Source organism: Bradyrhizobium sp. UFLA06-24 (assembly GCF_054967145.1).
Map to the genome: position 1 here is coordinate 1 of NZ_JADFUE010000037.1, position 56,336 is coordinate 56,336.

The window sequence follows — 56,336 nt, forward strand, 5'->3', positions numbered from 1 at the left end:
CCACCTTCAACGGTGATCGGGGCACGAAAACGAAGCCCGTGACGGGGCCCCATCAGGTCTATGGATTCCTCACCACCGCGCCGAATGCGGTCGTCGAGCCGATTCATCCGAAGGCTATGCCGGTGATCCTGACGAGGGCTGAAGAATGGGATGTATGGCTGCGGGCGCCCTGGGACGAGGCCAAAGGGCTGCAGCGACCGCTTGAGGATGCCGCACTCCAGATCGTAGCGCGAGGAAGCGAAAAGGAAGATGTGGCTTCGACACCATAGAAGGCAGGCAGCCCTTTGCGATGGTACCACTCCCAGGGCTTTGCCCGATACGCAATTTGCAATTTTGCCATCTAGATCGGCGCACTCCGCGGAATCAAGGATTCCCGGGCGGGCATCTGCGGCTTTGCAACCAACATTTATTGTGTTTCGTTCCCAAGCGCCATCTCAATCGCGGAACGACGGCGGCCTTGCCGAGTTTTCCCGATAGCTCGGGTTCGTGATCCCGGGCCAGAAGGTGACTTGTGCCCCAGCTCACTTATCCTTTGGTGACGCTGGGGTCTTTTTGTCTGCCGGGCCGCCGACGCGAACTCAGGCGCTTGAGCAAATGCGGCCGGACGAGAAATGCCTATTATGAGAGGCGGCATACCGACGTGACTTTGTTAGAGGCGGTCCGCGTTGCGTCAGAATGCAAACGACTCTAGTTGAGAACTTGCGTCCGCTCTGCCGCGATGAGCGGACCTCCGTCGGGCCACACGCAACTTCGGAAATGGGCCATTCATGCAAATCAGCTTGGCGACTCGTTCGATCACTTGATCTGCGCGGGCCACGACGTCGGGCAGACATTAACGCCCAGAGCCCTCGCTGTCTTTAGGTTGAGAACCATAAAATACTTCGAAGCTTGCTCCACTGGCAATTCAGCAGGCGTAGCTCCCTTGAAGATTTTGCCGATGTAGAAGGCGGCACGCCTATAGAGATCGTCTAGATCGGACCCGTAGCTGACCAGGCCGCCCGCCTTCACGTTGGCCCTATTAGCGAATATGGCAGGCAATCGATGCTTCGTCTGAAGTTCAGCCACCAGCTCAGCTTGCACGGTGTATAGAGGTGATGACACGACTAGAACCCCGTTGCATCGATTGTGCGCCATGGCTTGAACTCTGTCCTGTACTTCTGAGACAGTGCTGGCTGAAGCAGGGACGAGCTCCACTCCGATCGTTTGTGCTCCGCGACCGGCCGCCTTAAGAGCGGTCGGATGCGAAGGCGTGGTCGGATTCCAGAGCAAGCCGACTCGCGTGGTTCCGGGAAGTATTTCCTTCAAGATCTCCAGTTCCTTCTAGGACACTTCTGTCAGAAGCATGGACGTGCCCGTTAAGTTTCTGCCCGGCCGCGAGAGGCTCGTCACATCTCCAAGCCCCCCGGGTCTGCGTGCTGAGCGAATACGATGGGGACAGTGGCCGTTGCGCGCCGAGCTGGCCCTCCCTGGGTGGACGCAGGCGCGAAAATGGCGGCGGGAAAGCGAACGACTGCCGAGGTCGCTGAAGGGTCAAAAAGCTGACCGTCTGAGAGCCCAGCAACTTGGTCGGCAAACGGGGCGAAGCAGTCGTTTGCCCCCTTGCGGTTGTTGGGCAAGTCAGCCAGCATCGGCGTGGTCGTCGCCAACGCAGTGCTTTCTTTCCTATTTTTGATCAAAGGATTAGAGGAAGGTCATGTCGGCCCATGAACATTGGCAAATGGATGCCAGCGCACCGGAGCTTTATGAACGCTATCTTGTGCCAGCCATCACTTCCGTATGGGCCAATGATCTGCTCGACCGCATCTCGCCGAGCGGGGGAGAAAGCGTGCTCGACGTTGCCTGCGGTACCGGCGTTGTGGCGCGGTTAGCGAAGCAGCGCGGACATGATGGACGGTTGGTTGGCATTGACCTCAATACAGCTATGCTCGCGGTGGCACGGGAAAAGTCTTCCGATATCGAATGGATCGAAGGCAGCGCGCTAGACCTGCCTTTCGATGCAAACTCTTTTAACGTCGTGCTCTGCCAACTTGGATTGCAGTTTTTCCCGGATCGGCCACTGGCACTCAGGGAAATGGTCAGGGTACTCAAGCCCGGAGGTCGTGCGGGCTTAAGCGTCTACAGCGCGATTGAGAAAACGCCAGCGGCGCACGCTTTTGTCCAAGCACTAGACGAACATCTCGGAGAAGAGGCCTCAAAAACCAAACGTTCGGAGCATCTCGCTTACAATGAGCAAGAGGTTGACGCTTGGGCTAGACAGGCAGGCTTTGACGTTGTTGATGTGGCCGCCGTCACAAAACAGATCACGTTCCCCTCTATGCTGGACTATGTCCGCTTCCAACTTAGTGCCACTCCGATGGCTGCGCTCTTGAGAGAAAAAGGTTCAACTGAGCGTGAGCGGATGATCAAGTCGCTTGCCGATTACGCCGCATCCCGCCTGGATCAGTCCATGCTCGCGGGTGGCAAGCTGACATTCCCGCAGCAATCTTTCGTGGTGACGGCTTCACTCCACTGATGTCGGCTTGGAGTCAAAGGCGGGCCTCGCTTCGCTCAAATTGGACCCAAGTACGTCTCCAATCGTCTCAAACCGGACGCGGGCTTGGAAGGCGTGCGGGCTGAAAATGACCAGCCTCACTAGCTGAGGAGGTCAATTATGAATGCCCGCCTCCTATCCCGCTGGCTCTCCGACATCGAATTAGACCCGGGGCAGAGCAGACGTGCTCTGCGCTGCCCTCGCAGACGGCTTCGGGCCAGAAGGCGACATAAGCTGCGTGTTCGCAACCCGGAGCGACAGAGCTCGATCGAGCTTGCGTTAGCTGAAGCCGAACTCGTTCGTTTGCGGAGCAAGACGAATGTCTGGTTCGCTAATCGGGCGTTCGATTGGCAGGTACACTACTGTGGAACCGAAGCTCGATTGAGTCTTGGGTTGGCCTGTTTCAGAAACGTCACGCCGACTTCTGTACCGTTCACCCAGGCAACCTCACATCGCCGGTATGCCAGTCCGGTCGCGGAAAGCACAAGAAAGAACTCTTTGAGAGGCAAACCGTGATCTGAGGCGTCAACAATGAGCCTCGCCCCCGTATCAGATACGTCTTTGACAGTGCAGCCGCGCCGCCACGTGCCATCAATCGCCATGATGTTGGCGGTGAAGGGACGGGCGAATGGGACTCGCCGTGCTCCTCGCTTGTTCGGTATCACTCTGTCATCCTGTGCAGGCTGCCCAGAGACGGTGCAAGGTCCGGCGCGTCGGCAACGCGGTTGGTGGTTGTCGAACTAACCACCGTACAGTTCCTGCCTCGCTTCTTAGCATGATAAAGAGCGATGTCAGCGTCGCGGATCAAAGTGAATTCATCGAATGTGGCATGGTTCTTTTGTGCCACGCCGACACTAACAGCCACGCGAGAAGTTGGTGATCGAGGGTGACGGATCTTCAGACGCTGAACCAACAGCCGAATGGCGTCCGCGACCCTCGCTGCTTTCTCCTCAGGGACCCCGGGAAGGATGACGGCGAACTCCTCTCCACCATAGCGCGCCGAGAAGCCTCCCGTATTTGCCGTTGCGCGGCCAATCACTTCAGCAACCTGTTGCAGGCATGCATCACCTGCTGGATGGCCCAAACCGTCGTTAAATTCTTTGAAGTGGTCGATGTCGATAAGAAGAACCGAGAGTACATCATACTCAGCGTAGGCTTCTCGCAAGAATGCATCGAAGCTGCGCCGGTTTGCCAGTTTGGTTAGCCCGTCCGTCATTGCGAGCTGGGCCAACTTCAAGTTGGCCTTGGACAATTCGTCTTCCATCTCCTTCTGCTTCGTGACATCTCTAAGGACGCCCACAATCTCCGCATCGGCTGAAGAGAAACGCTCTGCGATCCTGAAGTGAGCCTCCAACCACACGATAGAACCTGACGCGCGCCGCATCCGGAAGCGCACGGAAGGAGACGCTGCGGCATCCTTCAACTGCCTACTCGCGCTAATCACTCTGTCGCGATCATCTTCGTGGACGACATCGAGGCACAATTTGCCCAGAAAGGCGTCTTCAGAGGTATCCAGCACGGTAACCACCGAAGGCGACACGTAACGGATACGTCCCTTTTTATCCATAACGATCACGATGTCCGCAATGTTGTCAGCGAGCAGCCGGAAACGAGCCTCTCGTTCTTGCAAGGTGCGTTCGACACGCGCCCCGAAACGGAATTGGGCGTTCAGCATGCATGCAACTCCAATGACCACTGCCAGGAGCAACCCGGCAATCAGGGCGTCAGAGGCGAGATCAGTGCACCAGCCCTGCAAAACTTCACCCTCGGACTGGGCCACGGTGACGACCAATGGGTAGTTTGGGGTCTGCTCATAAGCAACGTACTTGATCAGGCCATCGAAGGGCGATGTGATCCTGTAGAACCCGGAGGCGCTTTCGCCTATTCGTTGTTGGAAGAGGGACACATCGCCAATTGTCCGGATACTCTCAACCGCCGGCCAGCGCGCCAACAGAGTGCCATCGTTCTTCAAGATGCTGATTCCGCTTTGGGTACCCAAGTTGAATGAGCCGAAGAATGAACTGAAGAAGTCGCAGTCGATGGCCGCCACGATCACCCCGGCAAACTGCCCCGAGGGAGTGCTAATGCGCCTAGACAGAATTATGGTTGGGAGTCCTGTGAGCCTGGAGGTAACAGGGCCACTGACGAGCAACTTCGTGTTGGAGTTGTCGCGATGGTAGGCGAAGTACGGACGGTCAGCGTTACTGTACTCGGGTCGCTCCTCAACTGACGAATAGCGCCAGCTCCCAGCGCTGTCGAAAACGGCGATGAAGCGGAGTTGTGGCATGGCCTGCGTCATCTCCCGCAAGTAGGCGTCGAAACGCACTTTTTGAGGGTTTTGATACTTTAGTAGGTCGGCCATACTAGCAAGCGCCACGTCTGGTGCTTTGAATGTGGTGGCTGCATGCTGGGCGAGCGAGCGCGTTAGGTTCTTCTGGCTATCCGCTGACTGCCTAAGGGCCGCTTCCCGGGCATAAGAGGCTTTCCATGCCACCAGTCCGACCACGCAGGCAATCATAAGCACGAGGAAGGTCCCCACCACCATCCGCGGGTTCCTGTGCAATTGCCGCTGAAACGAAGACCCCGGCATTCCAACGCTCACTTATTGTAGGCATGATAGTCACCTAGGCATGATGGTCATCATGCTTTGCTTTCCATCAGCTTAATGGGTGGCCGACATACCCCCCAGCCCTCGCTTTTGCTCAAGGAATGATTGCGAACGCTGTCGGTATCCGGCAGCTCATTGGCTCTGGCGATTTCTGCAGGTACTAGCGTGCCGCCGATTTTGGCAGCAATGATAACCCCTAACCCTTCCCTACTGCTGCTCTTCCCTTACCACCGGTGTGGGACCGTGTCGGGAGAGAGTTGCAGATCTCGCTACGCTCAGTTTATGCCGTCATTTGCCTCGATCAGAAGGATGGTTAGCATCTCGATCCGGCTGCAGATCTCCTTCATCCGACTGGCTGCGCCGGCCGCGATCCCGAAACGTTCGCTCTCCAAGGTGCTGACGACTATTTGATCGCCAAGCTCTCTGCGAAGGTCCTGAAGCTCTTTGAGTGCTCTTTCGAGCTCTCCTTGAAGCGCTGTCAAAGCAGGCATTAGGACTGTCTGTGCTAGTCACGATTCGTCAGCATGATTCTAAGCTCTCGTAGCTCCTATGGCATCCGTGGCTTCTACGGAGGCGAACAGCAATATCAGCACAACATTAGAGCGACCTAAGCGGCAGCTGAGAGGCGCGGTCTTTAAACACGTGTACTCAGACCGAGAGAGGATTAGTCACCTCCCCCGCACCACGGCTCTGGTCCTCGGGCGTAGAGGAGCGATAATCTCCTTCTTCAGTCTGTGCACCGGTTTGGATACTCCCGTACAAATACGGGCTCGTACGCAATCTAACGTGCATACACTCTGGAAATGCCTTTAATTGCAAACGGCGAAGATACCACGTTGTGAGCCTGGGCAAGCTTGGGGTGTTGCAGGGTTTACGATTGGTCAACAAGAACGTGCAATTTTTTTAGGCAGGGGAGCGACTGTCCTCGCAATTGCAAACCCACGTGCGGAGCCGCAGTGTTCAATTTTCAAAGCAAGAAAGTCAGACACGCAATCGCGGAGGTCGAGGCGCTGGATCAGTCGCAGGCCGTGATCGAATTCGGCCTCGACGGCACCATCCTCGATGCCAATGAAAACCTGCTCAAGATGAGCGGCTACACGCTTGAAGAGATCAAGGGCAAGCACCACAGCATCTTCGTCAGCTCAGCCGAGCGCGAAAGCGCTCGCTACCGTGATTTCTGGGCCAGCCTCAACCGCGGGGAATTCCAGACCACGCAGTACAAGCGTTTCGGAAAGGGAGGCAAGGAACTCTGGATTCACGCCTCCTACGCGCCGTTGCGCGATGAGAACGGCAAGGTGGTCAGCTTCATCAAGTTCGCCACCGACATCACGGCGTACAAGATCAGGACTATGGAGGATGCCGGCAAGATCGCCGCGGTTAACCGCGCGCAGGCCGTGATCGAATTCCAGATGGACGGCACCATCATCAGCGCCAACGAGAACTTCCTGAATGCGATGGGCTACTCGCTCGACGAGATCAAGGGCAAGCATCACAGCATGTTCGTAACGCCAGAGGACCGCGCCAGTGCGGCCTATGCCGCGTTTTGGGCCAAGCTGAACCGCGGCGAGTTCGAAGCCGCCGAATACAAGCGGCTGGGTAAGGGCGGCAAGGAGATCTGGATCCTTGCGACCTACAATCCGATCCTCGACGAGAATGGCAAGCCGTTCAAGGTGGTAAAATTCGCAACCGACGTCACCACGCAGAAGATGAAGGCGGCCGACAGTGACGGCCAGCTCACCGCCATCCAGAAGTCGCAGGCGGTAATCGAGTTCAACATGGACGGCACGATCCGCACCGCCAACGAGAATTTTCTACGAGCGATGGGTTATTCGCTGGCCGAGATTCGAGGCCAGCACCATTCCATGTTCGTCGAGCCGAGCGAGAAGAACACGCCGGGCTATCGTCAGTTCTGGGAAACTCTCAACCGCGGTGAATTCCAGGCTGCCGAATACAAGCGCATTGCCAAAGGCGGTCGCGAGATCTGGATCCAGGCGTCCTACAACCCGATCTTCGATCTTAATGGCAAACCTTACAAGGTTGTGAAGTACGCCACCGACGTCACCGCGCAAGTCATCGGCCGTAAAAAGGCGGACAGTGCACGCGGACTAATCGAGGCGGTCGCGGCCGGCAGCGAAGAGATGAGCGCATCGATCCGTGAGATCTCCGAGACGATGGCAAAGTCCCGGGAGACGTCCAAGGTCGCGACCAATCGGGTAGAATCCGCCGATGGGCAGGCCCAGAAGCTGACCGCGGCCGCGGAGGCCATGAGCGGCATTGTGGAGATGATCTCCGGCATAACCAGCCAGATCAACCTTCTCGCGCTCAACGCCACGATCGAATCCGCCCGCGCGGGCGAGGCCGGCCGCGGATTCGCGGTTGTAGCTTCCGAGGTGAAGAATCTGGCGAACCAAGCCAAGCAAGCGACGGACACGATATCGTCCGAGATTGCAGCGCTCAACGTCATCTCCGGCGAGGTCGCGAGTTCCCTTACGGCGATCAAGGCTGCGATCGCCGACGTCAACGAGTTTATCGCCTCGACCGCCGCCGCGGTCGAAGAGCAGAGCATCGTCACCGCGGACATGTCAGCAAACATGCAGCGCGCGTCAGCCGAACTTGCTTAGCAGCCTTGGCAGGCACCCCCTCTTCCGCGGCTAAGTTAGAATCCGAAAATTCAGCAGAATCCGCAGGGCGGAGGGCTGAAGTAGCGCCTGGGATACGCAAGCGCCACTGAAGACGTCTGCTAGGGTTTAATCGCGTTGTTTTGGCCTGATTTGAGTTAGGTCCGGTCTACCTGTGGCAGCCGACATATTCTCGGCCGAGCGATGCGGCAGCGATGGGCCACTTGCGGACATTACAGTAGTCATCCACTCTATCCTCATGTCATGGTTGGTTCGCTATTTAACTCACCCACAGGTGCAAGTTGATCCTGCGGTGCCTGTACCGTCGTGGGGTTTGAGCGCCGCTGGTCGCGCACGTGTCTCGGCCGTCATCGCGTCTGGTTGGCTGCGCGGAACATCGCAGATAATAGCAAGCGCGGAGAAGAAGGCGTTGGAAACAGCGGAACCGATTGCAAGCGCTCTGGGTGTACATGTCGAAGTCCGGGAGGCGATGCACGAGAACGCTCGCTCGGCCACCGGTTTTCTTGCACCAGCAGAATTCGAAGCTGTTGCCGACGAGTTCTTTGCTCACCCAGATATAAGCATTCGTGGATGGGAACGGGCCCGAGATGCCCAGAAGCGCATCGTGCGCGAAGCTGAGGCCGTGCTGAGCCGAAGTCACGAAGGACATGTGCTTTTCGTTGGGCATGGGGCGGTCGGTACACTTCTCTATTGCCACTACGCTGATGTTGAAATCAATCGCGTGCACGATCAGCCCCCGGGCGGCGGGCACTACTTCACAATCGATAAATCAAGGCGTGAAGTGCTTCATTGCTGGCGCCGGGTGGAAGACGCGCCATAGCTCCCGACCAAACGTCTGCGATGGGTCAAAACCTGTCCTCAAGCTCCCGATCGTGAAACGTCTGCTGATGGTTCATGAGCTGCCAACAGACAAACCCGTTTGGACAGACAAAAGGGGAGCAGGATGGGTTGAGCACTTGCGAAACCCATCATGCTTCGTCGCATAAAGAGGAAGCGATGGGCTTCTCTTCGCTCAACCCATCCTACGAGCTTCTACTTCGCCCATAGGCCAAATGGCGACACTCGCGCGGATAACAGGGGCGCTCATCCGATCAAAGTAAAGCAATGAACGCCCCTAGCTGGTTTTCCTACTTGGGTGGCGGCGTATCGTAGAGCGGTTTGCCCTTATCGACGATGTGCACCGTCAGAAGCTTCACAGTCTTATCGCCGACGACCTTAAAGGCGCCGTGCGGAACATCCCGAACATTCACAGAAGAGAAGCCAGTTGGGAAAGGCACTTGCTTGCCGTCCGGTAGTTCGATAGTGCCGCCTTCCAAAACGTAAAAGGCCTCTTCTCCGTGATGGATGTGGAGCTTTGATGTGTCGCCCGGCTTGATGTCGGAGATGCTGGTGATGACCTCCATATTTGTGCCAGTCAAATCTGCTCGCTTCAGTTCCTTTCGAAACGGCGAATCTTGGGCGTTTGCTGCGTACGTGAAAAGTGATGCAAATAGAATTCCGAGTAAGAATTTCATCCGTTTCCCCTCGCTTAGCGAAATCTGCGATCTAGCAGACGCCGAATTAGGACCGAAAAGTCGGATGCATCTCAAGGTTTATCGCTGTTGCGATGCACTACGGCGGGGCGACGGCCCGCAAAGGCACGAAAACCGCAGTCTGATTCCGAACCGGGTGTTCACGACGCGGAGATTGTGCTGGATTCCGCTCTGGGTCAAATGCTACCCTCATCAACCTTCACTACCTTGGTCGGCTCACTCCCGGAAGCAGACGTCATCGCACTTTCAGCTTAGATCAGCAACACGCGCGCGGACTCATGGTTCGTGCCCTGGCTGGTTTACTTTCGGCGGGACGACGATGGCACCAGTGTTGGGATGACGATCGTCGGCAAGCGCTCTCTGCCGAATGCCATCACCTCGCATTCGTCCATCAAACAGGAACGGCCGCGGTCCATTTGCGCCGGCAATTGCCGACGTGTGCGATTGTCCAGATTTGGTATCTGGCGCGTTGGCGACAGTAGCGGCCAGTGCCAACACAAATGCGATTGCTAGCCTCGGCATGTTGACTTCTCCTCTTGCGCTCGGGCCAACGCGCGGCGACACGTTTCAGTTTCGATCACAGTCGGGCGAAACTAGGCGCCAGGATGGCGGCCAACTGCGACCCGGAACATATGACCTGCTGACGTCAGCTTCGGGTCTTGGTCGTGTAAAAACGTCCAGGGTCGTTAGCCTGAAGCCAAGACTGGGCCGGCCTTAGGCCGCGACCGCGGCGATCAGCGGCCTGATCCCGAGGATATTCATTACTCGGGTTAGTTATAGCCCAAAACCGAGAGGGCCATCTCAGCGGCTACCCTTGGCAGAGTTTTGGTCAGGAAGTGCGTCGCTCCCATGCGTGCCTTCATCGTACCGAACGGATGCTCGACAGTCTCGCGACGAAGGCGCATAGCGAGCGGGTTCGCATCGAGCCGCTGCTGCACGGCGTCGAGTAGATCCTCGTGCTCCCATCGCGTAATCCGGCGCTCTGACCCGGGCGTGCACTGGGGTTTGATCGAACAATTCTTACAGGCGTTGGTCCAGTAGCGCCGCAGCATCTTGTCGGCTTCTTCGTTCGTATAGCGATACGGCAACCGCTCCCCGGCCGGAAAACGATAGGCGTCTTCCTCAGGCAAATAGACGAAGTCCTGCTTACCGAAGCGTCCGTCCGGCTTGGCGCCCGAAGTCATCGGCTTTGGTAGAGTTACCGTGATGCCAGCCTCGTGGCAGGCGAGGATCTCCGGGCTGCTGAAGTAGCCGCGATCGGCAACGGCCTCGAGCGTCTCAGTCTTCAGAACGGCCTTCGCCTGCATGGCCATATTGGCAAGTTGTGCCAGATCTGAGCCGCTGTTCGTCACCTCATGCGCAATGATCAGGTGATGGTCGGTATCGACGGCGACTTGGACATTGTAGCCGACAACGCCGGATCCGCGGCCACTGGTTGCCATCGAACGGCTGTCCGGATCGGTCAGGGAGATTTGCTGATCCGGCGAAGCCAGCATCTGCTTCTCGTAGGCGGCAAGCTTGCCGATCTCCTCCTTCAGCTTCGTCAGCTTCTCGGTAAGCCTCGTCACCTTCGCCGACAGCGCCTCGCTCGGCTCCTGTCGGTCTGCCGTGTCAAGTTGGCTCAGATAGCGCGCGACGCTCTCCTCCAACTGAGCGCGCCGCCGCTCCACCTTCGCGCGCGTGAAGTTTCTGTCCCGGTTGTTCACGGCCTTGAACTTGCTTCCGTCGATGGCGACGCTGGACGTCGTGACAAGACCCATCCCGCGGCAGAGCTCGACAAAGCGCGCACATACCTTGCGCAACGCAGGCCGTTGTCCTTTCGGAAATCGGCAATCGTCTTGTGATCGGGAGCGAGCTGACCCAGCAGCCACATCACCTCGACATTGCGCCCGGCCTCTCGTTCCAGCCGCCGGCTCGACTGCACTCTGTTCAGATAGCCGTAAATGTAAAGCTTAAGGAGAACCGAGGGATGTACGACGGCCGACCGATGGCCGCCGGCTCAGCACTCTCAAAGCCCATCTCAGCCAAACTGAGCGCATCGACAAATACGTCGATCACGCGAACTGGGTTAGCCGTAGTCGCGCTACCGAGTTCGCCTATGAGTTTTGCGTCAGTCGACGAGGTCCCTCCGGACTTTAAGCGTTAACGACGCCGAGAGCCCTTAGACTTTTTGACCACCTGTGCAAAACGATTTTTGCAACAATATCTGTCAATAGCGGACCACAGCCGGAACCAGCGACCGGCGGGCTAAAGGTGCGGCGACCCGACCGCCGCACCTTTTTGCTTTCTATACAAAGTGAAAGTCTGATGACGTAAGGCTCGCCTTATGAACGCCTTGGAGAACAATTTGGTCGTGCTCTTGCCCGCCCCCATCAAGACTGATGATCACGTCATGTCCATTCTTCGCGTCCATGACGTGAGAACTAGCAAGGAAGCTGCTCTCGTCGAAACCGCTTGTGAGGCGATGATCAATCTCTAGAATGTCGTGCGACGCATCAGCTCCGGCCGTAAACGATTGTACGATTGCTTTTTCGAACCCAGGCCTAAACACGAAATTATCTACGCCACTGGTACCTTTGAAAGCATCGCCAGAAACGATCTGAACCGTAAGGATTTGGGTATCGATAAGCCCACCCTTATCAGTCACCTGCACCGTCAAGTTATATGTCTTATTTCCTTCGGATTCGCCGATGAAAGTCACATCTCCTGTGGTCTTGTCAATATTGAATAGCGAGTGTCCTTTTTTGTCTACGCCCGTGCCGGCAACGATGGAATAGCTGAGCACGTCACCCTGATCGGGGTCAGACGCGCTGATTTTAGTTACTATCCGCCCGTGATCCGAGCTGTCTCTATCGACCAAGTAGTTTGCGCGATCACCGCCGCCACCCGAACTTATCGTGGGCGCCTCGTTCACGTCGGTCGCTATTACTTTCAATATCTGTGTATCGATACCGAAATCGCCGTCTGAGACAGAAACTTGAACTTCGTAGACCCCATCATTGTTTCCGTCATTTGGCTTCTCAAAGTTCGGGCCGTTTATAAAGCTCAAAACCCCATGAGCATCGATCGTGAATAGGTCTTTGTCAGCACCGCCGGATATGGCGTAAGTCAGACTTTGATTGATGTTTTGATCAGTTGCACTAACCGTCGTGACCTTCGTGGCATTTTCCACTATCGATATAGTCGCGGTCGTTCCACCCCCATCCGAGTTGATGGTCGGATCAAAGTTGTAGAGCGGATTGAACGCGCGAAACACATCGCGGGTATTATTGAGGTCGTCAGCAACGAGATTGGTCGAATCGCTCTGGAATGCAATGTACTTGCCATCTGCGGAGATGACTGGGTGAATGCCAAATGCGTTACCCTGCACCCCTTGACTGTTGACGGAGACCAATGCGATGGCGCCAGTCCACATGTCTTTGACGAACACATCGACATCGCCGTTGGTGTCGCCAGACACCAGGTTGTCAGCAAAGCTGTCGAAGGCAACGTAGCGACCGTCGTCCGAGATCACCGCATTCCCGCTTTGATCATTGCCCGGCGTACCATCCGCTGCGGCAGACACCAGCTTGCTTTCACCAGTCTGTCGATTGTACCAGATGACATCACCGGCGAAACCGCTTGCATGATCGACTACGGTAACGATGTCTGTGGCAAGGGTATTGTAGACCAAGAACTTCGCATCGCTGGTCATCTGCAGATTGAACGAATCGGCGTTGGCCGAGCCGCCATTAATTGATTTGGAAATTAGTTCAATCTTCCCAGTGACAAGATCCTTTACGAATACGTCCTCAGCACCATTGTTGTCACTGGAAACCAAGTTGTCAGCTAAACTCTCAAAGTTCACGTAGCGGCCATCACTTGAGATGATGCCAGCGTCACTATCGCCATTGCCAAACACAGTATTGCCATTTGCGTCTTTGAAACCTGATACCAAGCTAAACTCACCGGTCATCATGTTCTTGACGAAGACGTCACGGTACCCGTCGACCGTGAAAGGGCCGGAGTCCCCGGAGACAAAATTGTCCGCATAACTATCAAAGGCGACGAACTTGCCGTCCGGCGTAGCCATCCCGTACAGGCTGCTAAAGTCACCCTTACTAATCACATTACCAGCAGAATCCGTCGCGGCAGAGACAAGGGTCTTCGTGCCGGTCGTCAGATTGACGAGGTACACGTCGCTTCTCGTTGCGGGGGTAGTTCCGATTCCAAGCGTGCCACTCGGAGGTCCGTAAAACGTGGCGAATTGCGCATTCGCTGTAAGTGAGCCGGTGATACTGGACTGATTGAGTGTATGACCGTCGCTTCCTCCGGATATAAGCGTCAATTCTCCCGTCAGCATGTCCTTGATGTAAACATCGGAAAAGCCGTTAGTGTCGTTCCCAGGGCCAGCCAGATTATTGGCGAATGTCCAAAACATCACGTAGCGACCGTCGGCAGACATCAGGTAGTGCCCGAAATCCAGTGTTCGGCTCACTCCATTGCCTTGCAAACCGGCCTGAGTAACCGAAACAATGGTCGTAGAATATGGATTGATAGGAAGGGACATTAGAACTCTCCACGCTGTGCGAGGTCTGTCAGCTTCAGCAATAGATTAAGAATAAAATCTGCGCCTCTCCGAGCAAGAGTTTTGCTGAAAGGCCATTTCTTATGCAGATCGGTTTTTGAGAAGTGAGGCCAATCTCTTGGCGAATAGCGGGGCTCACAACATCCAGTCAGAAGCGCGACAAAGAGTCGCGGTAATCTCTGCCCTTAGACTAAGTTCCATTGGAATTAGCGTGCGCGGCCGGCTCCTTGTAACTCCCGCCTCTGGCCAGCATTCGAGCTTAGAAGCGAGCGCAATCGCCGCAACACAACGGCAAATCGATGTGGATCAAGGTGTCGGCCTTTTCGCACCGCTCCAGCACGGTGGCGCTGTCGTCGAAACCCTCGATGATCCATTTCTCCTGTTCACGAAGTCGGCGGTGTATGACATGAAGCCGGCAGGCCCCTTACCACAGCGAGGTGCCGCGCCAACGTTGATTTTCCGCCACCGGCCTTTCCGAAAATGGCCACGCGTTTCATGCGGGGCGATTATAATCTGGTTTGTAGGGCTTGTCTGGTATGGGTCAAGATCGGCGGTATAGCTCGCCGCAAGACACTTCCGGTCTAGCCTCGACAACCGACACCTGGAGGAACGTCGAGAGAGGCAGCATCGGGCCACAGCGGACGTTCTGTGCAGGCGAGACATCGACCCCGCCTACCCCTGAATGCCTGGAGAACGACGTCGAGGTGGCAGCATCTCGCGCGCACGCTCGATGAACAGCCGTGCCAACGGGTCGATGCCCGCCTAGCCTGGCCGGTACCTGCACGATCGCCGCTCCGTACTAAGGCGTCGCGCGGCGTGTTGCGCATCTGCGCATCAAGCACTTCCAGGCGGCTCATCTCCTGCTTCAGCCGAGCGATCTTTTCCTTGATCATCGTCGTCTTGATGCTGATCGCCTCAGATGGCTCCTGCCGATCGCCGCTATCGAGTTGACGCAGATATCGGCCGGCACTTTCCTCAATCTGCGCCATCCGCCTCGCCATCTTGGCATGCGTGAAGTTGCGGTCGCGATTGTTCACCGCCTTGAACTTCCTGCCGTCGATTGCGACGCTTGGGCTCTGCAACAGGCCCATTTGCCGGCATAGTGCAATAAACTTCGCACAAACTTTCCGGATCGCCGCACCATTGTCCTTCCGGAAGTCCGCGATCGTCTTATGATCGGGAGCCAGGCGGCCGATCAGCCACATCACCTCGATGTTTCGGCACGCCTCACGTTCCAGGCGGCGACTAGACTGCACCCGATTGAGATAACCGTAGATGTAGAGCTTCAGAACGATCGTCGGATGATACGAGGGCCGGCCCGTCTCCTTGGCGATCACGCGCTCAAATCCCATTCCATGCAGGTCGAGCGCCTCGACAAACACATCCATCACATGGACCGCGTTGTCCTTGCCTACCCAATCCTCCAGACATTCCGGCAAAAGCGTCAGCTGGGATCTGTCCTCGCCTTCAACGAAGCGTCCCATCCGTGTTCTCCATCATGAAATGGAGGAATCGTAACCGACTCTTGGCTTTTCACAGGGGCATAAGCTGCCGCCGCGTACTCTCCGCGGTACGTCCGCTGTTGAACAGCTTGCAGACGCTCTACGGCCCTGACCACGCCGCCGCGTCAGCTATCCATCCGCGCCAACGTCTCGGCCGGACCACCGCGAACCAAATCGTGGCGGGTCCTTTCAAACTTTAATCGAATGCACCCCACCGGATTGGGCGGAATGAAATCCCTCCGCCCCATGCTGGCACATGTCCATGTGGCACATGAGGGAGCCAATGTACTACGTCGCCGCCGCACTGCTCGGGCTTTCGGGACTGTTCTATTCGGCGGGCCATAGCGAGCTCGGCTCGTTCGGCGCGGACGTGTGCAGCTACGGTGGGCCCTTCTGCGACAGCCCGGCGATCGTGTTCACCGGCGCGGCGCTGGCCGCGGCATGGGGCATGTTCGTCAGCGTCAAGTAGGACGCCCAATGGACGCGACCGGCCGCCAGGTCCGTTGCGCGTCGAGGCTTACTGGCGCGCCGCCCCGCTCGCTCCCGGAATCTGCCCGCCGAATTTCGACGGTCCGGTGCCGCTGGGACTGGTCGGTCCACCGGCTGTGCCGTTCGGGTCGGTGCGGGCCGCGGTCCGTCCCGGGCCGTGCATCATGTTCATCGCGTTGGACCAGCCGTGATGGCGGGCATGCCGGGTCCCGTGAGCCGAGGCAGAGCCGGCCGGGATTGCGAGCAGGATCGCCAAGGTCAGTGTCGCTGCTTTCATCGGTGTTTCCTCCTGTTGGGAAAACCGTTCGGCGAGCTCAACGTTCCTCCGCTCACAGTGCCAGCTCTTTGCGAACCGCGGCTGCGGAATTGCCGACCTTGTCGACGGCCTTTTGCAGCTCCTGCCTGGAGACACCGAGCGCGTGAGTCCAATACTTGACCTCAAGCGCCTCGTTCATGTTGATTTTGCTGCGGTCCGGCTGTTCGCGCTTGGTCAGATGATCCTTCACGGCGGCCTCCTCTAGGAGAGAAGAACGTCGGCCTGCCCGCGCCGTTCCGAGCGGGATAAACAGCTCCGAGGTATTCATCCGCACATCGCGGATGGCGCGGCACGCATTCTGGGTCGGCCGATGAGGCTCCTGCACGAAGCTCAGCAGCAATGAACGCCGCCCCCCCTGAACGGTTCAGAGTCGCACCGTGCGGCAAGTCAGCGTCGAACACCAGGATGTCCCCTGCCTCGCGGACCATGATCAGCGCGGAAGCCTCATCAGGCTCACCACGGTCGAGATGGCCTGGAACGAGGCGCGCGGCGCCGTTGTCAGGCCCGTAGGCATCGAGGAAGACCAGGGCGGCGATGGCTTTGGTGCCTGCACCGTCGCGGTGCAGAGGCTGATGGCCGCCGCCCGGGAGCGGCTCGCGTCCCTCGACCTGAGCCAGAAAGAACGGACAGGCCAGGATGTGCGCTCCCGCCGTAAGCAGGAGCGGCAAGCGGCAGGTTCGCTGGACCGTTGGATCGAGATCGCTTCCGCGGGGCGCCGACCATTGGTCGGCGGTGCCTACACCGGCCTCGAAGGCGGCCCGCAGCGCATCGCGCCAAGCCGCCGGCACGGCACCGCGGAGCAGGAGAAAACCGTCGCGAGTCAATGCAGCGGCTTGATCCGGCGCGAGCGGATCGACCTGGGTGGGCGTGATGTGATGCCGCATGAGCGCTCCCTACAATTTCAACGTGTAGACCGCAACAGCGTCGTGCCTCACCGCAAGCGGCAGAGTTACGCGCCCGTCTTGAAGCGATGCAAGAAGCGCCGCAACGGCCCGCAGCGGCATGCGGCGGCGGGTCGCCGGCCGAGCCAGAGGGAACTTTCCTGGCAGGTTCGCGCTTAAACCTCGAATTCGCAATTTCCGGAAGGTGAGCCCTGTCGAACCGGTCCAAACCTGAAGCCTCCAAGCGCGCCAGCGTCGCTGCGCCGACCAAGTCCGCACCGACGCTGCTGCAGCGGCTCGGGCCGGGCCTGATCACCGGTGCGGCCGACGACGATCCCTCGGGCATCGCCACCTATTCCCAGGCCGGCGCGCAATTCGGCTATGGGCTGCTCTGGACAGTGTTCCTGACCACGCCGTTCATGATCGCGATCCAGCTCGTCAGCGCGCGGATCGGCCGGGTCACCGGCAAGGGGTTGGCGGCCAACGTCATGGAGCTCGCGCCCCGATGGCTGGTGCTGGGCCTCGTGGGGCTGCTCGTTGTCGCGAACACCTTCAACATCGCTGCCGACATCGCCGCGATGGCCGAATCGCTCTCGCTGGTCATCGGCGGGCTCAATCACGAGCATGCGCTGATCTTCGCGGCCGGCTCGACCCTGCTGCAGGTGTTTCTGCCCTATCGCCGCTACGCGCCGGTGCTGAAATTCCTCACCCTGGCGCTGTTCGCCTATGTCGCCACCGCCTTCACCGTGAAGATTCCCTGGAGCACCGCGCTGCTGGCCGCCGTATGGCCGAAGGCGGACATCAGCGCCGACTATCTCATGATGGTCGTCGCCGTCCTCGGCACCACCATCAGCCCTTATCTGTTCTTCTGGCAGGCCTCTCAGGAGGTCGAGGAGATGAATCTCGGTACGCGCGACAAGCCGCTGCGCGAGGAGACTAGGCGCGGCGGCGATCCCGAGCTCGCGCGCATCAGGGTCGACACGATCTCCGGCATGCTGCTGTCGAACGGCATCGCGTTCTTCATCATCCTGACCACGGCCTCGGTGCTGAACGCCAACGGCGTCACCAACATCAATTCGGCGACGCAGGCGGCCGAGGCGCTGCGGCCGCTCGCGGGCGACTTCACCTTCGCGCTGTTCGCGCTCGGCATCATCGGCACGGGCCTGCTGGCTATCCCGGTGCTGGCGGGCTCGGCGGCTTATGGCGTCGCCGAGATCTTCGGCTGGCGCGCCACGCTGGAGGCCCGGCCCGAGAAGGCCGTCGGCTTCTACACCATCATCGCTGCCGCAACCATCATCGGCTTCGGCCTCGGCTTCACCGGGATCGATTCCATCCACATGCTGGTGTGGAGCGCCGTGCTCAACGGCGTCGTGGCCGTTCCGATCATGGCGATGATGATGCTGATCGTCTCGAGCCGCGCCATCATGGGCCGCTTCAGAGCCCGCCAATGGCTCATCGTGCTCGGCTGGCTCGGCACCGGGCTGATGGCGCTGGCCGTGCTCGCGATGCTCGGCTCGTCGGTGATTGGCTAAACTGGCGACAGCGCCGCCGAGATTTGCGAGGCGATGATGAAGGCTGCGAACACGGCCGGCACGCTGATGAATCGCAAGAACTGATCCACTGAAAGCATCGTCGTCTTCCCCCAAAGACAAAGCGCCGTCGCCCGCCGCGCTACTCCACCCTGTGCGCGACGTGCTGATCGGCCGTCAGAATCTGATCAGAAATGGCGGCCCCACCCATCGTGAGCAGCGCCAGAATCGAAATCATCGCCATGAATTTCATGCCCGGAGGGTCGATTCCAATTGTGGCGAAAGCCGTCTCCACTTGGCGCAATTTCGGGACGATCCCAAGAAACATCACGACCTCCGGACTTCTACGGAGCTTCCGCCGGCACAGTCAACATTCGATGGCTGGCCAAGCGTTTGCGGACTTCACGGCACTCGGTCGTTAGCTTACCAATTGTGGCTGGGCCCAGGCTTGCGACCGGGACACAAATCAAGAAGACGCCGCACGGCGCGACAGGGAGCGACATGGCAAAATCATCAAAAGCAACAAGTCTGGAGATCCTCGCCTGCGACGCCGGCTGGAGGAATTACCATTTCGTCAAGGTGACGACGGAAGACGGCGTCGTCGGCTGGAGTGAGTTTGACGAGGGCTTTGGCTCACCCGGCGTCGGTGCTGCGATCCAGCGGCTCTCGGGCCGCGTCATCGGCCAGAACGTCTTTCAGCATGAGCGCGTCCATGCCGAATTGTTCGCAGCGACCCGCCCCGCGGCCGGCGGTGTGGTGGCCCAGGCGCTCGGGGCGATCGAGAATGCATTGCTCGATGCCAAGGCCAAATGCCTCGCCGTCCCCTGCTACGAGCTTCTCGGCGGCAAGATCCGCGACCGGATCAGGGTCTACTGGTCGCATTGTGCGACGTGGCGGATCAATCATCCGTCCTGGTACAAGCCGGCCATCGAAAACCTCGACGGCGTCAAGGCGATGGGCCAGGAGGTGCGCGAGAAGAAATTCAGCGCGCTCAAGACCAACATCTTCTCCTACGACGAAGGCAAGCCGACCGGCTGGCGGCCCGGCTTCGGCTCGCCCTTTGCGCCCGAGATCAACGTTGACCGCAAGATCCTGCGTGACCTGCGCATGCATCTGGAAGCAATCCGCGACGGCGCAGGCCCCGATGTCGACATCCTGCTCGACTGCAATTTCAACGCCAAGACCGAAGGCTATTTGAAGATCCTGCGGGAGATCGCCGATCTCGACATGTTCTGGATCGAGATCGACAGCTTCAACCCGCAGGCCCTCGGCTATATCCGCAGGCAAAGTCCGCATCCGATCTCCTCGTGCGAGACACTCTTGGGCTTGCGCGAATTCCTGCCCTATTTCCACGAACAGGCGATGGACGTGGCGATCATCGACACGCCCTGGAATGGCCTGTGGCAATCGATGAAGATTGCCTCGGCCGCGGAAGCCTTCGAGGTCAACGTCGCGCCGCACAATTTCTACGGTCATCTCTGCTCGATGATGAACGCGCATTTCTGCGCGGCTGTGCCGAACCTGCGCATCATGGAGATCGACATCGATCGTCTCGCCTGGGACCGCGAGCTCTTCACGCATGAGCCGGAGATCGTGAACGGTCATCTGATCATACCGGACCGTCCCGGCTGGGGCACCGAGCCGAACGAGGAAGCCCTTCGCGCCCATCCGCCGAAAACGAGCGGCGGACTCTTGAATTACGGCCTCAAGAGCTGAGAAACCCTAAGGCGTCACGGGGTTGACGGCTGGCGACGTCTTCGGCCGCGCGGGTTCGATCGGCGACTTCGGTTCGGTTGGGAGCACGATGGCGCCGGCCGCACGTGCCGCTTCACCCGTGGTCGCGTACATCGCGACGTGCGCGGGTTGGGTCTTGGCCCGGCTCCAGGGGCCGTGGTCGACGATCAGCATCGCCGCAATCGTCACTGCCGCCACGATCAAAGCAATGACGCCGGGGTGACGGAGCGCCGTAGACATGGAATCTGCGAAACGTTCATCGGTCATCGAAGGGTCCGCTTATTTCCTATCGCAGGTTAATTCCGTTCTGCCCCACCCGGTTCCCCTGAAGCGGCCAGCAAGTTCCAGACCAAAGCTCGGAACTCCGCCATCATCACTTCACGTCCGGGCGGGCATCGCCCACGAACCCGTCACGATTGGGCATTTTGATGGCTGCAAGCGAGTCCGCATCGAGCGTCGCATCGGGTCCCACCACGCCATTGAGATTGAGGATAAAGGTCGACACCGCATAGACGTCCTCGTCGCTCAACGACTGCGGGGCATTCTGCGGCATGGCGCGGCGGATGTAGTCGAACAATGTCGGCGCATAGGGCCAATAGCTGCCGACCGTGCGGATTGGCTTCGCCGTCGCGATCGTGCCTTGGCCCCCGACGAGGCGATCACCGACCCCACCTTCGCCCTTGTCGCCATGACATGACGCACATTGCTGCGCAAACACCTCGCGTCCGTGGCTGACTGATCCGCGTCCCCCGGGAAGATTGCGACCGTCGCGCCCAATGTCGATGTTCCAGCCTGCGATCTCGGCCGCGGTTGCCGGCCGGCCGATGCCATATGGACCTTCCGCCTGCGCTCCGCTGACCGAGCCACACAGAATGACGGCAACAACGACGATCCAGGTCTCACGCCAGCGCATTGGTCACCTCTCCGTCGGCCGCGATGCGCCAGGGCCAGATCGCGTTGTTGTGGTAGAAGAAGTTCTCGCCGCGAACGGCGAGCAGTTCAGCGAGCGTCGGCTGCACATAGCCGGTCTCATCGATCGCGCGGCTCTGCATCACCACGGGCTTGCCGTCCCACTGCCAGGGCAGGCGGAAGCGCGTGAGGGCGCGCGTCAGCACCGGCTCCTGCAGTCGTGCATCCTGCCAGCTCTGGCCGTCATCGAGAGATATTTCGACCCGTTTGACCTTGCCGTGGCCGCTCCAGGCGATGCCGGTGATTTCGTGGAAGCCCGGGGCGCTCAGGCGCTGGCCGCCGGAGGGGCGTGTGATGATAGACTTCGCTTCCATGTAGAAAGAAAACTCGCGCGCCGTGCCATCAGGCAGCAGGTCGGTGTATTTCGAGGTCTCCTCGCGCGAATAGACCGGCTCGGCGGCCACGTGCAGCCGGCGCAGCCATTTCACATTCATATTGCCTTCAAATCCCGGCAGCAGCAGCCGCAACGGATAGCCCTGCTGCGGGCGAAGCCGCTCGCCATTCTGGCTGTAGACCAGCATGGCGTCCTCAAGACACTTCTCGATCGGGATGCTGCGGGTCAAAGCGGCCGCGTCCGCGCCTTCGGCGATCACCCATTTGGCCTCTGGCTTCAGCCCGGCCTCCTCGAGCACCAGCTTCAGCCTGACGCCCGTCCATTCGGCGCAGCTCAGGAGGCCGACGAGATCCGAAGCCGTCTTGCCGTAGGGTTTGGTGTAACCAGGATTTCCCGAGCATTCGAGGAAGTGGATGCGTGACTCCGATGGGAAGCGCCTGAGATCGTCCATGGTGAAGATCAGCGGCCGTTCGACGAGCCCATGAAGCATCAAGCGATGCTGCGCTGGATCGATGGTCGGAACGCCGCCGTGATGCCGCTCGTAGAACAGGCCGTTCGGCGTGATAATGCCGTCAAGCTCCTGCAGCGGCGTGCGGCCGGAGGCCGAAATGTACTGCTTCAGGTTCTTCGAGATGTTCTTGATCACACCCTTCTCGAACGGCGATGGCGCTCCGTAAGGTTGGCTTCCCATGGGATCGCCGGGTGTCTTCATCCAATCTGGGACGTGGGGCGGAAGGTTGTCCGTCTCTGCGGCGGCCGAAACACCGGCCCCCAAAACAACGCCGCTTGCCACGGCCCCGCCTTGCAGGAAGCGACGGCGCGTCGTTCGGGCGGATTGATCTTCGATGTCGCTCTTGCTGCTCATTGCGGACCCTCGGCTCAAGCTTGGCCCGCATGAAAGCTTCTACGACGCAAATATGCAATTCTCGCGCATTTCAAAAACAGGCCATTTTGATCAGAACTGACCTAAGTCCACCGGCTGCAACAGCAGTTCCATTTTTCGCGACGCACAAACAGGCGTCATTCTCCCGGCGCGATCGCATTGCTGGGAGTGGGTCGATCGGTGATCTGCTGGCCGAACAGGCTGCCGATCAGTTCGACCGCGGTGCGCGCGGTGCGGCCACGCTCATCCAGGAACGGATTGAGCTCGACGATGTCGACCGATCCCACCACGCCCGAATCGTGCAGCAACTCCATGATCAGATGCGCCTCGCGGTAGGTCGCCCCTCCCGGCACGGTGGTGCCGACGCCGGGCGCGACGCAAGGATCGAGAAAATCAACATCGAAACTGACGTGCAACACGCCGTTGTTCGCTTTGACGCGCTCGATCACGCGACGGATCAGAACCGCGACACCGAACTCGTCGATCTGGCGCATGTCGACGACCCTGATCCGGCGTGCACGCATCAGCTCCTTCTCGAGCTTGTCGATCGAACGCGCGCCGAACAAGTCCAGTCTGTCCGGATCGATCGAGACCCGCCGATCATCGCCCAGCAGCCCGTCAAGGCCGGCCTCGCCGCACAGGAATGCCGCCGACATGCCGTGCATATTGGCCGTGATCGTCGTTTCCGGCGTGTTGTAGTCGGCATGGGCATCGAGCCACAGTACGAACAGTTCGCGACCACGCTCGTGCCAGTGTCGCGCCATCGCATTGACCGATCCCATGGAGAGCGTGTGGTCACCGCCGAGAAAGATCGGCAGAGCGCCGGTTTGGGCGATCTCATAGCCGCGACGGCTGAGCACCCGCGTCCAGCGTTGGATTTCGCGGTAATGGTTGGCCTTCTCCGGCGGCTTGTCGCGGAGATCGCCGACTTCGGCAACCGACAGGTCGCCATAATCGACCACTTCGAAATCCAGACTTTCGAGCAGCGTTGCAAGCCCGGCGGTCCGCAGCGCCGCGGCCCCCATCAAGGTACCGCGCTGTGAAGCACCCATGTCGATGGGGGCGCCCAGCAGCGCGATGCGCCGGGCTCGATCCGCGATGGTTTGATCGGTCACGGCAGTCTCCTGAGGTCAGCAACGGCTTGCACCAGCGTAACAGAGATTCGCACCCGTCGTTTCACGGGGGAGCTGGAACGAAATCCCGCGCGCCGCATTTCCACTGCACGGTCGGCACCCGCCGTTCAAGACGGCGCCTGTCGCGGATAGCCAAAGGCCCACGGGCCCGCTGTTCAGAACAAGCGCACGCGCGGATAGCCAAAGGTGCCGACCTCCTTTGTTTCGTCAATTTGGAGATGGCGCTTGAGCACGGACATCCCGCAGTCCACATCCCAGCCTGGCATGGCCGAGCGCGCCATCGACGCAGCGGCCGACGTGTCCCGCACCATCGGCGAGGTGACGGGAGGTCTGCATGCCGCAGTCGATCGGCTCACTAATGCGATCGATGAAGCGCGAAAGCCCGGACGGCCACTCGCGACGGTGGCGGCCATCACCCGCGAAGCGCCCCTGGCCAGCCTGTTCGTGGCTTTCCTCTTTGGCGTTGCGATCGCGCGTCGGCGCTAGGGCGCAAGGATCAGCACCAAATCCTGCTCTTGCCGTGCTCTTGTTCAAGGTGAACTGGCTGCGGACAGGACGTTGGCAATTGGCGCGTCGTGACGCATCGCCCGCCACCATCCCGATACCATGCACCTGATCGACAAAGGCCGCGCCATCCTGGGCGCGGCTCCGTGTTGTAATCGGAAGAACCGCTCACCAATGGTGATGATGCCAACGGTGCACGACGGGATATGACCCGCGGTAATAAGCGTAAGCGGGACGCACGACGCGGCGATAGCGATAGCCATAAGTAACAGGGCGCGTGTAGTAGGTGGTCGTGGCGTATCCGCTGCCCCACCGGTACGGCGCATCGTATCCGTAATCGTAGTCGTAAGCGTAGGGGCCGCCATAGTAGCCGGCGCCGTAATAGCCTGGACCGTATCCGTAGTAGCCGTAGCCGGGTCCCCAGCCATACGCCGACGAGGCAATCCCGCCGATCACCGCGCCCGCAACCAGGCCGCCGGCGATACCCGGGCCCCAGTGCCGCCACTGAGCTTGGGCGGGAGACGTCGCCGCTATTGAACTCAGACCAAGTGCGCCGACCATCAAGGTCGACATTGCGATCTTATTCATCGAGATTTCCTTTCACATCCACATTGCTCACGCCCCGGCGATAACGGGAAAAATAGGCAATGGTTGCTGTTGCCCAGCCCGTTTGCTCTCTTCGTCCAAAGAACGGGAAAAACCGGAAACTTTCCGAAGCGCCTTGAGTTGGCAGCGAACGAGCCGCCTCCGGAGAGTGAAGCATGGTCGATGAAACCGTCTTGAAGAACGCTGCGGAAACGGCATGGACGGTGTATCGGGCCCAGCATCCCGATGTCGACGCTCACGACAACAGGCGCTGTCTGCTTGAGCGCCACCTGCACAGAAGAGGGGAAGAACGCGAGAGCGACACCGAAGAACTCGCCAGCTTCGGGTTAGCCTATCTGCACCAGCTTCCCGAAGACGAATGTTGACGGGCATGAAAATGCTCGTCGCGCGCGTAGCCCGCGGAAGCACAAGGCCGAGTTGGACGTTGCTCGCGATTTCCTTCGTGATCTCCGCGATCATCGTGATTGGCTTGCGGATCGTATTTGGGGCCTAAATCGATGCGGATCGCCCAGCTTGCACCGTTGGCCGAGAGCGTTCCTCCCAGGCTTTACGGCGGCACGGAACGGGTGATCGCCTGGCTGGTGGACGAACTGGTCGCGCGTGGCCACGACGTCACCCTGTTCGCAAGTGGCGATTCGCATACGGCGGGAAAGCTGCACGCGGTGTGGCCGCGGGCTCTGCGCCTGGGACGCAAGGGCGTCGATCCGAGCGCGGCCTGCGCGCTGCTGATCGAGGCCATCGCGGAGCGTGCGCGCGACTTCGACGTGATCCACTCCCATGTGGACTGGCTGCCCCTGCCCGTGCTGAGCCGAACCGGGGTGCCATTTCTGACGACAATGCACGGCCGGCTCGACCTTCCGGGCCTCTCCGATGTGGTCGCGCGTTTTCCGACAGCCCCATTCGTCTCCATCTCCGACAATCAGCGCCGTGCGCTGCCGAACGCGAACTGGCTCGCGACGATTCCGCACGGCCTGCCCGGGGATCTGTTTCGGCCCCGCTACGAGAAGGGCTCGTACCTCGCCTTTCTCGGACGGCTCACCGCGGAGAAGGGGCCGGAAGATGCCATACGGATCGCGCGCGCCGCCCGAATGCCGCTGCGCATTGCCGCAAAGATACCTCGCGCCGAGACAACCTACTTCACGAAGAAACTCGAGCCCGAGATCGATGGCGAGAACATCGAGCTTGTCGGGGAGGTGGACGAAATCCGCAAGCAGCCGTTCCTCGCCGGTGCTGCCGCCTTGCTGTTTCCAATCGACTGGCCGGAGCCCTTCGGCCTGGTCATGATCGAAGCGATGGCGTGCGGCACACCCGTGATCGCCTATCGTTCGGGATCGGTGCCGGAAGTCGTGGAAGACGGGGTCACGGGCTTTATCGTGGACAGCGAGGAACAGGCGATTGCAGCGGTTACGAAGTTGGTCGACTTGATCGAAGAGGAGTCCGCGCCCGTTTCGAGCAGCGGTTCGCCGCGAGCCGGATGGCGAGTGAGTACGAACGCCAATATCGCGAGCTGGCCGCTGGCGCGTGAATCTCGTTAGGGCGGACTTTGCCCTGAGTTCCACCCAATCTTGGCTGCGCGCCATATCGCGCCAGCAGCAAGGCGTGCTGTTGCCGAAACTTCCCGGTCCGGAACCGCGCGGCGCACCAAGGGTTGATCAACATACACATTAGGAGGTTCCAGATGAACAAGCGTCTATTCCTGGCTACGACCGCTGCCCTCGCAATCGCAACGTCGGCGTTCGCGCAATCGTCTCCGAGCACATCCAGCTCCACCCCATCGGCGACGCAGCATCCACAGGACTCCACATCGACGACGCCCCCATCGTCTTCGACGTCGGCCCCATCATCCAACTCGGCTTCAGGATCTGCCCAGACCAGTCCTTCGACCAATTCGGCCCAGACACAGTCTCCGTCCTCGACCGGTCAGACTGCCGCAGGTCAGTCATCAAGCCCAAACACTACCACCAACACCACGCAGGCGCCGGGGTCGGGCACGTCGACCAACCAGGCACAGACCAATCCGCCCGCCAACCAGACCGCCACGCCTTCGAACCAGGCGCAGACCAGCTCCCCCACACCATCGAGCACCCAGACGCAGAGCGCCAACCCACCGGCGTCGGGCAGCAACCAGGCGCAGTCACCGACGGCGAGCGGCTCGACCAATACGGCCCAGCAGCCGAACAATCAGCAGACCACGGCCGATCGTTCGTCGAACACCAACGTGAACGCGTCAGTGAACATCAACGATCAGCAGCGGACCCGCATCAGTTCGTCGATTTCGCACTTGAACGTGCAGCCGCTGACCAACGTGAACTTCTCGCTGTCGGTCGGCACAATCGTGCCGCGCGATGTCCGCCTGCAGCCCTTGCCGGCCGATGTTGTCGAGATCGTGCCGCAATATCGGGGCTACAATTTCGTCCTGGTCAAGGACGAGATCGTGATCGTTGAGCCGTCCAGCGAGAAGATCGTGGCCGTCCTGCCGTACTCCGGCCGCTCCACTGCGTCGGCGCCGGCACCTACCGAGAGGCGCAAGACGACGTTCAGCGATCGCGACCGCGAGGTGATCCGCAAGCACGCGAAGGCCCGCCCGGTCGAGCATGAGCGGCGGACGACGGGCAGCACAGTCCGTACCGAGATCCGGACCGGCGAGCGCGTGCCTGATGGTGTGGAGATCGAGGCGTTTCCGGAGGAAGTGTATCGGGATGCTCCGACCCTTCGCGAGTACCGGTACATCAACCGGGACAGCCACACCTACATCGTCGAGCCGCAAGACCGCCGGGTCATCGAAGAGATCGATTGATCCTTTCGAAAGCAGATGCCTAACCGAGCAAGAAGGGCCGCAACATTGCGGCCCTTCACATGTGACGGGGCCTGTGATGACCGGGGTGCGACCGTGAAGCTGCTTGCCGAGCAGGTCACGCAGCGCTGACGGCTTGGTGCTCAGCCGGCCAAAATTGTTTCTCGAAGGCTTCGGCAGGCATTGGACGGCCGAAGAAATAGCCCTGCCCTTCCTCGCATCCCATGCTGACCAGGAAGTCGGCCGTAGCGCGGTTCTCGATGCCTTCGGCAACGACGGTCAGACCAAGCTGTTTGCTGAGGCCGATGGTCGAGCCGACGATCGCGGCATCGTCGGAATTGGCGAGCAGACCTAACACGAACGAGCGGTCGATCTTGAGCCCGTCGAGCGGAAACTTCTTGAGATAGCTCAGGCTTGCATAGCCCGTTCCGAAGTCGTCGAACAGGATGCGGACCCCGAGCTGCTGGATCCGCTTGAAGATGTCGAGCACCCGAGCCTCATCGTGCAACAGGATATCTTCGGTGACCTCGATCTCGAGCAGCGAGGGAGTGAGCCCCGTGGTCTTCAACAGCTCCGCGACCGAATGCGCGAGATCACCCGATTGGAGCTGCGACGGCGAGAGGTTGATCGCAACGCGCACGGCGTTGCCCGACAATTCCCAGGCGCGCGCCTGGCGGGCGGCGGTGTCCATCACCCAGCTCGCGATCCGCTCGGACAATGCCGAGGTGTTGACGACCGGCATGAACTCTCCGGGCGAGACGTAGCCACGCACTGGATGCCGCCAGCGGATCAGCGCTTCGGCTCCAATCAGACTGCCATCGATCAAGCGAACCTGCGGCTGGTAGAACAGCTCGAACTCACCGCGATCGGCGGCAAGCGCCAGCTCGCTTTCCAGCGTCAGACGACTTTCCAGCTCCTGCCTGATCGCACTCTCGAAAATCACGTGGCTGCCGCGTCGCGTCAGCTTTGCCTTGGTCAACGCAAGATGGCCATTGCTCAGGAGATCGTCCGCGTTCTGTCCACCGTCCGGGTAGACGGCAACACCCATGCTGATCCTCACGCGATGCTGGCGCGTCCCCGTTGCGAGCGGCGCCTCGAAGGCACGCGCGATCCGCTCGGCAAACGCGCCAATCGGCTCGCTTGCGCAATCCAGCGCAATCGCAAACTCATCACCGCTGAGCCTTGCAATTATCGCCTTGCTGTCGGATTCGGCCCGCAGCCGCTCAGCCACGGCCCGCAGCACGAGGTCGCCCGCCGAGTGTCCAAGCATGTCGTTGATTTGTTGAAAGCCGTCGAGCCCCAACACGAGCAACACGACCTTGGAAGATTGCCGCTCCGCCGCAGCGATCAGATCGAGAAGGCCCGCATGCAGCGTGTTGCGGTTGGCAAGCCCGGTCAGCGCATCATACTCGGCGAGATATCTGACGCGCTCGACCTCGCGCTTACGAACGGAAATGTCGCGCAGGATCGCGCCAAATTGGAAGCCGTCCGTTCCTTGCCAGCCAGAGAAGCTTGCTTCGACCGGGAACATTTCCCCAGTCTTGCGCCGGCCCTCGAACTCGACAACGACGGCACCACCGGGGACTAGCAAGGCCTGGCGCGCAGCGTCTCGGATGGCGAAGGTCTTTGTGCCTGCTTCCGTAGGACTCGCACAAAGTGTCTCGAACGGGCGCCCGATGATCTCAGTCGGCATATAGCCAAAAATCGCGCTCGCGCCGGGATTCCAAACCGTGATCCGGTGATCCTCGTCGGTGCAGACCAGACCATCGCCGAGCGACATCGCGATGCGATGAAAGCGGCTTTCGGCAATGCGTCCGAGCAGGCTGCGGAAATCGATCTCATCCAGCGCGATGGCCGTCAGATAGGCGACGATCGCGATGTGGAACAGCGACGTGTCAATCACGAACGGCCAATGCTGCTGCACGAGAACCGCCGTCAGCTCGATGGCTGCTCCAGCTGCAATCAGGATCGCGACGCGGACCCCCGGAGCGACACGGCGCCATGAATACATCATCAAGAGGCAGATGAGGCCGAGGCCGGCGATCATGCCGACATCCGACGTCCAGCGCAGCATGCGGTTCTGCAGCACCGATTCGGCCGCCAGGGCCTGCAGGACCGGCCCCGCGACGATACGGCCATTTGGGACACTGAAACGGTCGCCAAGTTCGAGTGCGGTGGCACCGACGATGACCTTCTTGCCTCTTATCTTCTCGAGCGCCGCGGCGTCCCCCCGCAGCACGTCGACATACGAAACGCTGGGAATGGATGTCGATTGAATACTGAAGTCGATCAGGAAAGGCGGTCGTCGATTGACGTCCTGCCCGGCAAGCACGATGGCCATCGAGGGCATTTGGACATCACCGAGCTTCTCGCCGACCGGGTAGCGGCGAACGAGCCCATCCGGTTCGATCGCGACATTGACGACGGCCGGCCACGATTGGTTGCTGAAGGGCTTGAGGGGACGGTTGATATGCGTCGCGCCGCCGTTTGGCGTCGGCTGCTTGAAGGACGGCAGGATCGTCGAGCCTCCGGCTTCTCGGAGCGCGGTGAGGAAGGCCTCGTCGGAGGCCGTATCCGATGGCGTGCTAAAGTCGATGTCGAAAGCTACGTCCTGAGCGCCAGCGGCCTCAAGCCTGTGCAGGAGGTCGGCATGCAGGCGACGCGGCCAGGGCCAGACGCCGACCTGATCGATCGAGGGCGCGTCGATCGCCACCACGACGACGTCGCCGCTGGCGATACGCGATTGCCATGCAAAGCGTAGATCCGTGAGCGCGTTGCGAAGCGAGCTGTGCCATCCCGTAGACAGCACGACCGCCAGCGCGATCACGACCAGGATATGCGGCCGATAGCGTTTCACCTTGCTCCCCTGCACCGGCGACGCTCGCCGCCAAGTGCCCCCTCACGATGACAGCCCGAAATTAGTGATGCCTATTCCAACCGAAATGGTTGCCGTTGTTACCGCCATTGCCAGCGTTTCCGCTATTGCCATTGCCGCTGCCATTGCCGGTGGCACCGCTGTTTCCGTTGCCGTTACCATTGCCGTTATTGGCGATGTTACCGCTGTTGCCGCCATTTCCTCTGTTGCCGTTGTTTCCGCTCGGCGCATCCCTGGAGGAGCCGGCGGCGGCGACCGCCCCCGAGGGATTGGATGGCGTCGACGTGGAGCTCGCTGCGGCGTTACTGCTACTCTCTGTCATCGCCGTGACGGCCGAGCTGTTGCTCGCGGTCGTCGCCCCCGACTTGCCGTCGCCCCACACCGTGTCGGTGCTGGCGTTCGCATTACGCACCCGCCCCGGCGCGACGGCCTCATGGGCAAGCCCATGCGTGACCTTGTGGAAGTTCAGCTTGACCTCGCCAAGCGAGTTCGAGATGCGCACCACGCCGGCCTTGGGCGCATGAGCTCCAACGGCCTGACGCAATGGGGGCGGCGTGCCGGCTGTCTTGGTGCCCTTGTCGATCAGACCAAGCGCATGAATGGTATGATCGTCCGCCGCGTTGCGCGGCGCCGATAGACCCGACTTCGGCACGGGGACGCGCTCGATCGTCGAGGCGCGCGGCTTGCCTTGCTCGATAGGATTGAGCGTACCTCTGCCATTCAGACGGAGACCCGGCGCGCCGTGCTCGAAAGCGGTGGCCACCTGTCCCGGCATGACCTGAGCGACCTGGCCGGTTCTGAAATCGGAGACTTCGACTTGGCCGCGCAGCACGCCGACTTTGGTGCTTCCTGCACCCACCGTGACGCTGAAATGCGTTCCCTTGACGACGGCGGCGAGATAGGGCGTCTCGACCTCGAAATGCTTGACGTTGCGCTTTTCGACCTCGAGCAGGATCGAGCCGGCCCGCTGGATGATGGTGGTGGAAAGTCCCTCCTTCTTCTCGGCCGGCAAGCCGACGACCGAGTTGGGAGAGATCAAAATAGTCTCTTCGCCACGAACGAGCAGTACGCGCCCGTTGCGCCCGGTGCGAATGGTATCGCCCGGCTTGAGACTCTCTTCCTGGTTCAAGGACACCTTTTGGGCGCCGCTGGTGGCGAGCCAGACCTCGCCCGACGACTTGCTGACCGACCAGACGCCGTCATCCGCAGCGGATGCGCCGGCCGCCATTCCCAGGATCAGCGCTGCCACCAAGGCGCACTGCATTCCAATTCGGACAATCATGACGGACCCCAGCCTGAGTTACTGCGAGCCTGATGCGTATCCGAAATCATTCAAGATTGGCTTAGCAGCAACCGGGGAGTCCCGCGGGGGCGTTAACCGATCATTGACCATAAAAAACTATGAAAAATCATGCGGCTACCAAATCGTTACCAGCGCCTGGAGCTTTCCCCGTCGAACTACGGAGAACACCCCGCGCGCGGCGCGCCCGAACGGTATCTGGTTGCCGCACTGATGCTACTTGCGCCGATATTTGCCGGAACCTCACAAGCGGTGGCGCAACAGGCCCACCAGCCGGGCTTCGATCCTCGCCAACCCGAGAAATACTTCGAAAACCAAACCGAGCAGGAATCCTTAAGCCGCCACGCAGTGAAGCTGCCGTCGGTCGGCCAACCCAAAACCGGCGGCGATACCAGACCACAGTTTGTGCTGCGCAGCATCACCGTCGGCGGCGCCCACGCCATCCCGCACGATAGCATCGCCACCACTTACCAGCCCTATCTCGGCAAGCAGGTCTCGCAAGCCGATCTGGCCGCGATCGCCGGTGCGATCAGCGATCTCTACCGCGCGCAGGGCTTTCATCTGAGCCGCGCGATCGTGCCTGCTCAGGACATTGCCGACGGCCGGGTCCGGATCCAGGTGATTGAAGGCACCATCGTCGAGGCCAACCTGAAAGGCGACGACGCTGAGCAGTTCGGCGTGAGGCCGATGCTCGGGCCGGTGCTGGCCGAACGGCCGTCGCGCCTCGCAACAGTCGAGCGCCAGCTGTTCCTAATCAACGGCAGGCCGGGTGTTCGGATCACCGATACTGCGCTGGAGGAAATCGGCGGTACGACCGGTCGCTTCCGCCTGACAGTCTATCTCAAAACGTGGCACGTCTTTACCTCGTTCGGCCTGGACAATCTCGGCTCGTCATCGGTCGGTCCCTGGCAGAGCTATGCGACCGGCGCGTTCAACTCCTACCTCGCCCCCGGCGACACGCTAGCCGTCAACCTGTCGACGATTGCCAACGACCCGCGCGAGCTCGGCTTCGGACGGTTGTCCTATGACACGCCGGTCGGAGTCGATGGCGTGCGCCTTGGTGCATCCGTCCTCTACAGCGCGGTCCGGCCCGGCGATGCGCGTCGCCTCGCCAGCGACATCACTACGACCGAGGCGTTCGAGCTGCGCGCCAGCATCGTCCCTCTACAGTCGCAGTCTTCCTCGCTGGTCCTGACTGCGGCGACGACCTTCAGCAACGTCTCGGAGCACGATGTTTACGGCCCCTGGTACAACGATCACATCAGGACTGCGAGTCTGACTGCCGATTACCGGCTCCAGGACGGCTTCGGCGGCATCAACTACGCGACGATGACCTTTCGCCAAGGCCTCGACGTTTTCGGCGCCTCGCATTTCGAGGACGATCTGTTGTCGCGTGATGGTGCGGTCTCGAACTTCTCGGTGCTGAACTTCTGGTTCACACGCTACCAGACCCTCAACGACGCATGGTCGCTCAAGCTGGCTGCGGCGAGCCAGGCCGCGTCACGTCCGCTGTTCACTTCCCAGCAATTCTATCTCGGCGGCGCCGCCTTCGGCCGCGGCTATGGTGCGGCAGAGATCAGCGGGGACAACGGCCTTGCCGGCTCGCTCGAACTGCGATTCGACCAAAAGCTCAATTTCCGCTACTGGAGCGGCTACCAGCTCTACGCCTTCGGGGACGCCGGCGCGGTCTGGAACGACGGCTACCGGCTGAGCGAGGGCCTGGCCCTGACGTCGGCCGGTGCCGGCGTGCGGTTTTTCCTGCCCCAGGATCTCCAAGCAGATTTCGGCGTAGCCGTGCCCTTGAGCTACCGGGCGCCGGATAATGAGCGCCGCAGCCCGCGTTTCCTCTTCACCCTGTCGAGCGCCTTCAGGCTTTGCCCTGAACGCGGCAGGAACGGCTGTCTCTAGTCGCGCAGTCGTCGCCTGGAACGAGCCCATTGGGGCCGTCCCCAAGAGACTTGCCCCCAAGACTTGCCTAAATTTAATCCGGTAACGTGCTCACGATCGCTCGATCCGGCGGTTTTCAATAGCCATGTTCAGTCAAAAGTGATTGAGACGGAACCATGAAGAGGGTGTTCGCAATTCTTGCCTTCCTCTGCATCCTTGCAGTAGGCCAATACATCGTCGTCAGCAAATTTGCGATCCGGCACGAGACGCTGTCCCTGTTCGATGCTTCGCGCCATAGGCCTATCTCGGTCGAAATCGCCGTGCGGCGCGACTACGAGAACAAGGCCAACTTCGGCCTTTGGAAGCTGCCGGTCGCCATTATCAGCAACGGCAACACCGTCAAGGCGACCGAGTATTCGTTCCTTGCCAACGTCCTTGCGGCCCGCGGCTATCTGGTCGCCAGCATCCAGCAGGATCTGCCGAGCGATCCGCCCCTGATGACGCATGTCGGCCAGCAATATGTCGGCCGCCGCGAGGTCTATATGCGCTGCGAGGCCAACATCCTCTTCGTGCTGAACACGCTGAAGGGACGGCAGGAGAATGCCGACTACGACCACCTCACACTGGTTGGCCATTCCAACGGCGGCGACGTCTCTATGTATGTCGCCAAGCAGCATCCCGAGCTGGTGTCGAAGGTGATTACGCTCGACAACCTGAGAGTGCCCTTCGTCCTCAACGACCGCATGAAGATCCTGTCGTTCCGCTCCAAGGATCCGCATTTCGTGACCGACCCCGGCGTGCTGCCGACGCCGGAAGAGGCCAAGGCGCGCGGTATCGACATCATCCATACCGGGGCGCAGCACACCGAGATGAGCGATCGGGGTCCCGAATCGGTCAAAGAGAAGATCCAAGCGACGCTCGACCGCTTCCTGCGGGACAGCGCCAGCAGCGCGCTGGCGCCGGCCGATACGACCAGCCCGATGATCATGAATCCCGGCGACTACTAGCCTCGGCGCTTTGCGGCAGATCAACGCAATTGCCCGCCGGCCGCGATAGAAAGGCTGCAGCACAAGCGTCGGAGAGGTACGTGTCGCACTATACTCAAAGGCTCGATACCGAAAGCCTTGGCCTGCCCCCGGCGAGGGTGCCGGGATCGGTTAGGCATCTCTATCGCTCGGCCCGCAGATTGCTGCGGTCAATCATTGCCCGCATCGACCTCTCGCAATTTCCGGGATCGTGCTGCGGCTAAGTACACGGTCCGCGGTGAAATTTACGCAGGTGATCAGATGCGCGAACACTTGAGACAAATTTGGTTTCTGCTCGCGACAATGTCTGGCCTCAGCGTGTCGCCTGCTTTCGCCGCTGATGCCAATCACGGGGCTGATCTTGCCCGGCGCTGGTGTGCGAGCTGCCATGTGGTCGCGAGCGGCCAGACCCAGGCCAACGCCGACGTGCCTTCCTTCGCATCGGTTGCGCGCAAGCCCGATTTCAGCGCGGAGAGACTCGCCTTTTTCCTGCTCGACCCGCATCCGAAGATGCCGAACTTTCCCCTGAGCCGGACCGAAGCCGCCGACTTGGCGGCCTATATCGGATCGCTGCGGCAGTAGCCCACGCCGCGCCCTCAAAACGCAAATCCCTGTCAGGCGAACCGACAGGGATCAGCAGAAACATGATGGATGGCGGATGGCGCACATCCAGTGGCCCACTATGGACCTGCACCGCGAGAAGCGGGAACCCAACCAGGACTTACTTGTCGGGCTAAATCGTCAAGACTTGCCCTTGCCCGACTGCATGAAGTTGCCGGTCATCTGGCGCATGTGATCGCCGGCATTGGTAAACTGACTGCGCAGGAAATCGGATTGGATTCGCATTGCCTCCTGAAGATCGGTTGCATGAACCAGCTTGCGGGCATGTTCGAACGCCGCCTTCATGTTCTGCTCGGTGAACGCGAGCGCCTGTTTGGACACATCCGCAGTCGTGCCGGGAACAGAGGATATCGATTTGGTGGCGGCATCGAAAAACATTCCGAATGCCTTCTCCGCCTGGTCGATCGTCTTCTCGGCCAGGTCGCGCAGTTCTGCCGGAACTTCGAGCTTCGGTTCGATCATGGTCGCTCTCCTCCCTTTATCCTGACTGACTATCACATTTGTCGCACTGCCATCCAGCGGGCAGGCTCTCCCGGGAGCCGGCCGGTCTATCTCGGGACTAAAAGCTGGACAAAGCACAACCTCGGCGCGGCCGAGTTCAAGACACGGGAAGTTCGGGGAAGGTTTCGTCGGTGACGAGGTCTTCGACCAGCTTGATGACCTCGAAGCGCTGGCGGGGCGCCAGCTTGAGAAAGGCTCGCAGCAGGCGGAGACTCTCGACGGTGCTATTCGCGGGGGCGCCGAGTTTGAGATGCAGTTCAGCCGCGAAATTGAGGTTTTTCATCTCGCACCTATCACAGGACTAGGCCTTTCGGGGTCGTACGTCGGAAGCCCGATCAAGGACCGGACGTCGTCACCAACGCCATGGCGACGACAAACTCAAGGTCGCAACATCCCAGCATCTTGCACGCTAGGCCACGCATCTGAACGGACTTCGGCCGACCCGTAAGTTGCAACTATGGCAAGGAGCAACCGATCCGGCAAGCCCAACCGTAAGACTCAGTGATGCTTCGCCAGCATCGCGCCAAAGCAATTCCGGATAACAGGACTACCCGCCGCCGTCACCCACCTGCGTCAAGAAGCAGCATCAGTGGCCACGGCGCAGGGAGCTGTCAATTCGACCAACGTTTCAAGTCGTTTCCCGGATGATCGGAAACTGGCAACCGCGGACTAGCGCTTCCTCAGCGTATACACGTAATTGTTGAGCCCTATTTCGGCGGTTGTATCGTCCACGAAGTGAACGTCGATCTCGCACCCGGTCTCCAACGTCCTGATACGCGCCGCGGTGAAGCCGAGCGAAACGGCGAGCGCCTTCGGATCGGCCTTCGCGTCAGCATGCTGCATCTCGTCGAATGCTCCCTGGAAGATCATCTCGGGACCGTAGTCCGTCACTTTGTATTGCGGCTTCGCACAGGCAAAGGGGCGCGGACCAGAGATTTCCCTGTCTTTCAGAACGACCATCTTGCCGATCAGTCGCGCGCGCTCCGCATCGTCGGGTTTGCGGTGCGGATCAGCCCACGGCGCCACCACGGCCGTCGTCAATGTCCAACTTCCGACATAAAACGGATCAGTGGCCATGGCGGGACCGACGCGGCTGAGAGATGCGAACAAACAAATAGCGTAGGTCAATTTCATTGGATGGTCCCCAGATCTTTCGGCTTGGACTCGCTACCCCGCATCATGGTTCATCAGCACCCGATATTTCTCGTGCCGTGAACCGTCGTTCAATATCCCGCGACCAAGCGGTTGCGAAACGGCCACGCAGATCACGAGCGCCCTGGCTGATGGACTGTTCGATTCGGGCGCGCGTCAGCAAAGGACGACGGCATGCTTTCTCGCTGCGATCTCATCAAGGGCGCCGCGGTTGCGCTTCTCACACTTTCGACACAGGGCGCATGGGCGCAGGAGATCAAAATGAACCTTTTCAAGGTCGTTACCATCAAGGACGAGATCATTATCGGCTTGTCGCCCGATGAGCTCCAAGCGCTCGGCGGAAACGACGCCAGTGCGGTCGCGCACGCACTGGCCCAGAAGGGCGATCTCACCGTCTGGCAGTACAATGTGCACCGCGGACAGAACGGCGAAATGCGACAGGCGCCCACCGCGAAGATCGGCCTGCTGGCCAACGCCTCGCTCCGCGTCGAGCCCTACACCACGCCCTATCAGATCATGCCGCATCCGTAAGAGGCGGGAGGTCTGCCGGCGGTACACCCCGCCGGCGCCTCATTCAACGCCGCCGGACCGACGCATCCGTCGCAAAACCGTAAACCAGCGCCAGGCGATCGAGGCATTCGCGAAACCGCCGTGCGAAATAGTCGTTCCAGCGCTGGGTGCGGACGGCCCGGCGCTGCCCGATCTGGTCCATGGTCAAGCCCAGGACCAGCACGTCATGCACCAGGGCTGAGCCGTCGGTGCCAAGCTCGCGCTCGACCCGGTTCAGCCGCAGCACAGCCTTTCGCTGGCTCTCGGTCACAAGCTCGCGAGAGCGCGTGCCGTCGACATATTCCCGGGTCGGATCCATGGCCTGAGGCCCTCGCTCAGCCTTTTCCCAATCATTCTGATAGGCGCGGCCACCCCGATATTGCGCCTCATCGATCTGGTGGTGCGAATGCAACCGGGCGAGCGGATCGTTGCGGATCGACCGCATGGCGATGATCTTCTCGTCCAGATCGAGCGCCAAGGGATTGTCGATCTCGACCTCCGCCCGTTCCGCATTGAAAGGCAGGTCGCGCGACCGCCGGTCGTGAAGGCCGCTCAATTTGTAGGATGTATTGCATCTGGCACGGGGCACTCGGAGACTCCTTGCGAATTGACGTGAGAAGGGACGCTGGGCCGCGCAGGTCAGGCCGCAGAGACCAGTCGCCGCACGACCGTGCCCATGGCTTGGCCGGACGGGGTGCCGGGGCCGCGGGTCAGGCGCAAATGCGGCGCGCAATAGCTCGAGCCCGGCTGACGCGGATGACCGCAGAAACTGATCCCCTCTCCCTCCTTGTCGCCGCCATACGGATAGCGGCAATCGCCTCGCTCGAGCTCGAGCAGCGTGATCAAGCGCGGCCGGACCCCGACACAACGCAATTTGACTGGTTTGGCGGGCTTCTGCGCTGATAGCGGCGGCAGGGTCAGGCCCGGCAACGCGCCGCGACGTTGCGGGAGCGGAGCGAGGTCGCCCGGCAAGGAGGGCACCATTGACGGACCTGCCATCCGTTCGGGCGCGGCAAGCCCGAGCCGCTTGGCACGACCGGCCACCGCATTGCGCGTGTAAGCCGTTCCAAACCTTGCGTTAATCTGTCTTCCGATCTCCGCATATGACAGACCTTTGAGAAAATAGTCGCGAAGCGCGTCGGAATGCTCCGACGGCCAATGGCCCAGTTCCATGCTGCTGTCCTGTGATGCGCCCCCGATCGCACGATCCGAGGCGGAGCACATATTCCGTTATTCCGAACTCTAAGTCAAGGCTAGTTTCTGATATTCATAATTGCATCAATTCCGAATTTCGGATTACAAGAGGCCGGAGCCATGGGCAATCGAGGGAATCACCATGTTGGACGTTGCGATGATCGAACGGGGCCTGGAGAAGACGGGCAAGAGCAAGGGCGGACTGGCGGCCGCCATGGGCGTACGTCCGGGCGCGGTGTCTGAGATTCTCGGCGGCGAACGCCTGGTGAAGGCCTCGGAAATCATTCCGATCATGGAATATCTTGAGCTGAACCTCGCGCCGATCATGGGCCGCGTCGGCGCCGGGGCCGTGATCGAGCCGGATTACGAGCAGGTTCCGCCGGAGGGGCTCGGCGACATCACACTGCCCTTCCCGATCATGGAAGAAACCATCGCCTTCGAGATCGTCGGCGATTCAATGTTGCCCAAATACGAAAGTGGGGACGTGATCGTGGTCTACAAGGACCAACGTCATCCGCTGTCGAGCTTCTACGGCGAAGAGGCCGTGGTTCGGCTCAAGACCGGCGAACGTTATCTGAAGACCATCGAACGGGGCAAATCCCCCTCTGTCGTCAACCTCACCAGCTTCAACGCCAAGCCGATCGTCGGCGTAAAGCTCGACTGGGTTGGAGAGATCTGCCTGTCGATGCCCAAAGGCCAGCTTGAGCGGCTGCGCGCCAAGTCGGCCCGCCCGCGCAAGAAGGGCCGTTGAGGGCAAGGATTTCCGATTTTTGGAAATCAACCGATCTAATTCCATTTTTCAGAAATGCTCTGCCGCGCACCGGCCTGGGGCGCGGCAGATTGCTTCATGCAGTTTTTCGTCGTGATGATCGACTACGGGCGGCGCTGCCGCGAAACGATCGTCGACCCCGAGATCACCAGGCGCAAGGTGGTCTCTCCCGCGTCAGCTCCGGGGAACACCAAAACATCTCGTTCATTCACGAAATCGCGGGAAATTCCGTCGAGGACGTGACCGAAGCGATTTTAGCCGAGGCTGCCCTTCCCGAAATCCCGTCTAAAGACATCGATCTCCAGGCCAGCCATGTCGATCACGCCCGCGACCTGCGCAAGCACGAGCGGACATGGCGCAGGTGTGAGCGGCCCCGCGTCATGGTCCAGCAGACCATCACACTGTGAGAACGGTCGAGCCCGTGGTCTTGCGCGCGGCGAGATCGGCATGCGCCTTGGCGGCATCCTTCAGTGCATAAGTCTGGTGCACCTCGATCTTGACCGCCCCGGACTTGACGACGTCGAACAGTTCGTTCGCCATCGCGACCAGGTTCTCGCGCTTCGCCGCATAAGTGAACAGCGTCGGCCGGGTGACATATAGCGAGCCCTTCTGCGCGAGCAGACCGAGATTGAGCGGCTCGACCGCACCGGAGGATTGGCCAAACAGAGCGACTACTCCGAGGGGCGCGAGGCAGTCCAGCGACTTCAGGAACGTGTCCTTGCCGACGGAATCATAGACCACCGGGACCTTCTTGCCCCCGGTAATCTCATCGACGCGCTTCACAAAGTCCTCGCGGCTGTAGATGATGACGTGGTCGCAACCATGTGCCTTGGCAAGCTTTGCCTTCTCGTCATTGCTGACGGTGCCGATCACGGTTGCCCCAAGATGCTTGGCCCACTGGCTTAGGATCAGACCGACGCCGCCCGCGGCTGCGTGCAGCAGAATGGTGTCCCCGGCCTTCACGCGATAGGTCTGCCGGATCAGATATTGTGTGGTCAGTCCCTTCAACATCATCGCGGCCGCGGTCTTGTCGTCCACACCATCAGGTAGCTTCAAGAGCCGATCCGCGGGGATCAGCCGCGCCTCGGAATAGGCGCCGAGCGGCGAAGCTCCATAGGCGACGCGATCGCCCGGCTTCACATCCGTCACGCCCGGCCCGACCTCCTCAACAACCCCAGCTGCCTCGCTGCCAAGCCCGCTTGGCAACTGCGCTGGATAGAGACCCGACCGGTTGTAGATGTCGACGAAGTTGAGACCGACGGCGGTATGGCGGACGCGCGCCTCGCCCGGCCCCGGCTTGCCGACGCTGACTTCCTCCCAAACGAGAACTTCCGGACCGCCGGTCCTGTGAAAACGAATAGCGTGGGTCATGGGCGTACTCCCTTATCGTTGCAGTGGAAGTCCGAGAAAAGCGGACCGGCCAGAGAAGATAGGCACTTGGTCCGCCCGCTACAGTCCATATACGTAACTAGAATGTCACAGCCGAGCGCAAATCTCGGCTGTTCCGCCTCTGTTCGAAAGAGTTGATGACAGAATTTGCGGCGTCAAGCAGTAGCCTCTGCGCGGGATTTGGGGGTCGCCTGCGAAGGAGAGCCGAGATGCCAGCTTATGTACAGCATCATCAGGATATCGAAATCGCGCCCGTGAATTGCCCGACCTGCATGGGGTTCCTGCCGATGTATGTGCGCGAGGTCGAGCCGCATTGGAGCCTTGCCAAGATCGACTTCATCTATGAATGCGCCGATTGCGGCGCCGAGGTGAGACAGACGATCCGCAAGCCGGAATTGCTTCGGAACTGACCGCGAAGGCGCCGCCCAAATATTTGCGCTGAGCGGAAAAAACGCCATTCACGCGGGGCTGGCCTCTCCCAAACGAGGCTTGTTCTTTGCCGGGAACGCAGGCAGAACAAGCCTCAAGCAAAACCTTTGGGAGCGCCCTTTCGTGGCTGATCAGAACGCCTCGACGTCGATCGAGGCAGTGGAGAATGGCCTCGCCGCGCAGGGCTATATCGCGAGCCGGCAGATCGCAACCGCCGTCTATTTGTCGCAACAGATCGAAAAGCCGATTCTTGTCGAGGGACCTGCTGGCGTCGGCAAGACCGAACTGGCCAAGGCGATTGCGGCTTGGCGCGGCAAGAAGATGATCCGCCTCCAATGCTACGAAGGTCTCGACGAAGCCAAGGCGCTTTACGAGTGGAAATACGCCAAGCAGCTTCTCTATACGCAGATCCTCAAGGACAAGCTCGGCGAAGTCCTTGGCGGCGCGCAGACGCTGCACGCCGCCCTCCACCAGCTGCATGATTTCGGCGACGTGTTCTTCTCCAAGGAATTCGTCGAGCCGCGCCCCCTGCTCCAGGCGCTGGAGCAGCCGGGCGGCTGCGTGCTGCTGATCGACGAAATCGACAAGTCGGATGCCGAATTCGAATCGCTGCTGCTGGAAATCCTCTCCGACTTCCAGGTCACGATCCCTGAGCTCGGCACGGTCTCGGCGATCACACCACCAACGGTGATCCTCACCTCCAACAGCGAGCGCGATCTCGGCGACGCCTTGAAGCGACGCTGCCTGCATCTGCATATCGGCTTTCCCGAGCAGCGACTTGAAGAACGCATCGTCGAGAGTCGCGTGCCCGGCATCTCGCATACCCTGCGCCGGCAGATGGTCGGCTTCATCCACGAGATCCGTTCGCTGGACCTGAAGAAACTGCCGTCGGTGAGCGAGACCATCGATTGGGCCCGCGTGCTGGTGCTGCTCCAGGCTTCCGAGCTCGATACCGAGATGGTCAAGGACACCCTCAATGTGCTCCTGAAATACGAGGCCGATATCGAGGCCGCAGCGCCGCAAATTACGACCTTCATTGCCAAGGCGGCACGGTCCAACGTCTTCGGTTGACGCCGATGCGCGAGAACCTTCATCGCTTCTTTAGGGCTGCGCGCGGCGCCGGTGTCCACGTCTCACCCGCCGAAAGCATCGATGCGATGCGCGCGGTCGCGCAGGTCGGTCTGACCGACCGTGCCATCCTGCGCGATGCACTGCTCCTGACGCTCGCCAAGTCGCAAGACGAGAAGCTCGCGCTCGGCGACTGCTTCGACCTCTTCTTCAGCCAACCCGAGCCACCGCGGGAGCAACCTGAGGCCAGCAAAGATGACGCCTCCCAGGACGCGGATCAGCCTCCCTCTTCTGGTTCCGCCAGCGAAGCGGGCGGAGGCCAGCCGATCGAAGGACTTGGCCCGCTCGCGCAGATGCTGCTGTCGCAGGATCGCAACGCCATACAAGCCGCGATCGCCAGCGCCTCCGGTGCAGCGTCCCTATCCGATATCCGCTATTCCACTCAGCGCGGCATCTTCTCCAGCCGCATCCTCGATGCCATGGGTCTCCAGCGCTTGCGCGACGATCTCGACGATCTGACCGCGAGCAATCCGGCACTGGCGGAGCGCTTGCGCGCCGCACTCGATGCCCTGCGCGACGCGGTGCGCGACACCGTCTCGCAAGGGCTTGCGCTCTATGCCCGCGAGGAGGCCGAAAATCTCCGCAACGAGATCCTGCGCAACGCACCGCTCGCCCGCATTGAACGGCGGCAGATCGCTGAGATGCGCGCCCTGATCCGGCAAATCGCGCGCCGCCTGCGCGAACGTTACTCGAAGCCACGCAAGCGCCAGCGCCGCGGCCATCTCGACGTCCGCCGAACGCTTCGCCGCAACGCTGCCTGGGGCGGCGTCCCCTTCCTCACCGCATGGAAGCGCAAACACCGCGACCGGCCGAAGATCGTGGCGCTGTGCGACGTCTCCGGTTCGGTTGCGCAGGTCTCGGACTTCTTCCTGCTCCTGGTCCACTCGCTGCATGAGGTGGTCGACGACGTCCGCTCCTTCGCATTCTCCTCGCATCTGATCGAGGTCAGCGAGATCCTGGAGAAGAAGTCACCCGAGGAGGCAATGGCGGAGATCATGTCCAAGGTCGGATTCGGCTCCTCCGACTACGGTTCTTCGCTGGTCGATTTCGAAAAGGAGTTCATGAGTACGCTGACGCCGCAGACCACGGTCATCGTGCTCGGCGATGCCCGCAGCAACAATCTCGACCCGCGCGCCGATATCCTGCGCCGCATCTCCGAGCGCTCGAAGCGGCTGGTCTGGCTCAATCCCGAAGGACGGCTCGCCTGGGGCTTTGGCGATTCCGAGATGCCGCGCTACGCGACCTTCTGCAGCGTGGTGCGCCAATGCGCCACCGCGCAGCAACTCGAGCGCGCCGTCTCCGACATCGTTGCGACCTACCAGTAAGTCCCGGGTTCCCGGAGAGCGTCAGCTTCGTACAAGCTCCATGTGGTCGATATTGCACTCGCGAAAGTGATAGGCAATTTCGTCGAGCGCGCGCTGTTCCCATTCCTCAGCCTGCGTGAGCCAGAAAACCCGGCGCTCAAAATCGAGCGCGGCGCGCTCACGGCACAGGGATTCCTGACTGCGAATCTCCACCAGCCTGTTCATGCACTCACACTCCTTGTCGTGTGAAGTCATTCCCCGCAAATCAGCGTAGCAGAGTCACAAAGCGCGCGTCTCATTCCTTGCGTGCATATCGCGCCGCGAAATGGGACAGCAGCGCTTCCCGTGCACCGCATTCGTCGCAACGCAACATCAAATCAGAATCATCAATTAGTGATCTGTAATCGGGACGATCTACGCGTCCGATCAATCTTTAACCTTTGTGGCGCAACGGCGTGAGGCAATTCGTGAAGGGTGGTTCTAAACCGCTCACCGAATTCCCGACTCATTGTCGTCGCATGGTGTTCATGCGGCGCCGCTAACAGAGGCGCGCGAACATGACTATCGCTTGAGGCAACATGAGCAACGACGTGGACTTCGATCTTTCACCGGACCAATGGGCGGCGCTGCGTGCGCTTCGTAATCCAGTGTCGAACGGCCGCCTGTCGAAGGCCTATCTCCTCGAAGATCTCGTCAAGCTCGGACTCGTCGTGATTCACGACGGCACGCCCGCGATGACCGCAACCGGCCGCAAGGCGCTGGTGCGCGGCTCGTGCCGGCTGCTTGATCTCGCCGCATGATGCCTGCGCTGCGCAGAGCGGAAGGCGATCTTGACTGCACCAAGTCGGACAAGGCTCTCGAGGACAGTGAGCTGATGGACTTGACCGCCAGAGGCCTCTCGCGGATCAGTCATTCCACCGGAGGAGCGGCGTTCTATACGCTCTCCTCCAGACCGACAGAAAGCGGGGAAACCAGGAATGGGCCACCGCGCCTTGATAGGCCCAGGTGCGATATTTCAGCCCCTGCTCCGAAATTAATTCCTGATAGCCACCATAGATCTCAGTCGCGGTGCGGATGTCCTTCAGAATCGCTTGCGCGCAGGCCCGGTAGGTTTCGTTGCCGGCGTACTCGTCGAAGTCCAGCATGCGATCGGCGAACTCGACGTTGAAAGTCGGCCACGATGATCTCCCCTGATAGGCCGGTGCCGCAATCGTGTGGATGATCTTGTTGCGCGGATTGTCCGCCGACACCAGGAAGTGGAACGTGCTGGGGATGCGGAAGCGCGGCTCGGCGATAATCAAATCCGCCGTGGCCGCGAAAAATGCGCGCTCGCTCGCATCGTTCATATTCCAGAAGCCGCGATGCACGCCGACGAAATCGAGCGCGACCAGGGATGAGGGCGTGCCCGCCGGCCCATCCAGCGAATGTCTGATATAGCCGTCTCTCCCGAACAGGCTGAGCAGGTCCTGCTTGTACTGCGCGAGGTCGCGCCCGAGCAGCCGCTTCAGCTCGTTCTCTTCGACCAAGCCGAGTTGCACGCCCCACACGAAAGTCGTGTACACGCAGGCATTGGTGACGAAACGCCGACGTTCGGCGCGGGTGTCGGTTGCCGCAGAGCGCGGCCGACTGGCGTCACAGAGCAAATATCTCGTACCCTTTACATCGAACGGCTCGAGTTCGCCGGCAAGCTTTAGGATTGCGCGCTTCAGGTCGCCGCCATATTCGACCAGCAACAGGCGACCGGCATGGGCGCATTGCGACATCGCCAGATGAGACGACCCCCGCTCCTCGGCGGAGAGCATCTGCTGGAGACCGGCCAAAATGCCCAGCAGCGTATCCGAGGGCCGCGAAAAATAGTTCACGCCGAGATACCGACCGCGCCCTGCCGGAACGATGGTTGTCGTGATGACGCCGGCGCGAGCCGCCTCCAGCAGCAGGCGAACGCTTTTTTCCAGAAGGCGCGCCCGCCGCACCGCGTCTTGCTCATCCATGATGGTCTCTGGGTCGAGAACATCAGGATAGAACCAGGCAAAGTCGCGTGGATAGTAGGCTGAGGCGTGCGGCGCACCTGTGACAAGGAACGCCTCGGAGAGCGAAAACGCGCTTTCCATCGCGTAACGATAGAGTTCCTCGATGAGCGCCGAAGAATGTTGCGACTTTCTCAGGAGCCGATCACCGAGAAAGTTGACCGCCTGAAGGGCGTTGGCGACGAGGGTAGCGACCAGGCCTTGGTAAAATCGATTTCCACGATGTGACGGCAAGGAAATATCGCTGCTGATACGGGCCGGGGGATCTCGGCGACGGCGGGGTACCGCGCCATACGTGATTGATTCGTATCTCACCCCGATGACGTCCCGGCGCAGCGGCGAGGCTGCTCAACACCGTTGCATACAACGAGATTATTGCGCCTAATATTTCATCATAAGCATCTCTGATCAAGATTCGGTCAATGAAGAAACTTATTTTATTTCAAATGCTTAGATGAAGATGCCCTCCCCCTAGCCTCTGGCACGAAGCTTGCGACATCCTGTCCCGGGCTTCGTCAGACCGGCGTCGCCGCGAGGTTGAGGCGGTCCATTCCGCCAAGGGGAGCAAGCAATGGATTTAGGCAGGATTTCACGACGACACTTGTTGAAGGGCGGCGCCGCCCTCACCCTCGGCGCAGCGGCCGGCGCCCGTCCGACCTTTGCGGCCGGGACGACCATCGGCTTCATCTATGTCGGCTCACGCGATGACTACGGTTACAACCAGGCGCACGCACAAGGCGCGGCGGCACTGAAAAAGATTCCCGGCCTCAAGGTCGTCGAGGAAGAGAAGGTGCCGGAGACCGACGCGGTCGAGAAGACGATCGAGTCCATGATCAATCTCGACGGCGCGACCCTGCTCTTCCCGACCTCGTTCGGTTACTACAATCCGCACATGGTCAAGATGGCCACCAAGTACCCGAAGCTTCACTTCGAGCATTGCGGCGGCCTCTGGACTGACAAGGACCCGAAGAATGCCGGCAGCTATTTTGGCTATATCGACGAAGCCCAGTACATCTCCGGCATCATCGCCGGCTACACCTCCAAGAGCGGCAAGCTCGGCTTCGTCGCTGCCAAGCCGATTCCGCAGGTGCTGCGCAACATCAACGCCTTCGCGCTAGGCGCCAAGCTCGCCAATCCCAAAGCCACCACCCAGGTCATCTTCACCGGTGACTGGTCGATGCCGGTCAAGGAAGCCGAGGCCACCAACAGCCTGATCGACCAGGGCGTGGACGTGCTGACCTGCCATGTCGACGGCCCGAAGACGATGGTCGAGAACGCCGCGCGCCGCGGCGCCTTCGTCTGCGGCTATCACACCAACCAGTCGCCGCTGGCGCCGAAAGCGTATCTCACCGGCGCCGAATGGAATTGGGAGGCGCTCTATCCGAAGTTCGTCAAGATGATCGCCGCCGGCGAGAGCATCCCGAACTTCTATCGCGGTGGCCTCAAGGAAGAGATCGTCAAGACCTCGCCTTACGGCGATGCCGTGTCCGCCGAGGCGCGCAAGCACGCCGACGACATCAAGGCCAAGTTCCTGTCGGCAGAGGGCTACGCCATCTTCAAGGGCGGTCTCGTCGACAACAAGGGCAAAACGGTGATCGCGGCCGGCACCGATCGCAGCCAGAAGGATCCCGAACTCGAGAAGATGGACTATCTCGTCGAAGGCGTGATCGGAGCGACTTCGTGACGACGGAAGCTGCGGAGTCCGCCGAAGCGGTCGGGGTAATTGCCCCGGCCGCCGACGCCGATTTTCTGCAACGCCATGGCGGCACCATCGAGTACATCCTGATTCCCGGCGCGGCGCTGGTCGGCGCACTCGCGGTCTTCGGCATCTTCGTCGCAATGTCCGGCAAGAACCCGCTCGACCTTTATTTCTACATGTACTACGGCGCGTTCGGCACCTGGTTCTCCTGGCAGAACACGCTGACGCGTGCTGCGCCTCTCATCCTCACCGCACTTTGCACGGCGCTGCCGGCGCAGCTCGGCATGGTCATCATCGGCGGCGAAGGCGCACTGCTGATCGGCGCATTGTCGGCGACCAGCGCCGCACTCGCGCTTCAGGGTCTTCCGCCGCTGGCGATCCAGATTGCGATGGTCTGCGCCGGCGTGATTGGCGGGGGCTTGTGGATCATGCTGGCAGGCGCGCTGCGACAATATCGCGGCGTCAACGAGACGATTTCGAGCCTCTTGCTCGTCTACATCGCGCTCGCAATCCTCAATCATCTCGTGGAAGGCGCCATGCGCGATCCTGCGAGTCTCAACAAACCGTCCACGCGCGAGATCGGCGCCGCCAACATGATCGGCTCGATCCCCGGCACCGACATACATTGGGGGCTCCTGTTCGGCCTGATCGCCTCGATCGCCGCCTACATCCTGATCTATCACACCGTGTTCGGCTTCGCCGCGCGCGTTGCCGGAGGCAACATCCGCGCTGCAAGAATCGTCGGTCTCGGCGTCAGCAAGCTGATCCTCACCATCTGCTTTCTCGCCGGAGGCGCCGCGGGTCTTGCCGGCATGGTCGAGGTCGCAGCAGTGCAGGGCCGCACCAACGCCAATCTCGCCGCCGGCTACGGCTTCACTGGCATCCTTGTCGCCTTCCTCGCGCGGCAAAATCCGCTTGCGATCATTCCCGTCGCGATCCTGCTCGGTGGTATCAGCGCCACCGGCGGCCTGTTGCAGCGTCGCCTGGGACTGCCCGATGCATCCGTGCTGGTGCTCCAGGGCATCATCTTCGTCTTCGTGCTAGCCAGCGATGCGCTCTACGGGCGCATAGGTTTGTTGAAAGGCAAATCCTGATGGCAGACGGATCGATCGGACTCTGGACAGTCCCATTGGCCGTGCTCGGCGGCGCCATTCGCGTCTCCACCCCCTTCCTGTTCGTGAGCCTGGGGGAATGCATCACCGAGCGTTCGGGCCGCATCAATCTTGGCCTCGAGGGCACGCTGGTGATGGGCGCGATGAGCGCCTATGGCATTTCCTATCTCACCGGATCGCCCTGGCTCGGCGTACTTGCCGCAGGCATCACCGGCGCGCTGCTGGGCGCGCTCCATGCCGGCATCTGCTCGCTGCCACGGGTCAACGACGTGGCGGTCGGCATCGCCTTGATGCTGTTCGGCACCGGCCTCGCGTTCTATCTCGGCAAACCGCTGATTGAGCCGACCGCGCCGCGGCTGCCTGCGATCGATTTCGGCTGGTGGAGCGACATCCCGCAAGTCCGCGCCGCGTTGCGCGTCAACGTGCTGTTCCTGATCGGCGTCGCGCTCGCGCCGGTCCTCTATTGGGCGTTCCGCACGACACGCTGGGGTCTTCTCATCCGCACCGCTGGCGAAAGCACTGATGCCGCGCGCGCGATGGGTCACTCCGTACTGCTGATCCGCCTGCGCGCCACCATGGTCGGTGGCTTCCTTGCCGGCATCGGCGGCTCGTTCCTGTCGCTGTTCTACCCAGGAAGCTGGAACGAGGGACTCTCGTCCGGCCAGGGCATCACGGCAGTGGCGCTGGTGATCTTCGCACGTTGGGATCCCCTGCTCTGCTTGTGGGCCTCGCTTGCCTTCGGCGGCGCCGCGGCACTTGGGCCGGCGCTGCAGTCGGTCGGCATTACATCAGGCTATCACCTCTTCAACGCCGCGCCCTACATCCTGACGCTGGCGATCATGATCATCACCTGCTCGCCGAAGCGCACCCTGACCGGAGCCCCGGCGGAATTGTCAATCACCCGCTAGAGAGCAAATCATGCCCGAGCGCTACATCAAGTCCGAGCCTTATGCGTGGCCATATAATGGTGATCTCCGCGCCCAAAATACCGCGCTCATCATCATCGACATGCAGACCGATTTTTGCGGCGTCGGCGGCTATGTCGACAAGATGGGCTACGACCTGTCGCTAACGCGGGCGCCGATCGAGCCGATCAAAAGAGTGCTCGCCGCGATGCGCAAGCAGGGCTTTTATATCATCCACACCCGCGAAGGCCATCGCCCGGATCTCTCCGATCTTCCCGCCAACAAGCGCTGGCGCTCGCGCCAGATCGGTGCCGGCATCGGCGATCCCGGTCCCTGCGGCCGCATCCTGGTGCGCGGCGAGCCCGGCTGGGACATCATCGAGGAACTTGCACCCTTGCCCGGCGAGCCTGTTATCGACAAGCCCGGCAAGGGCTCCTTCTGCGCAACCGATCTGGAATTGATCCTGCGCGTGCGCGGCATCCAGAACATCGTGCTCACAGGGATCACCACCGACGTCTGCGTCCACACCACCATGCGCGAGGCCAACGACCGCGGCTTCGAATGCGTGTTGCTGCAAGACTGCTGCGGCGCGACGGACAAGAGCAATCACGAGCACGCGCTCAAGATGATCAAGATGCAGGGCGGTGTGTTCGGCGCGGTCTCCACCTCCGAGGCCTTCATCGGAGCGATTTCGTGATCATCGGCGAAATGCCCGCGCCAGCAGGCGCCTTCGGCCTCGACGCCATCGCCATGACCATGCGCTTTGGCGATTTCCTGGCGCTGGACAATGTCGCGCTGAAGGTGCGGCCGGGCTCGTTCCATGCGCTACTCGGCGAGAACGGCGCCGGCAAATCGACCCTCGTCAAATGCATCATGGGCTACTACCACGCGACCGAAGGCGACATCCTCATCGGCGGCCGCGAACAGGCGATCGCCAACCCGAAAGATGCGCACGCGCTCGGTCTCGGCATGGTCTACCAGCACTTTACTCTGGTGCCGGCCATGACGATCGCCGAAAATCTGGTGCTGGCGCGCGATGATGTGCCGGCCGTGGTGAACTGGCCGAAGGAGATGAAACAGCTCGAGGCATTCCTGGCGCGGATGCCCTTCAAGGTGCCGCTCTCCGCGAAGGTCTCGGATATCTCCGCAGGTGAGCGGCAGAAATGCGAAATCCTCAAGCAGCTCTATCTGAAGCGTCGCTTCCTGATCCTTGATGAACCCACTTCGGTGTTGACGCCGGCGGAAGCCGACGAAGTGCTCGGCATGCTCCGCGACATGGTCGTCAGGGGCGAGCTAACGATCCTGATGATCACGCACAAGTTCCGCGAGGTCATGGCCTTCGCCGACGAGGTTACGATCCTGCGCCGTGGCAAGCTCGCCGGAGCCGGCAAGGTTTCCGAGCTGACGCCGGATACGATGGCACGCACCATGATCGGAGCCGAGGAGCTGACGGTGCAGCCGGCGCGCACCGGCGAAGCCGGCCAGGCGCGCCTTGAGCTTTCAAAGCTCCGCGCGGTCGACGATGCCGGCGCCATCGCCGTCCGTGACGTGTGCCTCACCGTGCGCGCGGGCGAGATCGTCGGCATCGCGGGCGTCTCCGGCAACGGCCAGCGCCAGCTGGTCGAGGTCCTGGCCGGCCAGCGCGAGGCCGAGGGCGGCGAGATCCGCATCTCTGCCGATCCCTATCACGCCAACCGCGAGGAGATGCGACGCCACAAGATGTCGCTGCTGCCCGAGGAGCCGCTCAAGAACGCCTGCGTCGGAGGCATGAGCTTGGCCGACAACATCGCGTTCCGCGAGTTCGACCGCGCTCCCTTCGCCAGCGGCGGTTGGTGGCTCAACCGCGGCGCTTTCCGCGACGAGGCGAAGAGGAAGATCGGCCAGTACAAGATCAAGACCCGCACGCCCCAGACACCGATCTCGGCGCTGTCGGGCGGCAATATTCAGCGCGCGGTGCTCGCCCGCGAGCTGGCGGGCGATGTCGAGGTGTTGATTGCAGCCAATCCATGCTTTGGCCTCGACTTCGCGGCCGTGGCACAGATCCACGCCGAGATCATGGCTGCGCGCAACCGCGGCGCGGCGGTGCTGCTGGTCAGCGAGGATCTCGACGAATTGCTCGAATTGTCTGACAGGCTGGTAGTGATGTTCCACGGCGAATTCGTGTATGAAGCACGAACCAGCGAGGCCGATCTTACCGTGGTCGGCCGGCATATGGCGGGGCACTGATCGGGAGTTCCGATGAGCAGCGCAACTGAGCGCGACGAACACTTTCTGCGTTTGTCCTTAGCGGTCGCCCGACGTTCCCTCACCCATGGCAACCATCCCTTCGGCTGCGTCGTCGTCGATGCCGACGGCGAGGTGTTGATCGAGGCCGAGAACGGCTACATGCCTGATCAAGACGGCACCGCGCATGCCGAACGCCTCGCGGCCACGCAAGCCTGCCGCACGCTCGGCCGCGAAGTGCTGGCCAAGGCTACGCTCTATTCCTCAGCCGAGCCCTGCGCGATGTGCGCCGGCGCGATCTACTGGGCCGGCATCGGTCGCGTCGTCTATGGCCTCAGCGAGCACCGCCTGCGCAGGATTACCGGCAACCATCCGGAGAATCCAACGCTCGACCTGCCCTGCCGAGACGTCTTTGCGAGAGGCCAGCGGCGAACCGAGGTCGTCGGCCCTTTGCTCGAAGACGAGGCCGAGGCACTGCACGACGGCGTGTGGACGAAGTAGGCGCGGCAGTTACCCGTCGGAAATACGGATGGCGCGGCGCATTTCTGCACGACGCCATCGAAATCTTTGAGACCATCAACCGATCAGAACTTCACCGTGACGCCACCGTAGACCGTGGACTCGGTGCAGCTATTGGTGCTCTGGCCGGTCGCGGCGACCGTGCAGACCCCGGGCGCGGCGTTGTGGTCCAGGCCGAACTTGTTCTGCCAGTAGCGGTAGGCGACCCAGAGGTCGACGAAGTGCGAGTACTTGTCACCCCAGACCGCCTTCGAGGCGTCGAAGGTCAGGCGGATCGGTTCGCTGTTCAGCTCGGTCTTGGAGGCGGTCGACATCCGGCCAACGCCTGAGAGCGCAGGAAGGCTATTCGAATCGCCCTTCGGGCCATACCAACCGGCGCGGCCGCTGATCGACCAGAACTGCATATTCGGCGGCAGGAAGCCAAGGTCCATGTAATAGTTGATCTCGACAGCCCAGGTTGGATTGTAGGATACGTTGCCATCGGAGTTGCACGACGTTCCCGGCACCGTGCCACCGGCGAAGACTGTACCGCACTGCGTGAACGCATTGTGGTTCGAGAACTCCCAGTACATCAAGGGCGCAACGTTGATGTAGCCCTTGTAAGGCAGGTCGAAGGCGAACTGCAGACCGGCGACGACGTCGCGCTTGGCAGGCGCGAGGAAGGTGTTCTCACTGTTGCCATCCATGCCGACTTCGAAAGAGATGTTATGCAACGGGCCGGCGGTGAAGGCTTTGGTGTTGAACAGCTCGTTCCAGCCCAAGGTCGAGCGGAACAGACCGTAGATCTCGGTTGCACCTGCGCAATTACCCGCCGCAAAGTTGGACAGCAGGCCGGGGGCAATGCACGGGTTGGACGGATCGTTTTGACCCGACTTGAACATCGAGATGGTGAAGAAGTTGGTGCCATAGGCCCAGAGATCGAAGTGGGTGAACGAGTAGACCTGCTTGGCCGTCTTGCCGTTGATGCTGCCATCCGGGCGGGTGCTCCACATGCCGGGATCGGTGCCCTTCGGCATCCAGGAGAACGACACGCGGTCATCGATCACCAGGAAGAACGGGAGGTCAGGCGCCTTCTTCGCAGCCTTGACCGGCAAATCCGCGGCCTGCGCCAGCCCGCCAGTGGCAAGTGAAACTAGTGACAGCAACGCGGCTGCGACTGCCCTGAAACGAAACGACATCCTGAATACCCCCAAGTTTGGACGCGTAGCAATGAACGTCCCCTGGGGGCGACACTTGCGCCGAAGTCCCGAGGTGAGAAGCCTCAACTTTTTTCAAGGCATGCCGCTTGTTTCGGCACCATGTGGTGTGACGCCGTATCGTTTGAGGGGATTTCTATGGCGACGTTTCCCGAAGCTCGACGACGCCAGAGACGGCGATGCCAAACATTCCCGGTTGATTCTGCTCGCCTTTTGCGTTGGGCAACGCCCCGATCACGGCTGTCGAAGACGATCGCCATCGTCGCAGTCCAATGCATACGAGCCGCGGGCCACTTTGCTCAACTTCACGTCAAGCCTGCATAGCCGGTTCCGATTTGGCTTGAACCGTCACAAATTTGCAACGGTTTCCGAACGCACGATGCACTCTCAATGGCAGCCCGAGGGCCGAACAGGTGGCCGGAAAGCGCCCCGAATCGTGACACCGGCGCGCTGCCGACGCGTTGAGCAAGGGATGACGCTTTTTCACACCTTACGCGGCGGTTCAAACTAGCTCACTATTGAGGCAATTCATCCATGCCAGCATACCAGCGAATGTTAGATCCGACGCCCAACGGCCTGCATTCCGGCGAGTCCCCGTTGCTCAGGACGGTCGGGCTCACAAAACGCTATGGGGACTTCCTCGCCAACGATGCCATCGACATCGATATCTGGCCGAAGGAGATCCACGCGCTGCTCGGCGAGAACGGCGCCGGCAAGTCGACGCTGGTCAAGGCGATCTATGGGCTGATCCAGCCCAGCGCCGGTGAGATCCACTGGCAAGGCGACCGTATCGTGCTGTCCGGTCCTGCCGAGGCGCGCAGCCGCGGCATCGGCATGGTGTTCCAGCACTTCTCGCTGTTCGACAATCTCACCGTTGCCGAGAATGTCGCGCTTGGGCTCGACGGCAAGGAATCCTTCAAGGACATGTCGGCGCGGCTGGAGCGGGTATCGAAGACCTATGGCCTGCCGCTTGATCCCCGGCGTGAGGTCTGGCAATTGTCGGTGGGCGAGCGCCAGCGCATCGAGATCGTCCGCGCGCTGATGCAGGACCCGAAATTCCTCATCCTGGACGAGCCCACCGCGGTGCTGACGCCGCTAGAGGCCGACCAGCTTTTCGTGGTGCTGGAACGGCTCAAGGCCGAAGGCCGCGCCATCCTCTATATCAGCCACAAGCTCGAGGAGGTGAAGCGACTCTGCGATACCGCCACCATCCTGCGCGGCGGCCAGAAGATCCAGACCTGCAATCCCCGGCTCGAGACGGCCGCCTCGCTTGCGCGCATGATGGTTGGCGGCGAGATCAAGGAGGTGAAGCCGGCCGCCGGCCGGAAGACCACGATCCCGCGGCTGGTCGTCAACGATCTCACGCTCGTGCCGGACGAGGCCCACGGTGTGATGCTCGAGCACATCTCGTTCGAGCTCAAGGGCGGCGAGATCCTCGGGATCGCCGGCGTGGCCGGCAACGGCCAGGACGAGTTGTTCGCGGCACTGTCCGGCGAGCGGTTGTCGAAGGATCCCGGCACGGTCGTCATCGAAGGCATCGCCGCCGGCCACCTCTCGATCACCAAGCGGCGCAAGCTCGGCGCCGCCTTTGTGCCCGAAGAGCGGCTCGGCCACGGCACTGCGCCGCGCATGAGACTGTCGGAGAACGCGCTGCTGACCGGACACGCCGCCAGCGGCATGGTCAAGCACGGCTTCATCGACACCGCGGCCACGCTGAAGACCGTGGACAAGGCGACCGAGACTTTCGATGTGCGCAAGGCCAAGCGCGATCCGGAAGCTGCATCGCTGTCGGGCGGCAATTTGCAAAAATTCATCGTCGGCCGGGAGATCCTGCGCAACCCCGCGGTGCTGGTGGTGAGCCAGCCGACCTGGGGCGTCGATGCCGGTGCCGCCGCCGTGATCCGCCAGGCTTTACTCGATCTTGCAAGCGCCGGCGCCGCGGTGCTGGTGACCAGCCAGGATCTCGACGAGCTGGCCGAGATCGCCGACCGCATCGCCGTGATGTTCCAAGGCCGGCTGTCTGCTCCGCTCGCAGCGAGCGAGGCAACGCGCGAGAAGCTCGGCCTGCTCATGGGAGGCAGCAGCCTCGAGCCGAAGGAGGCCGCGCATGCAGTTGGTGCTTGAGAAGCGCACTGAGCGCTCCAACACGATCGCGCTGGTTTCTCCGCTGATCGCGATCGGCCTGACGATCGCGACCATGACCATCCTGTTCGCGATCCTCGGCAAGAATCCGCTGCTCGCGCTGCATGCCTATTTCATCGCGCCCTTGACCGACGGCTACTCACTCCAGGAGATCGCGGTGAAGGCGACGCCGCTGGTGATGATCGCGATCGGGCTGGCACTCTGCTATCTCGCCAACGCCTGGAATATTGGCGCGGAAGGACAATTCCTGATCGGCGCCGTCGCCGGAAGCTGGATCGCCGTGAAGACGCAAGGCACCGATGCCGGCGCCTGGGTGCTACCAGCGATGTTCGTGCTCGCCGCAGCTGCCGGCGCGCTCTATGCACTGATCCCGGCGATCTGCAAGGTGAAGTTCGGTGCGAGCGAAATCCTCACCAGCCTGATGCTGGTCTATGTCGCCGACCTCCTCCTGGACTATCTCGTCCGCGGTCCCTGGCGCGATCCGAACGGTTTCAATTTCCCGACCACGGCGGAGTTCGATCCCGTCGCGACGGTGCCGCAGCTGATCGAAGGCGGCCGGCTGCATCTCGGTTCGATCATCGCCCTGCTCGTCGTCGCGGCCGCCGCAATCCTGCTTGGGCGCACCATCAAGGGATTCGAGATCCGCGTGGTCGGTGCCGCGCCGCGCGCTGCGCGATTCGGCGGCTTCAACGCCAACCAGCTGATCATCCTGACGTTCGCGGTGTCGGGCGCGCTGGCCGGCCTTGCCGGCATCATCGAAGTCGCCGGTCCCGTCGGGCATCTGCAGCCCGGCATCTCGCCTGGCTACGGTTTCACAGCGATCATCGTGGCCTTTCTCGG

The 56,336-nt window shown here is 61.0% G+C and carries 53 protein-coding genes and 5 pseudogenes (1 of these 58 running past the window's edge); 29 read left to right on the forward strand and 29 right to left on the reverse strand.

Annotated elements, in window-relative coordinates; all coding sequences use genetic code 11:
* A pseudogene (locus IF809_RS25445) lies at positions 1-269 on the forward strand (SOS response-associated peptidase); the annotation flags it as partial.
* Between the two features lie 526 nt (positions 270-795).
* On the opposite strand, the gene IF809_RS25450 reads toward IF809_RS25445, so the two are convergent.
* The gene (locus tag IF809_RS25450) at positions 796-1,305 is read right to left on the reverse strand and encodes an ABC transporter substrate-binding protein (RefSeq protein ID WP_462838863.1); all 510 of its coding nucleotides are present in this window, start codon (positions 1,303-1,305) and stop codon (positions 796-798) included.
* Between the two features lie 388 nt (positions 1,306-1,693).
* On the opposite strand from IF809_RS25450, the gene IF809_RS25455 reads away from it, so the two are divergent.
* Positions 1,694-2,512, forward strand: coding sequence for a class I SAM-dependent methyltransferase (locus IF809_RS25455; protein WP_462838864.1), 819 nt, complete (start codon positions 1,694-1,696; stop codon positions 2,510-2,512).
* A gap of 377 nt (positions 2,513-2,889) precedes the next feature.
* Here IF809_RS25455 and IF809_RS25460 read toward each other — a convergent pair whose 3' ends face one another.
* From IF809_RS25460 to IF809_RS25470, 3 genes are all read right to left on the reverse strand, one after another.
* Positions 2,890-3,192 (reverse strand): PilZ domain-containing protein, encoded by a 303-nt coding sequence (locus IF809_RS25460; protein ID WP_462838912.1) that lies wholly within the window; start codon positions 3,190-3,192, stop codon positions 2,890-2,892.
* Positions 3,192-5,075, reverse strand: a complete 1,884-nt coding sequence (locus IF809_RS25465) for a diguanylate cyclase (RefSeq protein WP_462838865.1) — start codon at positions 5,073-5,075, stop codon at positions 3,192-3,194. The genes IF809_RS25460 and IF809_RS25465 overlap by 1 nt, the downstream gene beginning before the upstream one ends.
* Before the next feature lie 338 nt (positions 5,076-5,413).
* On the reverse strand, positions 5,414-5,629 hold the full coding sequence (locus IF809_RS25470; RefSeq protein WP_462838866.1) for a hypothetical protein: 216 nt from the start codon (positions 5,627-5,629) through the stop codon (positions 5,414-5,416).
* Between the two features lie 465 nt (positions 5,630-6,094).
* On the opposite strand from IF809_RS25470, the gene IF809_RS25475 reads away from it, so the two are divergent.
* The gene (locus IF809_RS25475; protein ID WP_462838867.1) at positions 6,095-7,759 is read left to right on the forward strand and encodes a methyl-accepting chemotaxis protein; all 1,665 of its coding nucleotides are present in this window, start codon (positions 6,095-6,097) and stop codon (positions 7,757-7,759) included.
* A 256-nt stretch (positions 7,760-8,015) separates the two neighbouring features.
* A complete protein-coding gene (locus IF809_RS25480; RefSeq protein WP_462838868.1) occupies positions 8,016-8,597 on the forward strand; it encodes a histidine phosphatase family protein in 582 nt (193 codons plus the stop codon).
* A gap of 307 nt (positions 8,598-8,904) precedes the next feature.
* Here IF809_RS25480 and IF809_RS25485 read toward each other — a convergent pair whose 3' ends face one another.
* The 4 genes and pseudogenes from IF809_RS25485 to IF809_RS25500 all read right to left on the reverse strand — a co-directional run.
* Positions 8,905-9,291, reverse strand: coding sequence for a cupin domain-containing protein (locus tag IF809_RS25485; protein ID WP_462838869.1), 387 nt, complete (start codon positions 9,289-9,291; stop codon positions 8,905-8,907).
* A 732-nt stretch (positions 9,292-10,023) separates the two neighbouring features.
* A pseudogene (locus IF809_RS25490) lies at positions 10,024-11,409 on the reverse strand (IS1182 family transposase).
* Positions 11,410-11,596: 187 nt separating this feature from the next.
* Complete coding sequence (locus IF809_RS25495) at positions 11,597-13,858, reverse strand: hypothetical protein (protein WP_462838870.1); 2,262 nt, start codon at positions 13,856-13,858, stop codon at positions 11,597-11,599.
* An 830-nt stretch (positions 13,859-14,688) separates the two neighbouring features.
* Positions 14,689-15,360 (reverse strand): annotated as a pseudogene (locus IF809_RS25500) (transposase); the annotation flags it as partial.
* Positions 15,361-15,661: 301 nt separating this feature from the next.
* On the opposite strand from IF809_RS25500, the gene IF809_RS25505 reads away from it, so the two are divergent.
* Positions 15,662-15,847, forward strand: a complete 186-nt coding sequence (locus tag IF809_RS25505; protein WP_462838871.1) for a hypothetical protein — start codon at positions 15,662-15,664, stop codon at positions 15,845-15,847.
* A 48-nt stretch (positions 15,848-15,895) separates the two neighbouring features.
* Here the strand turns inward: IF809_RS25505 and IF809_RS25510 are convergent, their stop codons facing one another.
* Genes IF809_RS25510 through IF809_RS25520 form a run of 3 tightly spaced genes read right to left on the reverse strand, consistent with a single transcriptional unit; the run spans position 15,896 to position 17,067 of the window.
* Complete coding sequence (locus IF809_RS25510; RefSeq protein ID WP_453996392.1) at positions 15,896-16,144, reverse strand: hypothetical protein; 249 nt, start codon at positions 16,142-16,144, stop codon at positions 15,896-15,898.
* A 52-nt stretch (positions 16,145-16,196) separates the two neighbouring features.
* The gene (locus IF809_RS25515) at positions 16,197-16,373 is read right to left on the reverse strand and encodes a DUF3606 domain-containing protein (protein ID WP_128964982.1); all 177 of its coding nucleotides are present in this window, start codon (positions 16,371-16,373) and stop codon (positions 16,197-16,199) included.
* Positions 16,306-17,067, reverse strand: a complete 762-nt coding sequence (locus IF809_RS25520; RefSeq protein WP_462838872.1) for a phytanoyl-CoA dioxygenase family protein — start codon at positions 17,065-17,067, stop codon at positions 16,306-16,308. Before IF809_RS25520 ends, IF809_RS25515 begins: the two co-directional genes overlap by 68 nt.
* 281 nt (positions 17,068-17,348) lie before the next feature.
* Here IF809_RS25520 and IF809_RS25525 point away from each other — a divergent pair, with 281 nt between their 5' ends.
* On the forward strand, positions 17,349-18,596 hold the full coding sequence (locus tag IF809_RS25525; RefSeq protein WP_453997587.1) for an NRAMP family divalent metal transporter: 1,248 nt from the start codon (positions 17,349-17,351) through the stop codon (positions 18,594-18,596).
* A 139-nt stretch (positions 18,597-18,735) separates the two neighbouring features.
* On the opposite strand, the gene IF809_RS25530 is transcribed toward IF809_RS25525, so the two are convergent.
* Entirely contained in the window at positions 18,736-18,921 is a 186-nt protein-coding gene (locus IF809_RS25530) for a hypothetical protein (RefSeq protein WP_462838873.1), read from the reverse strand.
* Positions 18,922-19,094: 173 nt separating this feature from the next.
* On the opposite strand from IF809_RS25530, the gene IF809_RS25535 reads away from it, so the two are divergent.
* Positions 19,095-20,309, forward strand: a complete 1,215-nt coding sequence (locus IF809_RS25535; protein WP_462838874.1) for a mandelate racemase/muconate lactonizing enzyme family protein — start codon at positions 19,095-19,097, stop codon at positions 20,307-20,309.
* A 6-nt stretch (positions 20,310-20,315) separates the two neighbouring features.
* On the opposite strand, the gene IF809_RS25540 is transcribed toward IF809_RS25535, so the two are convergent.
* From IF809_RS25540 to rocF, 4 genes are all read right to left on the reverse strand, one after another.
* Complete coding sequence (locus IF809_RS25540) at positions 20,316-20,594, reverse strand: hypothetical protein (RefSeq protein WP_128964978.1); 279 nt, start codon at positions 20,592-20,594, stop codon at positions 20,316-20,318.
* Between the two features lie 106 nt (positions 20,595-20,700).
* A complete protein-coding gene (locus IF809_RS25545) occupies positions 20,701-21,240 on the reverse strand; it encodes a c-type cytochrome (protein ID WP_462838875.1) in 540 nt (179 codons plus the stop codon).
* Positions 21,227-22,495 (reverse strand): sulfite dehydrogenase, encoded by a 1,269-nt coding sequence (gene soxC, locus IF809_RS25550; RefSeq protein ID WP_462838876.1) that lies wholly within the window; start codon positions 22,493-22,495, stop codon positions 21,227-21,229. Before soxC ends, IF809_RS25545 begins: the two co-directional genes overlap by 14 nt.
* A 155-nt stretch (positions 22,496-22,650) precedes the next feature.
* The gene (gene rocF / locus IF809_RS25555; RefSeq protein WP_462838877.1) at positions 22,651-23,628 is read right to left on the reverse strand and encodes an arginase; all 978 of its coding nucleotides are present in this window, start codon (positions 23,626-23,628) and stop codon (positions 22,651-22,653) included.
* 243 nt (positions 23,629-23,871) lie between these two features.
* Here rocF and IF809_RS25560 point away from each other — a divergent pair, with 243 nt between their 5' ends.
* Positions 23,872-24,132, forward strand: coding sequence for a hypothetical protein (locus IF809_RS25560; RefSeq protein ID WP_462838878.1), 261 nt, complete (start codon positions 23,872-23,874; stop codon positions 24,130-24,132).
* Between the two features lie 186 nt (positions 24,133-24,318).
* On the opposite strand, the gene IF809_RS25565 is transcribed toward IF809_RS25560, so the two are convergent.
* The gene (locus IF809_RS25565) at positions 24,319-24,738 is read right to left on the reverse strand and encodes a hypothetical protein (protein WP_453982658.1); all 420 of its coding nucleotides are present in this window, start codon (positions 24,736-24,738) and stop codon (positions 24,319-24,321) included.
* 173 nt (positions 24,739-24,911) lie between these two features.
* On the opposite strand from IF809_RS25565, the gene IF809_RS25570 reads away from it, so the two are divergent.
* Together IF809_RS25570 and IF809_RS25575 are read left to right on the forward strand one after the other, a co-directional pair.
* Positions 24,912-25,121, forward strand: coding sequence for a hypothetical protein (locus IF809_RS25570; RefSeq protein ID WP_462838879.1), 210 nt, complete (start codon positions 24,912-24,914; stop codon positions 25,119-25,121).
* Positions 25,122-25,253: 132 nt separating this feature from the next.
* Positions 25,254-26,281, forward strand: a pseudogene (locus IF809_RS25575) (glycosyltransferase family 4 protein).
* A 410-nt stretch (positions 26,282-26,691) separates the two neighbouring features.
* On the opposite strand, the gene IF809_RS25580 reads toward IF809_RS25575, so the two are convergent.
* The gene (locus IF809_RS25580; RefSeq protein ID WP_462838880.1) at positions 26,692-26,937 is read right to left on the reverse strand and encodes a hypothetical protein; all 246 of its coding nucleotides are present in this window, start codon (positions 26,935-26,937) and stop codon (positions 26,692-26,694) included.
* 37 nt (positions 26,938-26,974) lie between these two features.
* Here IF809_RS25580 and IF809_RS25585 point away from each other — a divergent pair, with 37 nt between their 5' ends.
* The gene (locus IF809_RS25585; protein ID WP_453982656.1) at positions 26,975-27,553 is read left to right on the forward strand and encodes a DUF1236 domain-containing protein; all 579 of its coding nucleotides are present in this window, start codon (positions 26,975-26,977) and stop codon (positions 27,551-27,553) included.
* Between the two features lie 115 nt (positions 27,554-27,668).
* Here the strand turns inward: IF809_RS25585 and IF809_RS25590 are convergent, their stop codons facing one another.
* Together IF809_RS25590 and IF809_RS25595 are read right to left on the reverse strand one after the other, a co-directional pair.
* On the reverse strand, positions 27,669-30,407 hold the full coding sequence (locus tag IF809_RS25590) for an EAL domain-containing protein (RefSeq protein ID WP_462838881.1): 2,739 nt from the start codon (positions 30,405-30,407) through the stop codon (positions 27,669-27,671).
* A gap of 61 nt (positions 30,408-30,468) precedes the next feature.
* Positions 30,469-31,707, reverse strand: coding sequence for a FecR family protein (locus tag IF809_RS25595; RefSeq protein ID WP_462838882.1), 1,239 nt, complete (start codon positions 31,705-31,707; stop codon positions 30,469-30,471).
* 129 nt (positions 31,708-31,836) lie between these two features.
* Here IF809_RS25595 and IF809_RS25600 point away from each other — a divergent pair, with 129 nt between their 5' ends.
* The 3 genes from IF809_RS25600 (at position 31,837) to IF809_RS25610 (ending at position 35,219) form a co-directional block, all read left to right on the forward strand.
* Complete coding sequence (locus IF809_RS25600; RefSeq protein ID WP_462838883.1) at positions 31,837-33,633, forward strand: ShlB/FhaC/HecB family hemolysin secretion/activation protein; 1,797 nt, start codon at positions 31,837-31,839, stop codon at positions 33,631-33,633.
* A 155-nt stretch (positions 33,634-33,788) separates the two neighbouring features.
* Positions 33,789-34,619 carry an alpha/beta fold hydrolase gene (locus IF809_RS25605; RefSeq protein ID WP_462838884.1) on the forward strand — a complete coding sequence of 277 codons (831 nt, stop codon included), beginning with the start codon at positions 33,789-33,791 and terminating at the stop codon, positions 34,617-34,619.
* A 279-nt stretch (positions 34,620-34,898) separates the two neighbouring features.
* Positions 34,899-35,219: a c-type cytochrome gene (locus IF809_RS25610; protein ID WP_462838885.1), complete on the forward strand. Its 321-nt coding sequence runs from the start codon at positions 34,899-34,901 to the stop codon at positions 35,217-35,219.
* Between the two features lie 159 nt (positions 35,220-35,378).
* On the opposite strand, the gene IF809_RS25615 is transcribed toward IF809_RS25610, so the two are convergent.
* From IF809_RS25615 to IF809_RS25625, 3 genes are all read right to left on the reverse strand, one after another.
* Positions 35,379-35,720, reverse strand: coding sequence for a phasin (locus IF809_RS25615; protein ID WP_453982651.1), 342 nt, complete (start codon positions 35,718-35,720; stop codon positions 35,379-35,381).
* 136 nt (positions 35,721-35,856) lie between these two features.
* Positions 35,857-36,042 carry a hypothetical protein gene (locus IF809_RS25620; protein ID WP_462838886.1) on the reverse strand — a complete coding sequence of 62 codons (186 nt, stop codon included), beginning with the start codon at positions 36,040-36,042 and terminating at the stop codon, positions 35,857-35,859.
* A gap of 386 nt (positions 36,043-36,428) precedes the next feature.
* Positions 36,429-36,893: a hypothetical protein gene (locus tag IF809_RS25625; RefSeq protein WP_462838887.1), complete on the reverse strand. Its 465-nt coding sequence runs from the start codon at positions 36,891-36,893 to the stop codon at positions 36,429-36,431.
* Between the two features lie 192 nt (positions 36,894-37,085).
* Between IF809_RS25625 and IF809_RS25630 the strand changes: the two genes are divergently transcribed.
* On the forward strand, positions 37,086-37,442 hold the full coding sequence (locus IF809_RS25630) for a hypothetical protein (protein WP_128964964.1): 357 nt from the start codon (positions 37,086-37,088) through the stop codon (positions 37,440-37,442).
* Positions 37,443-37,485: 43 nt separating this feature from the next.
* On the opposite strand, the gene IF809_RS25635 is transcribed toward IF809_RS25630, so the two are convergent.
* Both IF809_RS25635 and IF809_RS25640 read right to left on the reverse strand, forming a co-directional pair.
* Positions 37,486-38,049: a hypothetical protein gene (locus IF809_RS25635; protein WP_462838888.1), complete on the reverse strand. Its 564-nt coding sequence runs from the start codon at positions 38,047-38,049 to the stop codon at positions 37,486-37,488.
* A 50-nt stretch (positions 38,050-38,099) separates the two neighbouring features.
* Positions 38,100-38,633, reverse strand: a complete 534-nt coding sequence (locus tag IF809_RS25640; protein ID WP_462838889.1) for a GcrA family cell cycle regulator — start codon at positions 38,631-38,633, stop codon at positions 38,100-38,102.
* 163 nt (positions 38,634-38,796) lie between these two features.
* Here IF809_RS25640 and IF809_RS25645 point away from each other — a divergent pair, with 163 nt between their 5' ends.
* A complete protein-coding gene (locus tag IF809_RS25645; protein ID WP_128964961.1) occupies positions 38,797-39,405 on the forward strand; it encodes a S24 family peptidase in 609 nt (202 codons plus the stop codon).
* 96 nt (positions 39,406-39,501) lie between these two features.
* Positions 39,502-39,830, forward strand: a pseudogene (locus tag IF809_RS25650) (hypothetical protein).
* Here the strand turns inward: IF809_RS25650 and IF809_RS25655 are convergent.
* Positions 39,820-40,794 carry a quinone oxidoreductase family protein gene (locus IF809_RS25655; protein WP_462838890.1) on the reverse strand — a complete coding sequence of 325 codons (975 nt, stop codon included), beginning with the start codon at positions 40,792-40,794 and terminating at the stop codon, positions 39,820-39,822. The pseudogene IF809_RS25650 and the gene IF809_RS25655 sit on opposite strands and share 11 nt — an antisense overlap.
* 227 nt (positions 40,795-41,021) lie before the next feature.
* On the opposite strand from IF809_RS25655, the gene IF809_RS25660 reads away from it, so the two are divergent.
* From IF809_RS25660 to IF809_RS25670, 3 genes are all read left to right on the forward strand, one after another.
* On the forward strand, positions 41,022-41,222 hold the full coding sequence (locus tag IF809_RS25660; protein ID WP_128964959.1) for a hypothetical protein: 201 nt from the start codon (positions 41,022-41,024) through the stop codon (positions 41,220-41,222).
* A gap of 142 nt (positions 41,223-41,364) precedes the next feature.
* A complete protein-coding gene (locus IF809_RS25665; protein ID WP_462838891.1) occupies positions 41,365-42,312 on the forward strand; it encodes an AAA family ATPase in 948 nt (315 codons plus the stop codon).
* Positions 42,313-42,317: 5 nt separating this feature from the next.
* Positions 42,318-43,694 carry a vWA domain-containing protein gene (locus tag IF809_RS25670; protein ID WP_462838892.1) on the forward strand — a complete coding sequence of 459 codons (1,377 nt, stop codon included), beginning with the start codon at positions 42,318-42,320 and terminating at the stop codon, positions 43,692-43,694.
* A 21-nt stretch (positions 43,695-43,715) separates the two neighbouring features.
* Here IF809_RS25670 and IF809_RS25675 read toward each other — a convergent pair whose 3' ends face one another.
* Positions 43,716-43,898, reverse strand: a complete 183-nt coding sequence (locus tag IF809_RS25675) for a hypothetical protein (RefSeq protein ID WP_462838893.1) — start codon at positions 43,896-43,898, stop codon at positions 43,716-43,718.
* 353 nt (positions 43,899-44,251) lie between these two features.
* On the opposite strand from IF809_RS25675, the gene IF809_RS25680 reads away from it, so the two are divergent.
* Positions 44,252-44,473, forward strand: coding sequence for a hypothetical protein (locus tag IF809_RS25680; protein WP_462838894.1), 222 nt, complete (start codon positions 44,252-44,254; stop codon positions 44,471-44,473).
* 105 nt (positions 44,474-44,578) lie between these two features.
* Here the strand turns inward: IF809_RS25680 and IF809_RS25685 are convergent, their stop codons facing one another.
* Positions 44,579-45,952, reverse strand: a complete 1,374-nt coding sequence (locus IF809_RS25685; protein ID WP_462838913.1) for a hypothetical protein — start codon at positions 45,950-45,952, stop codon at positions 44,579-44,581.
* A gap of 319 nt (positions 45,953-46,271) precedes the next feature.
* Between IF809_RS25685 and IF809_RS25690 the strand changes: the two genes are divergently transcribed.
* Genes IF809_RS25690 through IF809_RS25715 form a run of 6 tightly spaced genes read left to right on the forward strand, consistent with a single transcriptional unit; the run spans position 46,272 to position 52,140 of the window.
* Positions 46,272-47,384, forward strand: coding sequence for a BMP family ABC transporter substrate-binding protein (locus tag IF809_RS25690; protein ID WP_462838895.1), 1,113 nt, complete (start codon positions 46,272-46,274; stop codon positions 47,382-47,384).
* Positions 47,381-48,493, forward strand: coding sequence for an ABC transporter permease (locus IF809_RS25695; protein ID WP_462838896.1), 1,113 nt, complete (start codon positions 47,381-47,383; stop codon positions 48,491-48,493). Before IF809_RS25690 ends, IF809_RS25695 begins: the two co-directional genes overlap by 4 nt.
* Entirely contained in the window at positions 48,493-49,419 is a 927-nt protein-coding gene (locus IF809_RS25700; protein ID WP_462838897.1) for an ABC transporter permease, read from the forward strand. The genes IF809_RS25695 and IF809_RS25700 overlap by 1 nt, the downstream gene beginning before the upstream one ends.
* 10 nt (positions 49,420-49,429) lie before the next feature.
* Positions 49,430-50,113, forward strand: a complete 684-nt coding sequence (gene biuH / locus IF809_RS25705) for a biuret amidohydrolase (RefSeq protein ID WP_462838898.1) — start codon at positions 49,430-49,432, stop codon at positions 50,111-50,113.
* Positions 50,110-51,642 carry an ABC transporter ATP-binding protein gene (locus IF809_RS25710; RefSeq protein WP_462838899.1) on the forward strand — a complete coding sequence of 511 codons (1,533 nt, stop codon included), beginning with the start codon at positions 50,110-50,112 and terminating at the stop codon, positions 51,640-51,642. The genes biuH and IF809_RS25710 overlap by 4 nt, the downstream gene beginning before the upstream one ends.
* A 12-nt stretch (positions 51,643-51,654) precedes the next feature.
* Positions 51,655-52,140, forward strand: a complete 486-nt coding sequence (locus IF809_RS25715; protein ID WP_462838900.1) for a nucleoside deaminase — start codon at positions 51,655-51,657, stop codon at positions 52,138-52,140.
* 83 nt (positions 52,141-52,223) lie between these two features.
* Here the strand turns inward: IF809_RS25715 and IF809_RS25720 are convergent, their stop codons facing one another.
* A complete protein-coding gene (locus IF809_RS25720) occupies positions 52,224-53,336 on the reverse strand; it encodes a hypothetical protein (protein ID WP_462838901.1) in 1,113 nt (370 codons plus the stop codon).
* Between the two features lie 570 nt (positions 53,337-53,906).
* On the opposite strand from IF809_RS25720, the gene IF809_RS25725 reads away from it, so the two are divergent.
* Together IF809_RS25725 and IF809_RS25730 are read left to right on the forward strand one after the other, a co-directional pair.
* Positions 53,907-55,478 (forward strand): ABC transporter ATP-binding protein, encoded by a 1,572-nt coding sequence (locus IF809_RS25725; protein WP_462838902.1) that lies wholly within the window; start codon positions 53,907-53,909, stop codon positions 55,476-55,478.
* On the forward strand, positions 55,462-56,336 hold the 5' portion of the coding sequence (locus IF809_RS25730) for an ABC transporter permease (RefSeq protein ID WP_462838903.1). Its footprint extends 217 nt past the window's final position; the window shows 875 of its 1,092 coding nt (coding positions 1-875); its start codon is at positions 55,462-55,464; its stop codon lies off the right edge, out of view. Before IF809_RS25725 ends, IF809_RS25730 begins: the two co-directional genes overlap by 17 nt.

What these genes read in the sequence shown, in the direction of transcription:
- IF809_RS25455 (WP_462838864.1), top strand. Translation starts at nt 1,694, where the DNA reads ATGTCGGCCCATGAACATTGGCAAATGGATGCCAGCGCACCGGAGCTT.
- IF809_RS25465 (WP_462838865.1), bottom strand. Translation starts at nt 5,075, where the DNA reads ATGGTGGTGGGGACCTTCCTCGTGCTTATGATTGCCTGCGTGGTCGGA.
- IF809_RS25470 (WP_462838866.1), bottom strand. Translation starts at nt 5,629, where the DNA reads ATGCCTGCTTTGACAGCGCTTCAAGGAGAGCTCGAAAGAGCACTCAAA.
- IF809_RS25480 (WP_462838868.1), top strand. Translation starts at nt 8,016, where the DNA reads ATGTCATGGTTGGTTCGCTATTTAACTCACCCACAGGTGCAAGTTGAT.
- IF809_RS25485 (WP_462838869.1), bottom strand. Translation starts at nt 9,291, where the DNA reads ATGAAATTCTTACTCGGAATTCTATTTGCATCACTTTTCACGTACGCA.
- IF809_RS25495 (WP_462838870.1), bottom strand. Translation starts at nt 13,858, where the DNA reads ATGTCCCTTCCTATCAATCCATATTCTACGACCATTGTTTCGGTTACT.
- IF809_RS25505 (WP_462838871.1), top strand. Translation starts at nt 15,662, where the DNA reads ATGTACTACGTCGCCGCCGCACTGCTCGGGCTTTCGGGACTGTTCTAT.
- IF809_RS25510 (WP_453996392.1), bottom strand. Translation starts at nt 16,144, where the DNA reads ATGAAAGCAGCGACACTGACCTTGGCGATCCTGCTCGCAATCCCGGCC.
- IF809_RS25520 (WP_462838872.1), bottom strand. Translation starts at nt 17,067, where the DNA reads ATGCGGCATCACATCACGCCCACCCAGGTCGATCCGCTCGCGCCGGAT.
- IF809_RS25530 (WP_462838873.1), bottom strand. Translation starts at nt 18,921, where the DNA reads ATGTTTCTTGGGATCGTCCCGAAATTGCGCCAAGTGGAGACGGCTTTC.
- IF809_RS25535 (WP_462838874.1), top strand. Translation starts at nt 19,095, where the DNA reads ATGGCAAAATCATCAAAAGCAACAAGTCTGGAGATCCTCGCCTGCGAC.
- IF809_RS25540 (WP_128964978.1), bottom strand. Translation starts at nt 20,594, where the DNA reads ATGACCGATGAACGTTTCGCAGATTCCATGTCTACGGCGCTCCGTCAC.
- IF809_RS25545 (WP_462838875.1), bottom strand. Translation starts at nt 21,240, where the DNA reads ATGCGCTGGCGTGAGACCTGGATCGTCGTTGTTGCCGTCATTCTGTGT.
- soxC (WP_462838876.1), bottom strand. Translation starts at nt 22,495, where the DNA reads ATGAGCAGCAAGAGCGACATCGAAGATCAATCCGCCCGAACGACGCGC.
- IF809_RS25565 (WP_453982658.1), bottom strand. Translation starts at nt 24,738, where the DNA reads ATGAATAAGATCGCAATGTCGACCTTGATGGTCGGCGCACTTGGTCTG.
- IF809_RS25570 (WP_462838879.1), top strand. Translation starts at nt 24,912, where the DNA reads ATGGTCGATGAAACCGTCTTGAAGAACGCTGCGGAAACGGCATGGACG.
- IF809_RS25595 (WP_462838882.1), bottom strand. Translation starts at nt 31,707, where the DNA reads ATGATTGTCCGAATTGGAATGCAGTGCGCCTTGGTGGCAGCGCTGATC.
- IF809_RS25600 (WP_462838883.1), top strand. Translation starts at nt 31,837, where the DNA reads ATGCGGCTACCAAATCGTTACCAGCGCCTGGAGCTTTCCCCGTCGAAC.
- IF809_RS25605 (WP_462838884.1), top strand. Translation starts at nt 33,789, where the DNA reads ATGAAGAGGGTGTTCGCAATTCTTGCCTTCCTCTGCATCCTTGCAGTA.
- IF809_RS25610 (WP_462838885.1), top strand. Translation starts at nt 34,899, where the DNA reads ATGCGCGAACACTTGAGACAAATTTGGTTTCTGCTCGCGACAATGTCT.
- IF809_RS25615 (WP_453982651.1), bottom strand. Translation starts at nt 35,720, where the DNA reads ATGATCGAACCGAAGCTCGAAGTTCCGGCAGAACTGCGCGACCTGGCC.
- IF809_RS25620 (WP_462838886.1), bottom strand. Translation starts at nt 36,042, where the DNA reads ATGAAAAACCTCAATTTCGCGGCTGAACTGCATCTCAAACTCGGCGCC.
- IF809_RS25625 (WP_462838887.1), bottom strand. Translation starts at nt 36,893, where the DNA reads ATGAAATTGACCTACGCTATTTGTTTGTTCGCATCTCTCAGCCGCGTC.
- IF809_RS25630 (WP_128964964.1), top strand. Translation starts at nt 37,086, where the DNA reads ATGCTTTCTCGCTGCGATCTCATCAAGGGCGCCGCGGTTGCGCTTCTC.
- IF809_RS25640 (WP_462838889.1), bottom strand. Translation starts at nt 38,633, where the DNA reads ATGGAACTGGGCCATTGGCCGTCGGAGCATTCCGACGCGCTTCGCGAC.
- IF809_RS25645 (WP_128964961.1), top strand. Translation starts at nt 38,797, where the DNA reads ATGTTGGACGTTGCGATGATCGAACGGGGCCTGGAGAAGACGGGCAAG.
- IF809_RS25655 (WP_462838890.1), bottom strand. Translation starts at nt 40,794, where the DNA reads ATGACCCACGCTATTCGTTTTCACAGGACCGGCGGTCCGGAAGTTCTC.
- IF809_RS25660 (WP_128964959.1), top strand. Translation starts at nt 41,022, where the DNA reads ATGCCAGCTTATGTACAGCATCATCAGGATATCGAAATCGCGCCCGTG.
- IF809_RS25670 (WP_462838892.1), top strand. Translation starts at nt 42,318, where the DNA reads ATGCGCGAGAACCTTCATCGCTTCTTTAGGGCTGCGCGCGGCGCCGGT.
- IF809_RS25675 (WP_462838893.1), bottom strand. Translation starts at nt 43,898, where the DNA reads ATGAACAGGCTGGTGGAGATTCGCAGTCAGGAATCCCTGTGCCGTGAG.
- IF809_RS25680 (WP_462838894.1), top strand. Translation starts at nt 44,252, where the DNA reads ATGAGCAACGACGTGGACTTCGATCTTTCACCGGACCAATGGGCGGCG.
- IF809_RS25690 (WP_462838895.1), top strand. Translation starts at nt 46,272, where the DNA reads ATGGATTTAGGCAGGATTTCACGACGACACTTGTTGAAGGGCGGCGCC.
- IF809_RS25700 (WP_462838897.1), top strand. Translation starts at nt 48,493, where the DNA reads ATGGCAGACGGATCGATCGGACTCTGGACAGTCCCATTGGCCGTGCTC.
- biuH (WP_462838898.1), top strand. Translation starts at nt 49,430, where the DNA reads ATGCCCGAGCGCTACATCAAGTCCGAGCCTTATGCGTGGCCATATAAT.
- IF809_RS25715 (WP_462838900.1), top strand. Translation starts at nt 51,655, where the DNA reads ATGAGCAGCGCAACTGAGCGCGACGAACACTTTCTGCGTTTGTCCTTA.
- IF809_RS25720 (WP_462838901.1), bottom strand. Translation starts at nt 53,336, where the DNA reads ATGTCGTTTCGTTTCAGGGCAGTCGCAGCCGCGTTGCTGTCACTAGTT.
- IF809_RS25725 (WP_462838902.1), top strand. Translation starts at nt 53,907, where the DNA reads ATGTTAGATCCGACGCCCAACGGCCTGCATTCCGGCGAGTCCCCGTTG.